Genomic DNA, 57,671 nt, shown 5'->3' on the forward strand with positions numbered 1-57,671 from the left:
ATCGGAAATACGCGTGTCATTCCAGCCCGCATCCTGCAGCAGCATATTGGCCAGTTCCGAAGCCTTATTCACCCTCACACAGCCGGAACTGAGCGCACGAACATCCTTCTGGAACAGATTATGGTTCGGCGTATCGTGCAGGTAGATGGCATCGGAGCTCGGCATATTGAACTTGTAGCGTCCGAGCGAGTTACGCGCTCCGGGCGCCTGCTGAAAACGGAACGGTAAGTTGTTCTCGGTGATGGTCGACCAGTCGACCCGATAAGGATCGATGGTCTCTTTACTGTTCCAGCCGCGCATGACGGTGTAGCCATGCTGCTCAAGATAGCCTGGATTGTTACGCACCTTCGGCAGGATATCTTTGCGCGCCAGGGTTGGCGGCACGTTCCATGGCGGATTGACCACCACGTTATTCAGCGCGCTGCTCATCATTGGCGTTTTGCGATCCGGACGCCCCACAATTACCCGCGAGGCCAGCACCTGGCTGCCGTCCTGATAATAGACCAGCGAGAACGCCGGAATATTGACCATAATGCCGGTGGACAGTTTGCCCGGCAGTAAGCGTAAACGCTGAATGTTCAGGGCCAGCACCCCTGCGCGCTGCGCGGAAGAGACGTTGAGCCAGTCGCGAGTCGACTGGCCGATGACGCCATCCGCCCCCAGCCCCTGCATCGCCTGGAAGCGCTTAACCCCCTCCACCAGCTGGCGATCGTACACGCCGCGCGCCGCAGGTTTGCTCTTTTTCTTCGCCGACGGGCTCACCACATCGCCGGGCAGAACGATATTGGCGGTATCGTCCAGCATTCCGGTACGCTGGAGGATCTCGCGCAGAGCGCCGATATCATTGCTCCATTCGCCGGGGCGCAGCGAGCCGCTGCCGGTCATCTGCGGCCATGGGCGAGAATCAGCCACCAGCGCCAGCAGCGACTGATGCATGGCTTCATACTGCGGATGATGCGGCGCCAGGCCGGCGATAAACGCCGGCAGGGAGCCATTGTCCAGCGCCAGCTGCCACTGGTTAATCACCGACAGCGGCGGGGTCGCCATCTTGTACGGCGTTGAACTGTACAACCAGCGGGTCCCCTGGGTGGGGATGCCGCTGATAAAGTGCAGATAGCCCATCATGGCGTCCGACAGCACCACATCGCGCGCCATGCCGCTGACGGCGGGATCGGTCAGCAGACTGACCCAGGTGGTAAACTGCGGCTGAAAACCGGCGATGGCGATCTCCGCCAGCTGCTGCTGGAACGCCTGCACTGCCTCGCGGTTTTCCCACATCGGTTTCATATCCCTGGCGGCGTACAGCGACACCAGCGGATTCATAAAGACGGGTTTGTACCCTGCCGGCAACAGCGCCTCGATCTGGGCGCGGCTGTTTGCCGCCGCCTCCATCGACAGCGGCTGCTCACCGGCCAGCTTCGCGACCGCCGGCGATTGCCCATCGCTTTGCGCCAGCGCGGCGGAAACCTCGGCGGGCGCCGCAGAACTGTCGCCGGGTACGACTTCAGGCTCTTCGGCCTGGACATTGAACAGCGGAGCAAATGCCAGTGCCAGGCTCAGGCTGAGCGCTGACAATGGACGACCATACCGTTTCTTTAGCAACATCCCTTGCCCCCTGTTGTCACACATTGCTGCCCACAAAAATGGGGCTCTTTTTTCAGTATATAAAGACGAAAAGGCTTTTGCCTTACCTAATGTAAAGAAGTTTAAAGATTATACCACCCTCGCATACCGGGCTGGATAGAAAAAAAGGGCAACATAACGTTGCCCTCTTCACCGCTTAGCCGCCAGAATGTAGCCGCAGCCTCAGGAGGCGTCGGCTGTTCCCGGCAGCGCTTCCGGCAGCGGCGCGGCAAACCCGCGCAGCCCCACCACGTGGACGTGTTCGTGATTATTGAACACCTTACGCACCAGTTTATAGGTGGTGCCTTTCTCCGGACTGATGTTCTCCGGCGCCGCGATAATCAGCTGCATCTCCAGACGTTCGCACAGCTCGAACAGCGTGGCGATGGAGCGGGCGTCGAGACGCGCCGCTTCATCGAGGAACAGCAGACGGCAAGGCGAGATATCCTTGCCGCGCAGGCGGCGGGATTCATCTTCCCAGCTCTGGACGACCATCACCAGAATCGACATCCCGGTACCGATCGCTTCCCCGGTGGACAGCGCGCCGGACTCCGCGCGCAGCCAGCCGTCGGAGCCGCGGTTAACTTCCACTTCCATCTCCAGATAGTTGCGGTAGTCGAGCAGCTCTTCGCCGATGGTTTGCGGCGTGCGCTGCCCCATGTCGATCTGCGGATTCAGGCGCTGATAGAGCTTGGCCAGCGCTTCCGAGAAGGTCAGGCGGTTGCTATTGAACAGATCCTGATGCTGTTCATGCTGCTCGGAGAGCACATCAAGCAGCGTCGAGTGGGTCTCGCGCACGTTGACGTTCAGACGCACGCTGTTGACCTGGCCGAAGGAGACGCTCTGCAATCCCTGGTTGAGCATTCGGATACGGTTCTGCTCGCGCTGAATGGTTTTGCGAATAATGTTGGCCACGCTGCGGGAGCTGATGGCCAGCTTCTGTTCGCGGTTTGTCAGCTCTTCGGTCAGGCGGCTGAGCTCAATCTCCATCTGCTCGATCGCTTCCACCGGATCATCGGTGCGGATAATATCCTGGCGGATACGCTCGCGCAGATGCTGGTAGACGGCAACGAAGAACTGAATTTTGCGCTCCGGGCGCTTCGGATCTTCCGAGATACGCAGCACGTCGCGCAGATGTTCGTTATCGGCGACCGCCAGACGCAGCGCACCGAGCGCCTTATCCGACATGGAGCGCAGCTCGTCGGCGGAGAGATAGGCCAGCTCGCGGCGGTGCAGACGACGCTCGACGCCGTTGTCTTTCACCAGGCGCATCACCGCGCACCAGCCCGCCTTGGCGGTCACTACCTGCTCGCGCATTTCGCAGTAATCGCGCTCCAGCTTGCGCAGTTTGCGGGTCAGGTTGTCCATTTCCGCTTCGCAGAAGGTCAACGCTTTCTCCAGCTGATTGCGACGGGAGCGGTTATTGCTCAGCTGCATGTGCAGCTCATCGCGACGCGCACGGGCACGCTCTTCCGCGCCGGCATCGGCGCGCACGCCAATGTCCTGCAGCTCTTTATACAGATCGTTGAGCAGCTCTTTCTTGGTGTCATACGAGCTCTTCAGCGAGGCCAGCACCTGATTGTACTGGCTAAGCTGCGCCGCATGGGCACGCATCGCGTCGCGCGCGCGGCTGCGTTCGGTTTCCGCCTGCTCCAGGCGCTGGCGCAGTTTCTCGTTGAGATCGCTGTTGCCGCTGAGCATTTCCGCCGAATCGGAGTAGCTGAAGTGGGCCCGGCGCTGGACGACTTCCGCCAGGGCAAAAGCCTGCTGGCGCGCATCGCGCTGGGTCTGCTGCGCATAGGCGTAATCTTCTTTCAGCTGCTCAAACTGCTCCGGATCGCTCTGCAGCACCGAAACAATCGGCTCCAGCTTCGCCAGCTGGTTGCCGTGCTGCTGAATAAAGCGCGCGGCCTCCTGCGCTTCGTCCAGACGTTCCTGGATCTCGTCCACGCGGTCGGCCAGCGTATCATCCGCCAGCAGATTCAGGCGCGGCAGCAGGCGGTTGAGCGCCGACACGCCCTCTTTCGCCTGCTCATACTGCACGCGGTTCTGTTGGTTATCGCTTTCATGGGCGCTCAGCGCGCGCTCCAGCTCGCCGCGGCGGCTGTTGAGTTTGCGGATCTCTTCTTCCGGATCGTCCTCAAAGGCCACTGCCAGATGGCTGCCAATGAAGCGGCTAAAGGCCTGATGCAGACGCTGAGTTTTCTGCACGTCAAACGACAGGGTCGCAAAACGCTCGGACAGCGATTCACGCTCGGCATGCAGGGTTTCAATGCGGTTTTCACGCGCGGCGCGGCCAAACAGCGGCAGCGACGGGAAGCGCGAATAACGCCACTGGCGGTCGGCGATCTTCACCACCACCGCTTTTTCCAGCTCATCCACGCTGAATACGCTATCGTCAAAGGACTGCGGATCGCCTTCGATCAGATAGAGATCTTCCGGACAATCTTCCAGTCCTTCAAGCTGCTCGGCAACCTGCGACAGATCCGGCACCACGATGGCATGGCGCGACGGACCGTACAGCGCGGAGAAGTACGGCGCATCGTCAAGGCTGACATCATCGTAGATCTCGGACAGCAGAACGCCGCCGAACCGTTCCGCCAGCGCGTTGAGGCGCGGATCTTCCGAACCGCCCGGCTGGCTGAGACGCTCAATTTCTTCGTCGATGGCGCGCTTGCGGGCGCCGACCTCGTCACGTTCAACGATAGCTTCGCGCTCGCGCTCCAGCAGCTGCTGCAGGTATTCGGTAACCTCCTGGCCGGACTCAAACTGCTCGCCGCTCTGCTCGCACAGCTGGTTAAGGCTGTTCTGCGCCGCCAGCCAGACCGGCGCCCGGCGCATCAGCGTCTGAGTGCGTGACTGCAGCTGCTCCAGTTCCTGGCGCAGGGTCATGCGCTGTTCCTGCGCGTTAGAAACGCTGTCGGCCAGCGAAGCGATGCGCGCTTCCAGCTCCTGATGCAGCGTTTCCAGATCGTCGATATCGTAGCGTTTGCCCTGGCGTTTGCAGAACTCAGCCAGCTGGCGCTCGGCGTCCTGCTGCTCGCGCAGGCGCTGCTCCAGCTCGTTGAGGCGGCTACGCAGCCCCTGCGCCTGCTCGGCCTGGTGACGCTGGTTCACGCCGTCGCGCAGCAATTCGCGCGCCACGTCCCAGGCTTCATTGCGCGCCAGCGGGCCGTTAATCGCCGCCACCAGCTGGTAGGCCTGTTCAAACTGGCTGTGCGCGGTTTGCGCCACGCTCATTTTCTGTTCCAGCGACAGCATTTTCTCCGTCGCTTCCTGCTCTTTCGCCTGGAAGGTTTCCAGCCACTCGTCGGCGCTCTCCGGCGTCAGATCCGGCAGATGACACAGCGCCTTCGCGCGCTCCAGCGCCTGCAGCGCCTGGTTATACTGAATGGCGCGGGTCTGCTGCACGTCGAGCGCCTGCTGATAGTCGGCGAGCTGGTTTTTCAGCTCATCCACTTCCAGCTCGGCGGCCTCGGCGCGGGCTTCGTTCTCTTCCTGGCGATCGATGGCTTCCGCCACCACTTCGTTCTGCTCTTCCAGACGGATCTGCAGCTCGTCGAGATCCGCTTCGTAGCGCTCGATTTTTTCCTGCTGACGCAGTGCGGTCTGCACCAGGTTCAGGTGGTCGCTGGCGGCCTGGTAATCCGCTTCCAGATCGCCTTCTGCGCCGTTATGCTCCTGCAGCTCGCGGGCCATGTCGACGTGCTTATACTGCTCTGCCGCCAGCTGTGAACGGGAGGTAAAGAGATCGCGACGATACTCCAGCGCCTTATCAAGATGAATGCGCCGCTCGTTGGCGTGACGCATATAGTCCGCCGCCACGTAGTTGGTGGCTTCGCTGATCAGGTGTTTGAACAGATCGCGATCGGACTGGGTGACGCGGATCGCCTCGAGGGTCATGCGGTTTTCCCGCAGCGCCGCTTCCATATCCTGGAATGCCTTACGCACGCCGCTGTTTTCCGGCAACAGGTAGTCGCGCAGCGAGCGGGTAATGGTGCTGGAGATCCCGCCGTACAGCGAGGCCTCGATCAGGCGATAGTATTTACTTCGATCGGAGGCGGAACGCAGACGACGCGCCACCACGCCCAGGTCGAACATCAGCGAGTGATACTCGGTGATCGAGTTGAACTGCTTAAACTGGACCCCTTCCATCGCCTCGAGCTTGTCTTTCAGCTCATTGAGACTAACCACGCGCGCCTGGCGATCGTTCAGCGTTTCGGTTAACAGCTGGGTCGGCAGGATAGCGGTGGGCAGCCCCTGAATGGCGAAAGGCTTGATGTCGACTTTGCGATCGCGCCCGGCAACCTGCTGCAGACGCACGCCGACCACCACGCGCTGATGGCGCGAGTTGATGACGTCGAGCACGGAGTAACAGACCCCGGCGCGCAGCTTCCCGTGCAGGCCTTTATCGCGTGAGCCGCTGGTGGCCCCCGCTTCGGTGGTGTTACGGAAGTGCAGCAGGGTTAAATCGGGGATCAGCGCCGTGACGAAGGCCGCCATGGTCGTCGACTTACCGGCGCCGTTCCCCCCGGAGAGGGTGGTGACCAGTTCATCAAGATCAAAGGTCCGGGCAAAGAAACCGTTCCAGTTAACCAGCGTCAGCGAGCGAAACTTACCGCGTTCAATCATTACTCTTCCTCCCCGCTATCCGGCTGGTTCTCTTCATTCTCATCATTGAGCTGCAGGTGATTTTCCAGGGCCATCGCTTCCCCGTCGCGGATCAGGCGGCGCTGCGCCTCGCGTGGGTCGTCGCCGGCGCGCACATCGGCGCCAAAGCGGAATACCGATTCGGTAATACGGAACTTGCTGCTGTCATGGCCCATAAACCACACCATCCCCAGACGGCGCAGGCGGTTAAGCGACGCGCGCATTTTTTCCTGCAGCTTCTGGCGGTCCAGATCCGAACCGGTGGAACGGTTGTTGACCAGCTTCAGCAGCCTGGATTCATCCGCCAGGGTCAGCAGCTCGTCATACAGCTCCTGCTGGGTGAAAATCCCTTCATTTGCCAGGCGCTCCGGGCTGAGATAGAGATAGCAAAGAATTTTGCCCACCATCATATCCAGTTCGGACAGCACCGAGCGTGAAATCAGGGTTGTGGAACGCGGGCGCAGGTAGAAGAAGCCCTCCGGCGCGCGGATCAGCTCGACGTTATAGCGAGCATAAAACTCTTCCAGATAATCCTGGAAATCCATCAAAAATGCGTGATTATCCAGCTCGTCGAGGCCGATATGTCGGCCCGCGCGCAGGGCGCTGTCCAGCGCCGGAAATAACGGATTGGCCAACGCCTGCGCCAGCTTAACCGGCATCACTTGTTCAATATTTGTCAATGACATGCGCCTGTACCTTGGCTCCGTAATCATTAATCGGCTGCCATTTGGCTGGCAGTCCGGTGAAATCTGCCTGGGCGACGCCCAGCTGTACCGCCTGATCCACGACGATCCGCGCCACGTCAAAGTGACGCCCGCGCGGATATTGCGCCAGGAACTCCCGCGCCACCAGGCCGAGATCCAGCGGTATTCCTTTCTCTTTATAGACCGCCAGCTGCGCTTCGATCAGCGCCGCCAGCTGCTCGCGAATTTCGTTAAACTCTTCAAATTCAAGGTCCGCAGGCAGCTCGCCGGTGACCTCTTCATCGCGCAGGGCCATCTCCTCGTCGCGCATATCCAGCAGACGGTCGGCGTTGGCGTAAGTCAGCGCCCACGGCTCATCAAAATAGGTCTGTACCGACTGGCGCAGACGCTGAGCGAAGACGCGGTTCTTATCCATATCGATAGCGGTACGGATAAACTTGTGCACGTGGCGGTCATAGCCGATCCACAGGTCAATCGCCTGCTGGCCCCAGCTGACGATGCGGTCGAGCTTGCTTTGCAGATCGAACACCAGCCGGTCGACAAAATGGAGATCGTCGCGCGCCATGGTCGAATCCTGAATGCGCAGCAGATTCGCCTGCAGCTTATCCCCCGCCGCATCCAGCGTATCCTGCAGTTCACGCAGGGTGCCGGAAGTTTCCGACAGCAACAGTTCACAGCTGGAAATCGCCGCGCGCCAGTCTTTGTTCAACAGCTGCGCGATATCGTCTTTCACCAGCTGCTGCTGCTCATCCATGATGCGCTGCGTCAGGTCGATGCTGTCGAAAATTTCCGCCACCGAATACTTCAGCGGGGCAAAAACGTTGCGATGCCAGTGAAACTCATCGCCGCCCTCTTCTGCCGCGTCCGCCGCGCGCTTCAGCTCGCCGGCGACGATCGACAACTGCATCGAGAGACGCAGCGTCGAAAATTCGCGCTGCCGGATATAATAATCGGTGATCCCGATCCCCAACGGCGTCAGACGATAGATTGCATTGCCTTCGGTAATTTCGCTGGTAAAGCGGTTCAGCAGACGCTGGCGCACCAAATCGTTGATGGCGTTATTGGCGCGCTGGCTGATGGTTTCGCTGGTCTGCTCAAACGCATCACTCACGTGGCGGAACGCATCCACCAGTTCTCCCTCGCTCATTTCTCCTTCCAGCCGTTCGCCATTCAGGGTGGCGATCGCCAGCAGGAAAGAGAGCCTGTCGACCGGCAGCGAGATAGAAAAATCATTTTTCCTGGCCCAGGCAACCAGTTCGGGGACTGTCTGGGAAAATTCACTCATACTTTATCCTTGCATCTGCGGCTATGAGCCTGGCTCTTAAGCGCGGTGACATGAATATAACGGCCCAGGCTGAGGTACGGCTCCTGACGACAGTAGCGCGTCTCCAGCTCCAGCAGCGCCGCATAGCTGTCATGCTGTTGGCGTTTTTCACGCAGATAATCATGAAACACCCGCACGCCGGTTTTGCTGACAATTTGCCAGCCAATCTCTTCCAGCCAGTGATAAACCTGCTGCGGCTCACGCGGATAATCCGGCGACAGCGTGCGTTTTTTCTTTTTTGGCATGCCCAGTTGTACGTAATCGAAATTACCGGCAACCATATTGTGCATCAGCAGGCCGTTAGCATTGTAGAACATCAACGACAAGCCGCCGCCAGGACGCAGCGTCGACCACAGGGTACGCAGCACCGCCTGGGGCTCCGCCACCCACTCCAGCACCGCATGAAACAGTACCAGATCGACCGGGCTTTCCAAGTGCTGCGCAATATCCTGAGCCGCGCATTGTACAAAATGCATGTTGTCGATCACACCTTTATCGACAGCAGCCTGGCGGGCGCGGGCCACCATTTCAGCAGAGAGATCGCACAGCGTCACGTGATGGCCCAGTTGCGCCACTTTAATGGCCGTTTGCCCTTCGCCGCCGCCGGCATCCAGTACCCTCAGCGGTCCCGGCCCCAGCTGCGCCAGCAGCGGCTCCAGATCCTGCCAGAGGATCGCCTGGCGCAGCTGGCCTTTTGTGGTGCCGTAAATATTGCGCGAAAACTTTTCAGCAATGTCATCGAAATTGCGATCCTGCACGGGCGACTCCACAAGCCAACACAAAACCGCTATTTTGTCATACCCGCGCCGAGAATGAAGCGATCTGTTATAAGATCCGAACATAACTTTGGTTATATGGTTAAAAAAGGAACCATCTGGCATGCTTTTCACGCTAAAAAAGATCGTCGGCGGTCTGCTGCTGCCGCTTCCTGCCCTGCTGTTGCTGATCGGTATCGGGATCGCCCTGTTATGGTTCAGCCGCTTTCAACGTACCGGGAAGCTATGCGTGAGCCTCGGCTGGCTGCTGCTGGCGCTGCTGAGCCTGCAGCCCGTGGCAGACAGCCTGCTTAAACCGATAGAAGATCGCTATCCCACCTGGCGCGGCGAGCAGCCGGTGAGCTACGTGGTGGTGCTGGGCGGCGGCTATACCTGGAACCCGGAGTGGGCGCCAAGCTCTAACCTTATCAGCAACAGCCTGCCGCGCCTGACGGAGGGCATTCGCCTGTGGCAGGAGAATCCGGGATCGAAAATGATCTTTACCGGCGCGGCGGCAAAAACCAACCCCGTCAGCACGGCGGAGGCCGGGGCGAGAGTGGCGGAGAGCCTCGGCGTACCGCGCAGCGATATCATCGTGCTCGATAAGCCGAAAGATACGGAAGAGGAAGCGCTGGCGGTGAAGGGCGCCATCGGCGACGCGCCCTTCCTGCTGGTCACCTCGGCGTCACACCTTCCGCGGGCGATGATCTTCTTTCGCCATGCCGGTCTGGACCCGCTGCCCGCACCGGCTAATCAGATGGCGATCACGTCACCGCTCAATCCGTGGGAGCGGGTCATTCCTTCTCCGGTGTGGCTGATGCACAGCGACCGGGTCGGCTATGAAACGCTCGGTCGCGTTTGGCAATGGCTGAAAGGCAGCTCAGGCGAGCCAGGGCAGGAGTGATTTTGCGGCGAGGTCGAAACGGGCGCGGTCAAAGCGCCCGGTATTGACCAGACTATCCACCTCATCCCACAGCAGATAAAGCCAGCGCCGCCAGACAAAGGCCTCGGAAACCGGCGCCTGCTGCAGGTAGCGCCATAGCAGCTGCTCGGCCTGGCCCCCCTCCGCGAGACGGAACAGTTCGTACTCCCGCGGCGCCCACAGCATCATCCCCGGGCCGACCATCGCCAGCAGCTGGTCGCTGCGCGGATCTTTCAGCATGCTGCGCAGGGTGAAATTGCCGTGCACCAGCACGGCATTATCATTGAAGTCGCTGAACAGCTCCGGCAGACACTCGCGAGAGCGGAACAAAACCCGCTTATCCTGCATGGTCAGGCCGGTGTCCTGATACAGGTTCAGGGTGCTCCACAACATCGCCACCCGCTGCCGGTACCAGTTCGGCCACAGATTGTCCTGGGTATTATCGACCATCCCCACGCAGCCGCCGCTGTCCTGACGATGCCAGGCCAGCAGCGCCTCGACGATCTGCTCCTGCAGCTGCTCCCAGCGCGCCGGGGTGCGGGTGGGCGCCTCCACCGGGACGCCGCGCAGGCGCTCAAGCAGCAGCACGTCCGGCCCGGGATGCTCTTCGTGCGTCATCACGCCGTAGACCACCGGCATGCGCACCGTACCGCTGCGCGCCAGAGTGGAGATCTTCCAGGCCAGCTGCCGCGCCACCCCGGGCGTGGTGAAACTTCGCGCCAGCAGCGGCATCGGATTTCCCTGCGCGTCATACAGGGACCACAGCGCCGTAGCGGCTTTTTCACTGACACACTCCACCCGGCTCAGCTTTTCGCCAAGCAGGTGACTGAGTTCGGTTCGCAACTGTTCCATTGTCGATTACCCCTATGATCACTACTGATTTCATAATGAGCGCCCGCACCTGGGTTGTCATCGGATAAGATCAAAAATGGGCAAAAAAAGCATAAAACTGGTGGGGATATCCCCTCCTGCAAGGAGGGGACAGAGGACTAGCGCAGTTCAGCGCGGACGCGCGCCAAATCTTCAGGGGTATCGACGCCGGTGCCGGGCACTTCGGCCGCCACGGCGACGTGGATCTTCTCGCCATACCACAGCACCCGCAGCTGCTCGAGCATTTCAATCTGCTCCAGCGGGCTTGGCGCCCAGCTGACGTAGCGGCGAATAAATCCGGCGCGATAGCCATAGATGCCGATGTGGCGCAGCAGAGAATCACCAATGGCGTCGCGGGAGTGGGCAAAGCGATCGCGATCCCAGGGAATGGTGGCGCGGGAGAAATAGAGCGCATAGCCCTGCGCATCCATCACTACTTTGACCGCATTTGGATTAAACGCCTCTTCCGCATCGTGGATCGGTACCGCCAGCGTCGCCATTCCGCTGGTGCTGGCAGCCAGATTCTCCGCCACCTGGCGGACGATAGCCGGGGGGATCATCGGCTCATCGCCCTGGATATTGACGATGATGGTGTCATCGCTGAACGCGCACTTCTCCACCACCTCCGCCAGCCGTTCGGTGCCGGACTGATGGTCGGCGCGGGTCATGCAGACCTCGCCGCCGGCGGCTTCAACCGCCCGGGCGACATCTTCGTGATCGGTGGCGACAATAATGCGTTCCGCGCCGGATTCGCGGGCGCGCTCCAGCACATGGACAATCATCGGCTTGCCGTTAATGTCCTGCAGTGGTTTTCCCGGCAGGCGCGTGGAGGCGAAACGCGCAGGAATAATGACCACGAAACTCATGAGTGACTCTCTTCTACCGCCAGCGGACGCGCTTCTGTCTCCAGCAGCACAGGGATGCCATCGCGGAGCGGAAACGCCAGACTATCAAGTTTGCAAATAAGTTCTTGCTTATCCTGACTGTAATACAGCTTACCGTTACAGACCGGGCAGGCGATGATTTCAAGTAAACGGTGATCCATGTTTCCTCCTGATGGACCGGATAGATTTCTCAGCAGCATAACACAGGAAGGTCGGCGCCGGGATCAATCGGCATCGATTTCCCACCCCTGCGTCTGGCCGACAAACAGCCCTTCCGGCAGGCGTCGGCACAGGATCCGCTCTGCCGATTGCCAGCGTGCGAAATCGTTGATCGCCCGGCGCAGCCCCTGCTCCAGACCACGGGTGATCTTCACCCCATCCTCCAGCCACAGGGCGAAGATCTCCAGTTCCCGGCTTTTGCGATGTATTTTACTGTCCATCCGCCCGACCAGTTTTCCCCGGTGCAGCAGAGGCAGTACGAAGTAGCCATACTGACGCTTCGGCGCAGGGGTATAGCACTCCAGGCGATAGCTGAAGTTGAACAGCTGCTCAGCGCGTTTCCGATCCCAAACCACCGGGTCGAAGGGCGAGAGCACGGCGCTATGGCTGGCGGTAAGTTTACCGCCGGGCGCGGACTCCAGCTGCGCCAGCGCATCGCGATGTAGCCACATCTCGCCAAGCGCTTCCACGTTGGCCTGGGTCACCAGACCCTCTTCCTGCCAGGCCGCCAGCAGACCCGGTAGCGCCGGCTGACGTAAACGATAGTAATCCGCCAGCCACTGGGGACGAAAGATGCCGAGGCTGCGGGCGCTGTTGCGCAGCATGATGGCCTCTGCGGCGTCGCGGGACAGCGCATCGCGCTCGTCATCCCAGTGCGGCATCACCCGCCGGGTTAAATCATACACGCGGTGAAAGTTGCGCCGCTCTACCACCATCACTTCCCCGGCGGTAAACAGCCCTTCCAGGTGGCGCTTATGCGGTTTCCACTCCCACCAGCCGCTGGCGCCTTTGCGAGGGTGGGCAAAATCCGCCGAGCGAACCGGCCCGTTTTGGCCGATATGCGCCACCATCTCTGCAATACTGCCGGCATGCTCCTCCATCCACGCGCGATGATATTTCCAGCCCATCTTATCGGGGTTCAACATCCGGTGGCGCACAAGGGCGAAATCGCTGCGCGGCAGAAAACAGGCTTCATGCGCCCAGTATTCCATCAGCTCGCCGTTGCGCAGCGACTCATCCAGCCAGTGCTGCGGATAGCTGCCGAGGCGGCTGAACAGCACCAGGTAGGGGCTGCGGGCCACCACGTTGATGGTATCGATTTGCAGCAGCGACATCTGCTGGATGGTGGAAAGGATGTCATTTGGGCGAGCGCGACGCCGGGGCTTTTTTAATACCCCCTGCGCCGCGAGATGGAGGTGGCGCGCCTCATTAAGCGATAGTTGCAATACCGACATGCAGGTTCTCCGTCAGGATTTCCAGCACAGCGGCGAGCAAAACCGGCGCGTCGGTTAACGTTGCGCCAACGTCGCTAAGTCCGCAAGCAACCGCTGTGCGCGTTCATCGGCCATTATGGCGTCGACCGGTAAATACCACCAGTTCGCAGCGGCGAAATCGCGACATTTCACGGCGTCTTTTTCGGTCATCAGCAGCGTCTGCCCGGCGGTTACCAGGGCGGCGACATCGGCCTGGCTCAGCGCCTGATGGTCCGCCAGAGCCACGGTTTTGACCGGTTGGACGCCACTGCTTTCGAGGGTGGCGAAAAAGCGCGGCGGATGGCCGATGCCGGCCATTGCCACCACGTTAGTGAAGGTAGAGACATCGCGACGTTCGCCGGTGAGCAGGTTGACCGCCATCCCGGGACGCAGCTGCATCGGGATCTCTCCCGGACGCGCCACGCCGCCGTTGACGATAACCGCATCAACGCTTTGCAAGCGCGACGCCCGCTCGCGCATCGGCCCGGCAGGCAGCCACCAGCCGTTGCCAAAGCGGCGCACGCCGTCGATGACGACAATTTCCCGGTCCCGCGCCAGCTTATAGTGCTGCAAACCATCGTCGGTCACGATAATCTGCAGATCGTACGCGCTGAGCAGCGATTTCACCGCGTCGCTGCGCAGTGGAGAGACAGCCACCGGCGCGCCGGTACGCTGATGGATAAGCACCGGTTCATCACCTGCCTGCGCCGTACTGGTCCGGTCAGTTAACACCAGCGGGTAGCGTTCGGCTTTACCGCCGTAGCCGCGGGAGACCACCCCAACGCGAATGCCCCGCTGTTGCAGCTGCTCCACCAGCCAGATCACCACCGGCGTTTTACCATTGCCGCCGGCGGTCAGGTTACCAACCACCACCACCGGCACCGGCGCGCGCCAGGCTTTTTTCCACCCCAGCTGATAACTGAGGCGAATCACCGCGCTCACCAGGCCATACAGCCAGGAGAGCGGCAGCAGCAGGCGCCACAGCGGCGATTCACCGGACCAGATGCGCGCGATCATTCGCCGAATTGCATCTTATGCAGCTGGGCGTATACGCCTTTATGCTCCAGCAGGTCGTGGTGCGTTCCGCGCTCCACGATCCGCCCGTCTTCAACCACCACGATCTCATCAGCCTGCTCAATGGTTGACAGACGGTGGGCGATAACCAGCGAGGTGCGGTTTTTCTGCAGCTCATCCAGCGCCGCCTGAATCGCACGCTCGGACTCGGTATCCAGCGCCGAGGTGGCTTCATCGAGGATCAGGATCGGGCTGTTACGCAGTAGCGCACGGGCGATAGCAATACGCTGGCGCTGGCCGCCGGACAGCATCACGCCATTTTCGCCGATGATGGTATCCAGGCCATTGTCCATCTTGTTGATGAAGTCCATGGCGTAGGCCATCCGCGCAGCCTCTTCAATTTGCTCGCGGCTGTACTCTTCGGTACGGGCATAGGCGATGTTATTAGCGACGGTATCATTGAACAGGTGCACGTTCTGTGAAACCAGCGCGACCTGGTCGCGCAGCGAGCTCAGCTTGTACTCGCGCAGGTCGTGGCCATCCAGCAGGATCTGCCCGTCGTCGACATCGTAGAAGCGTGTGATCAGGCTGGCGATGGTCGATTTACCCGACCCGGAGCGTCCCACCAGCGCCACGGTTTTCCCTTCCGGGATATCGAGATTGATATTGCGCAGCGCGGCCACTTCGCGACCCGGATAAGTAAAGGTGACGTTCTCGAACTTGAGATTGCCTTTCGCCCTCTCAATGACGCGCGTACCTTCGTCTTTTTCCTGCTCGGAATCGAGGATCGCAAACAGCGTCTGGCATGCCGCCATCCCGCGCTGGAACTGGGCATTGACATTGGTCAGCGACTTCAGCGGACGCATCAGCGCAATCATGGAGGAGAAGACCACGGTAATGGTCCCGGCGGTCAGGGTATCCATCACGCTCGGGAAGCTGGCGGCGTACAGGACAAAGGCCAGCGCCAGGGAGGCGATAAGCTGAATGATCGGGTCGGAGATTGACGAGGCGGAAACCATCTTCATCCCCTGCAGGCGCATTTTATTGCTGACCTTATCAAAACGTTTGGTTTCCACTTCCTGGCCGCCAAACATCAGCACCTCTTTGTGCCCTTTCAGCATCTGCTCGGCGCTGGTGGTGACCTGCCCCATCGTGTTCTGCATATTCTTACTGATATTGCGAAAACGCTTGGAGACCACGCGGATTGCTACCGACACGATAGGCGCCAGTACGATCAGGATCAGCGACAGCTGCCAGCTGTAATAGAACATCATCACGAACAGGCCGATAATCGATGCCCCTTCGCGGACCACGGTGATCAGCGCGCTGGAAGAAGAGGAAGCGACCTGCTCGGAATCATAGGTGATACGTGACAGCAGCGTCCCGGTAGACTGCTTGTCAAAGAATGCCACCGGCATACCCATCATATGGCCGAACAGGCGACGACGCATGGTCATCACCACTTTGCCGGAAACCCAGGAGATACAATAGCTCGAGATGTAGCTGGTGATCCCACGCAGCACCATCAGCCCGATAACCACCAGCGGCATCCATAGCAGCACTGAGCGATCCGTTTTACCAAAACCATCATCCAATAACGGTTTAAGAAGCGATAACATGAAGGTGTCACTGCCCGCGTTAAGCACTAACGCCACCGCCGCTACGATTAGCCCGGCTTTAAACGGTGCAATAATCGGCCAAAGTCGGCGGAAGGTCTGCCACGTGGAGAGATCTTTATCGTTCTGCATTCAATAAACCAGCTTGTGTTGAAATAGCCGCATATTCTACCCGTTATCGGCGGGCGCGCCAAACCACTGATGATACCAACGTGGTAAAACTTGATCCCGTAAGCTATGGATTTGCCACCCTTCTGCAGAAAAAACCACCGTTATCTGCCCCTGCTGCGGCGTGGCGAACCAGCGATACCCCCGCTGGCGATAACGCTGAACGACCTTGTGCGAGGGCATCCGCCACGCATTGTAGCGCGAAGCGGAAACCAGCGCGGCCGCGCCATCCACCCGCCGGATCAGCAGTTCGCTGGAGGAGGTGTTGCTGCCGTGATGGGGAACCTGAATAAGTGTAGACGCCAGATGCTGCCAGTAGCGGCTGATCATCGCCTGCTCCGCCTGACGTTCTATATCGCCGGTCAGCAGGATGCTGGAGCGACCGTCATCGATCCGCACCACGCAGGAGTGATTGTTTCCCTTTGCCGTGCTGCCCGGCAGCGGCCACAGCGCCTGGAAAGTGAGTCCCTGCCACTGCCAGCGCTCGCCGCGATGGCACGGCAGATGACCCGACCAGCCTGGCGGGCTGCGCACCCACGCCTGCGGCCATGCCTGCAGCACCGATTCGAGGCCGCCGCGATGGTCAAGATGCTCGTGGCTCAGCATAATCCCCTGCAGCTGCAGATGGTGCCAGCGCAGCCACGGGATAATCACCTGTCGACCGCTGTCGCCCTGCGGCCATGCCGGCCCGGTATCGTACAATAACGCCTTGCCGTAACGCTCGATCACCATCGCCAGCCCCTGCCCGACATCCAGCATCGTCACCTGCCATTGGTCCGCGGGCGGTTGCCGGCTGAATGGCCGCGTCAGCAAAAACAGCACGCTCAGACACAGCGCCGGCGAATGTCGCCAGCTCTGAAAACGCCAGCCCATCACCAGCAGCCACGGCAGGCTACTGATCCAGAGCCAGCGGGCATCCAACGTCAGCCAGCCGTCCGGTAAACGTCGTAACCCCCAGAACAACACCGCCAGCACGCGATCGGCTGCCAGCCAGATCAGCGACGCCACCATCTCCGGTCCAGTGAGATGCAGCAGCATTCCGGCGAGAATGAGCGGCACCGCCAGCAGGGTCACTAACGGTACCGCCAGCAAATTGGCGGCCATCGACGTCAGGCTTATGCCGTGGCAGAGCAGCAGTTGCAGCGGCATCAGCAGCAACGTCACGCCAGCCTGCAAATGCGCGAGGGCGAACAGGGCTTTCCACGGCCAGCGCCAGCGGCTGTCAGGCAGCGGTAACCACTGGTACCAGAAGATCAGCCCCGCCACGGCGAAGGCGGATAGCCACAGGCTTTGCGACAACACCGCCAACGGATCGGCAACCAGTATCGCCCCCAGACAGCAGAGCCACACCTGCCACGCCGTCCAGCGTTGACCCGACAAACGTAAAGCACAGCAGACCGCAAGCCCTACGCAAGTGCGCAGGGCCGGCGGCTGCATACCGGTCAGCCAGGCATAGCCGACGGCGCCCGCCAGTCCGGCCAGCAGTGGTAGCCGCCAGCCGATCCAGCGACCCGGTAAAAGTGACTGTAATCCGCGCAGCAGGAGCACGATCAGGGAAGCCGCGAGGGCAATATGCAAACCGGAGATAGCCATCAGATGGGAGGTGCCTGTGTTCTGCATCAGGACTTTTATCTCCGCCGGCAGCGCCAGCCGCTCCCCCATTCCCAGCCCCAGCATCACCGGATGCCAGGGATAAGTCTGCAATCGCCGGGTCAGCGACGCCAGGTAGCGGGCGCGCAGACTGCAGCGGGTATCCAGCGCGGAAGCGGCGACGATCCCCCCGCTCAGCGGCCGATGCTGAGCCAGCGCATAGCGCTGGCTGTCGAAGCCCCCGTCATTGAGCTGCCCATGCACCGGCCGCAGGCGCAGCGTCATCATCCAGCGCTGCCCCTCGCAGACGGGCGCAGGTGCAAGTTCCCCGTATAAAGTCACGCCAACCGGAGGGAACAGGAAACGACCCGCCAGGCGCACAATCTGCCCGCGGTGCAGGGTCTGACCATCCGTCTCGTGAAGGATCACTTCCGCCTGACGGACGGCGCCGGTGAGGTGCTGCGTTGGCCACAGCGCCTGATACGCGCTTAAAACTCCCCAGACCATCAGTAGAAGCGTCACCGCCACAACGGCGACGACCGTCCCGCGCAGACGGGTCAGCAACATCGCCAGTACGCCGGCGACCGCCAGAGTGCCCGGCCCCGGCAACGCGGGTAGCCAGAGTAGCGGCAGTATTGCGATGATGGCGCATCCGGCAAGCCATGGTAGACGCATAAACACCTCCCTGTGAGCGGGCAGTGTTACGCAAAGCGAGGCTGGCGTCCTGGGGCAGTATTCAGGCGCGCGTGCAGCGTTCCAGACATTCGTCACCCTTGCAGTCAGGCACTTTTGTTTTGCGAGGCGGGACGCAAATGGCAGGTACAAAAAAAGCACCCAAAGGTGCTTTTATCGTCAGGCAGGTTGCACGTCGTGCAACTCACCCTTCATAAATATTGGCGCGGTCACGTAATTCTTTCCCGGGCTTAAAGTGCGGAACGTACTTACCTTCCAGTTCGACTTTATCACCAGTTTTCGGGTTACGTCCGGTGCGAGGTGCTCGATAGTGCAGAGAGAAGCTGCCGAAACCGCGGATTTCAATGCGCTCACCTTGAGCAAGCGTTGAGGCCATATGTTCCAGCATTTCTTTAACAGCATCTTCCACCGCTTTCGCCGGAATGTGAGATTGCTGGCTGGCAAGTCTTTCAATCAATTCTGACTTGGTCATTATTCCTCCGGTTTCCTTCAAGGCAAAAATTAGCTAACAGCTTAAACAAGGGCGGCCGTAGCCGCCCTTTGTGCTTGATTACAGGACGAATCCTGCAATCTGTCAAGTAAACTCGTCACTATTCAGGTTGTTATTACCTGAATGACAAAGATTACTCGCCTTTCGCTGCTTTGAACGCTTCAGCCATGGCGTTGTTGGAGAAGTTCGCGTCTTCCTGCTTGTTCACGGTAGCGATAGCGTCTTTTTCTTCCGCTTCGTCTTTCGCACGTACAGACAGGCTCACTACGCGGTTCTTACGATCCACGCCAGTGAATTTCGCTTCAACTTCGTCGCCAACGCTCAGAACCAGAGTTGCGTCTTCAACGCGGTCACGGGATGCTTCAGAAGCACGCAGGTAACCTTCTACGCCGTCAGCCAGTTCTACGGTTGCGCCTTTAGCGTCAACTGCAGTCACTTTACCAACAACGATAGCGCCTTTCTTGTTCAGAGCAACGTAGTTGTTGAACGGATCTTCCGCCAGCTGTTTAACGCCCAGGGAGATACGCTCACGCTCTGCGTCAACCTGCAGAACAACTGCTGCGATTTCGTCGCCTTTTTTGTATTCACGAACTGCTTCTTCGCCTGCAACGTTCCAGGAGATGTCAGACAGGTGAACCAGGCCGTCGATGCCGCCGTCCAGGCCGATGAAGATACCGAAGTCAGTGATAGACTTGATTTTACCTTCAACACGGTCGCCCTTGTTGTGGGTTTCCGCGAACTGCTGCCATGGGTTAGATTTGCACTGCTTCAGACCCAGGGAGATACGACGACGCTCTTCGTCGATATCCAGAACCATTACTTCCACTACGTCGCCAACGTTAACAACTTTGGACGGGTGGATGTTTTTGTTGGTCCAATCCATTTCGGAAACGTGAACCAGGCCTTCAACGCCTTCTTCGATTTCAACGAAGCAGCCGTAGTCGGTCAGGTTGGTCACGCGACCGGTCAGTTTGGTACCTTCCGGATAACGTTTAGCGATAGCTACCCACGGATCTTCGCCCAGCTGTTTCAGGCCCAGGGATACACGGGTACGCTCGCGGTCGAACTTCAGCACTTTAACAGTGATTTCGTCGCCAACGTTTACGATTTCGCTCGGATGCTTAACGCGTTTCCAGGCCATATCGGTGATGTGCAGCAGGCCGTCAACGCCGCCCAGATCAACGAATGCACCGTAGTCAGTGAGGTTCTTAACGATACCTTTGACTTCCATGCCTTCCTGCAGGTTTTCCAGCAGCTGATCGCGCTCTGCGCTGTTTTCGGATTCGATAACGGCACGACGAGAAACAACAACGTTGTTACGCTTCTGGTCCAGCTTGATGACTTTGAACTCAAGCTCTTTGCCTTCCAGGTGCAGCGTGTCGCGCACCGGACGAACGTCTACCAGGGAACCTGGCAGGAACGCACGAATACCGTTCAGCTCAACAGTGAAGCCACCTTTAACTTTGCCGTTGATAACACCGGTAACAGTTTCAGCGTCTTCGTAAGCTTTTTCCAGCGTGATCCAAGCTTCGTGACGTTTAGCTTTCTCACGGGACAGCAGAGTTTCACCGAAGCCGTCTTCTACTGCATCCAGAGCAACGTCAACTTCGTCACCAACCTGGATTTCCAGCTCGCCCTGGGCGTTTTTGAACTGCTCAGCCGGGATGGCGGACTCAGATTTCAGACCGGCGTCAACCAGTACTACGTCTTTGTCGATAGCAACAACAACACCACGAACGATGGAACCCGGGCGGGTTTCGATTTCTTTTAAGGATTCTTCAAACAGTTGAGCAAAAGATTCAGTCATGTTTAATCTTCAGGTTAATATTAACGTCCACCTGGCTCCGTGCCGGATGGGGTTGTTTCACATACCCGCTGACCATCCATTGCCGCGGGGTACTGCTATAATTCGGAGGCTTCGGCGCGTGACCGGTTAAGGCTTACGCAACGGCCAATTTTTCGCGCGCATATTGTAGCGCTTTTTCAATCACTTGCTCAATGTTTAGTTCGGTTGAATCGAGAACTAATGCATCGGCAGCCGGGACAAGCGGCGCCACGGCGCGATTTCTATCGCGATCGTCACGCTCTTTTATCTCGGACAAAAGACGTTCAAAGTTAACATCAAAGCCCTTTTCCTGCAACTGCCGCATGCGGCGATGCGCCCGCTCATCGGCCGAGGCATCGAGGAAAATTTTCACCGGCGCGTCCGGGAAAACCACCGTGCCCATATCGCGCCCGTCGGCAATCAGCCCCGGCAGTTCACGAAAGGCGCGCTGGCGGCGCAGCAGCGCTTCGCGAACGCGAGGGAAAGCCGCCACTTTCGAGGCGGCGTTCGCGACCTCCTGGGTGCGAATTTCGCCGCTGACATCTTCCCCTTCCAGCACCACTTCCAGGTTGCCGTCAGTAGAAATAAAGCGCACGTCAAGATGGGCAGCCAGGGGTACCAGCGCCTCTTCGGACTCCACGTCAACATGATGATGCAGCGCCGCCAGCGCCAGAACGCGGTAGATCGCGCCTGAATCTAACAGATGCCAGCCCAGCGCTTCCGCCATTGCCTTGCACAACGTACCTTTACCCGCACCGCCAGGCCCATCAATGGTGATTACCGGAACTGTTGCCGTCATCTTTTTCTCCTTCAGCAAGGCGCATAAATATCTAAACGCCGCGCATTATACGCATCTCTTCGGCGGAAAGTGAGTCTTGCTTTTAAATTACAGATAACTGGAAATCTCATGCGGAAGAATTGAGCAATTATAGCGGGCTGATTGAGCATCAGCCCGGAAGATGAGGCAGTTTTACTTTTTATCTGCAGCGATACGGTCGCGGATATGCTGCGCGCGTTCAGCTGAAGGCGGGTGTGAATCGAACAGAGATTTACTGTGGCCGGCGTCAAGGCTGGCCAGCTTGTCGAAGCTGCCCACCAGCCCCTGAGTGCTGATGTTGCGTTTTTTCAGCAGATCGTAAGAGAAATCATCAGCATCCGACTCCTGCGAGCGGGAGAACGCAGAGTTGATCATTCCCTCAGCGATATCGCCCAACTGAGATTTAGACAAGCTTGCAGCCGCTTCGCTGGTCGCTGAAATTGCATCGCGTGCGGCAATAGTCGCATACGCGGTTTGCATCGCTTTGCGCGAGTGTCCGAGCGCTACGTGACCCAGCTCATGGCCCAGAACCGCTTCAACTTCATTATCGGTCATCATGTCCATCAGGCCGCTATAGACGCGGACGCAGCCGTTGGCCATTGCCCAGGCGTTGACGTCGGATGTCATGTAAACCTTATAGGTTACCGGCGTGCCGTTGATATTATTTCCTAACGCTTTGGCAATTTTATTCAGACGTTTGGTGTACTTACTTGATGCACTAGCCAGTTTATTTTCACTATCCATTTGCTTACAGGCATCGTCGGAAAGCGTTTTGACTTCAGAGTCAGAAAGCGTCGCCGCTTTGTAAGCCGTCATTCCTGAATTGACGAGGGCGTTGGTGTCCATCCCCTGCATATTTTTACAACCTGCCAACAACGTGGCGGAAACGGCCAAAGCCAGCATTACTTTTGTATTTCTCATATCAATCATCCATTGATTAGCATAATAAACGCTTATAAATCCTATATTTACAAGCAAGCAAGGCTAGCATTTAGTTTCCTGTCCGACAAGCAGAGATAAAAAAACGCCGACCTGAGGGTCGGCGTTGTTACCTTAAATTCGCGTCATTCAGGCCGGCGTACTGATCCGCGCCAGTTGCTCAAAATAGTCGGGGAAGGTTTTCGCCGTACACTTCGGATCAAGGATGGTCACCGGCGTATCAGACAGCGCCACCAGCGAGAAGCACATCGCCATCCGGTGGTCGTTATAGGTGCCGATTTCAGCATACTTCAGCGTCGCCGGCGGGGTGATGCGAATATAATCTTCACCCTCTTCCACCTCGGCGCCCACTTTACGCAACTCGGTCGCCATGGCGAACAGACGGTCCGTCTCCTTGACCCGCCAGTTGTAGATATTGCGCAGCGTGGTGGTCCCTTGCGCGAACAGGGCGGCGGTGGCGATGGTCATCGCGGCGTCCGGGATATGGTTCATATCCATATCGATAGCCTTGAGCTCGCCCCGGGTACAGGCGATGAAATCGTCGCCCCAGGTGACGGTGGCGCCCATTTTTTCCAGTACGTCGGCGAAACGAATATCGCCCTGTACGCTGCCGCGGCCAATACCGGTGACTTTCACCGTGCCGCCCTTAATGGCGCCAGCGGCAAGGAAATACGAGGCCGATGAAGCATCCCCTTCCACCAGGTAATCCCCCGGCGACTGATACTGTTGCTTGCCGCGCACCACAAAGCGCTGATAAGACTGGTTGTCCACCTCAACCCCGAAGGTTTTCATCAGGTGCAGCGTAATGTCGATATAGGGTTTTGACACCAGATCGCCCTTAATGGCGATCACGGTATCCTGCGGCGCCAGCGGCGCGGTCATCAGCAGCGCGGTCAGGAACTGGCTGGAGACGCTGCCGTCAACTTCAACGTTGCCCCCCTGGAATCCCCCGCGCAGGCGCAGCGGCGGATAATTTTCCTGCTCCAGATAGTCGATCTGAGCGCCGCCCTGACGCAGGGCATCCACCAGATGGCCGATCGGGCGCTCTTTCATTCGCGGCTCACCGGTCAGCACGATATCGTTGCTGCCAAGGCACAGGGCTGCCGCCAGCGGGCGCATCGCGGTACCGGCGTTGCCGAGGAACAGCTCCAGCGCCGCTGCGGCATGCAGCGGGCCGCCGTTGCCGGTCACTTCACAGCGGGTACGGTCAGCAGACAGGGTGTATTGAACCCCCAGCGCACTCAGGGCATTCAGCATATGGCGCACATCGTCGCTGTCCAGCAGGTTGGTCAGCACCGTCGTGCCGCGGGCCAGGGCGGCCAGCAGCAGCGCGCGGTTGGAGACGCTTTTCGAACCTGGCAGGTTCACGGTGCCCTCTACGCGTGCGATGGGTTGTAACGTCAGGGAATCCATCAAACTTCACTCTCAAACAAACAGAATAAAAACCCCGCAGACAGGCCGCGGGGAGGAAGAAAGGAACGGGCGATTAACCGTGGCGGCGTTCGAAGTCCAGCATAAAATCGGTTAACGCCTTCACGCCGTCTAACGGCATCGCGTTGTAGATGGAGGCACGCATGCCGCCCACCACCCGGTGGCCCTTGAGCGCGTGCAGCCCGGCGGCAAACGACTCTTCAAGGAACAGTTTATCCAGCGCGCTGTCCGCCAGCTGGAACGGCACGTTCATACGGGAGCGGTTGGCTTGCGCCACATCGTTACGATAGAAGCCGCTGTTATCGATCACGCCATACAGCAGTTCGGCTTTCTGCTGGTTGATCTTGTCCATCGCGGCAACGCCGCCCTGCTGTTTCAGCCACTTAAACACCAGACCGGCCAGATACCAGGCAAACGTCGGCGGCGTGTTAAACATCGAGTCATTCTCGCTTAACACGGTGTAGTCGAGGATTGACGGGCAGGCCACGCTGGCTTTACCCAGCAGATCTTCACGCACGATGACCAGCGTCAACCCTGCCGGGCCGATATTTTTCTGCGCGCCGGCATAGATCACGCCGAAGCGGTTGACGTCAATTTCGCGGGACAAAATGGTGGAGGAGAAATCGGCGGTCACGATGACGTCGTCGCCGAAGTTCGGCGTATCGTCAATCGCGATACCGTCAATGGTTTCGTTCGGGCAGTAGTGCAGATACGCCGCGCCCGGCGTCAGCTGCCACTCGCTCATTGGCTTGACCGCGCGCTTGCCGTCGACGGTGATTTTCGCGTCGATGACGTTAGGCGTGCAGTATTTCTTCGCCTCTTTGACCGCGCTGGCGGCCCAGTAGCCAGCGTCCACATAGTCAGCGACGTTTTTATCGCCGAGGATGTTCAGCGGGATCCCGGCGAACTGGCCGCGACCGCCGCCATGACAGAACAACACTTTATAGTTGGAAGGGATATTCAGCAGAGAACGGAAGTCCTGTTCTGCCTCTTCTGCCACCTGGATGAACTCCTTACCACGGTGACTGATTTCCATGACCGACGTACCCAGACCGTGCCAGTCGCACAGTTCCTGCTGAGCCAGTTTGAGTACTTCCGCCGGCAGCATTGCCGGGCCCGAACTGAAGTTATAGACCTGAGCCATTTCCCCTCACCACGTTGCTATGTTGTTTTGCCCGCGAACCGCCGCGGGCATAAGTTATTCCTGTGGCTATCGGTTTTATCATTCAGTGACACGGTCCGCAATGGCTAAAACTCGCCGACGGCAAAACGCGGCAGCCGTCACACAACAGAATCTATCGGCTTGACGTAATAAAACCGACATATTTGCTGTCAGGTGAGTCGTTTCGCCCGGCTGGCCTTCGACCATTCTGCATTTGCGCAGCGGGAACATATTCGCTTTTCTCCCGCCTGCATCGCCATCACGATGCTGCAGCGTACGCAGGCGTAGATCCCCTCCTGAGGAATAGTGGTATAGCGCGTGGTGCAGTGCGTCGGGAGAATCGACAACCCGGCCCTCACCTCGTCATCGGGATAATAAAACACGCTGATCTGGCCATTGGTTTCAAGGATCGCCAGCCGCACCTGGCCGAGCTGCTCGACGCTGTTGACCCGTAGCTCCATAAAAAATTCGAATTCGGTCATATTTTCCGCATGCAGTTTCTCCCATGCCAGTTGCCCCTCCTCCACCACCACGATAGGCTTGCCCTCCAGCAGATCCTCCAGCTTTTCACTATGCCCCATCAGCCACATGATGCCGCGATAAAGCAGCGCCAGCGTGACGAAGACCACCAGCACCGGCAACAGCGGGACATCGTCATAAAACGCCACGTCCCCCGCCGCCGAGCCGAGGGTCAGAATAATCAGCACCTCAAACAGCGACATCTGCCGCACGCCGCGCCGTCCGGTAATTTTGAGGAAAATAAAGACCAGAACGAAGGTGTAGAGGCTGCGCAACGCCACCTCGCCGAGAAATTCCACCGGTACTTTATCGAGCGCCATCCTCTGCCAGTCAAAGGCTTTCATTATCATCTCCCTGAGCATTAAAAGATGTCTCTAAGCATAGCCAGATGATGGAGATAGCACCTGTCAGATAAAAGCCGTATCATTGCGCGCTTTCCGTACGACAAAAGTGATCGCCATGACCCAAACGTTTATTCCCGGCAAAGATGCCGCCCTGGAAGATTCCATCGCTCGCTTCCAGCAAAAATTGCTCGACCTCGGATTTGATATCGAAGAGGCCTCGTGGCTGAACCCGGTGCCGCACGTGTGGTCCGTTCACATTCGCGATAAGGAATGCGCGCTGTGCTTTACCAATGGTAAAGGCGCCACCAAAAAGGCAGCCCTCGCCTCCGCGCTGGGCGAATATTTCGAGCGCCTGTCCACCAACTATTTTTTCGCTGACTTCTGGTTAGGCGACACTATCGCTAACGGCCCGTTCGTTCACTACCCGAACGAAAAGTGGTTCCCGCTGACCGAAAACGACGACGTCCCGGAAGGTCTGCTGGATGCCCGCCTGCTCGCGTTCTACGATCCGGACGATCAGCTGACGGCCAGCATGCTGGTGGATCTGCAATCCGGTAACGATGAGCGCGGCGTGTGCGGCCTGCCCTTTACCCGCCAGTCCGACGGCGAAACGGTCTATATTCCTATGAATATCGTCGGCAACCTGTATGTCTCCAACGGCATGTCCGCCGGCAACACCCGTAATGAAGCTCGCGTGCAGGGCCTGTCCGAAGTCTTTGAGCGCCATATCAAAAACCGCATCATCGCCGAAAGCATCAGCCTGCCGGAGATCCCGGCGGAGGTCATGGCGCGCTATCCGGGCGTTGTGGAGTCGATCGCCAAACTGGAAGCCGAAGGTTTCCCGATCTTTGCCTATGATGGCTCGCTGGGCGGCAAGTATCCGGTTATCTGCGTCGTGCTGTTTAACCCGGCAAACGGCACCTGCTTCGCCTCTTTCGGCGCCCATCCGGACTTCGGCGTGGCGCTGGAGCGTACGGTCACCGAACTGCTGCAGGGCCGCAGCCTGAAAGATCTCGACGTCTTCACGCCGCCGACCTTCGACGACGAAGAAGTCGCCGAGCATGCTAACCTCGAAACCCACTTTATCGACTCCAGCGGCCTGATTTCCTGGGATATGTTCAAGCAGGATGCCGACTATCCGTTCGTTGACTGGAGCTTCTCCGGCACCACAGAAGAAGAGTTCGCCACCCTGATGGCCATCTTCAAGGCCGAAGATAAAGAAGTGTATATCGCCGACTACGAGCACCTGGGCGTTTACGCCTGCCGTATCATCGTCCCGGGGATGTCGGATATTTACCCGGCGGAAGATCTGTGGCTGGCGAACAACAGCATGGGCGCTCATCTGCGCGACACCATTCTGTCCCTGCCGGGCAGCGAGTGGGAAAAAGAAGATTACCTGGCGCTGATCGAGCAGATGGACGATGAAGGCCTGGATGATTTCACCCGCGTTCGCGAACTGCTGGGCCTCGCCACCGGCAAAGACAACGGCTGGTATACCCTGCGCGTCGGCGAGCTGAAAGCCATGCTGGCCCTGGCCGGCGGCGATCTGGAGCAGGCGCTGATCTGGACCGAGTGGACCATGGAGTTCAACGCTTCGGTCTTCAGCGCGGAACGCGCTAACTACTATCGCTGCCTGCAGACCCTGCTGCTGCTGAGCCAGGAAGAGGAGCGTCAGCCGCTGCAATACCTGAACGCCTTTATCCGTATGTACGGCGCCGAAGCGGTCGAAGCCGCCAGCGCGGCGCTGAGCGGGGAAGCGCCGTTCTATGGCCTTCAGGCTGTCGACAGCGATCTGCAGGCTTTCCCGGCCCATCAGTCGCTGCTGAAGGCTTATGAAAAACTGCAGCGAGCGAAGGCGGCGTTCTGGGCAAAATAAGCCCTAAGCGCGCCATCGTGGTGACCAGCAACGGAGCCCAATGCGGCTCCGTTGATTTCACCTGACGAGGCGGCCACTATAGTTTGTAGTTGCAAAGTTAATTAATAGTAAATAATGCGCTTATAAGATTTACCATTCGTTAATTTTAAATAAAATACTCCATATTAATTAACTCAAAAAATGGCGTGAAAACGAAAAAATTCAACATAACTTATAAATTTTAAAATTTATTTTCTTCATAATATTCAATCAGTTAACCACTAAAAACACAAAAACCACACACTAAAAAGGCATATAGTTCCGGTGAGATATGATCTATATCAATTTCCCTTCTATAATGCTTTGTTAGTATCTCACCGCCAACTTATATAAAGAGAGAGTTAGTGTGAAAGCTGACAACCCTTTTGATCTTTTGCTCCCTGCCGCGATGGCGAAAGTCGCCGAAGAAGCAGGTGTCTATAAAGCAACGAAGCATCCGATGAAGACCTTTTATCTGGCGATCACCGCTGGCGTTTTCATCTCCATCGCTTTCGTATTCTATATCACCGCGACCACCGGCACTGCCGCGATGCCTTATGGGATTGCCAAGCTTATCGGTGGGGTCTGTTTTTCCCTGGGTCTGATTCTGTGCATTATCTGCGGCGCTGACCTCTTTACCTCTACGGTATTGATCGTGGTGGCGAAAGCCAGCGGTCGAATTACCTGGGGGCAACTGGCAAAAAACTGGCTCAACGTCTATTTTGGTAACCTGGTGGGCGCACTGCTGTTTGTGCTGCTGATGTGGTTATCAGGCGAATATATGACTGCCAACGGCGGTTGGGGGCTCAATGTCCTGCAGACCGCTGACCACAAAATGCACCATACTTTTGTGGAGGCCGTGAGCCTGGGTATCCTCGCTAACCTGATGGTTTGTCTCGCCGTATGGATGAGCTATTCCGGTCGTAGCCTGATGGATAAAGCGATGATCATGGTCCTGCCGGTAGCGATGTTCGTTGCCAGCGGCTTTGAGCACAGCATCGCCAACATGTTTATGATCCCGATGGGTATCGTAATCCGCAACTTTGCAAGCCCGGAATTCTGGACCGCAATCGGTTCGACTCCGGAAAGTTTCTCTCACTTGACCGTTATGAACTTCATCACTGATAACCTGATTCCGGTAACTATCGGGAACATTATCGGCGGGGGTCTGCTGGTCGGGTTGACATACTGGGTCATTTACCTGCGTGGCAACGACCATCACTAAGGGTTGTTTCAGGCAGTAAATAAAAAATCCACTTAAGAAGGTAGGTGTTACATGTCCGAGCTTAATGAAAAGTTAGCCACAGCCTGGGAAGGTTTTGCGAAAGGTGACTGGCAGAATGAAGTCAACGTCCGTGACTTTATTCAGAAAAACTACACCCCATATGAAGGCGACGAATCCTTCCTGGCTGGCGCGACTGAAGCGACCACCAAGCTGTGGGACAGCGTAATGGAAGGTGTAAAACAGGAAAACCGCACTCACGCGCCTGTTGATTTTGACACTGCCCTGGCTTCCACCATCACCTCTCACGACGCAGGCTATATCGAGAAAGGTCTGGAAAAAATCGTTGGTCTGCAGACCGAAGCGCCGCTGAAACGTGCGATCATCCCGTTCGGTGGTATTAAAATGGTTGAAGGTTCCTGCAAAGCGTACAATCGCGAGCTGGACCCGATGCTGAAAAAAATCTTCACTGAGTACCGTAAAACTCACAACCAGGGCGTTTTCGACGTCTATACTCCGGACATCCTGCGCTGCCGTAAATCCGGCGTGCTGACTGGTCTGCCGGATGCTTACGGCCGTGGTCGTATCATCGGTGACTACCGTCGCGTTGCGCTGTACGGTATCGACTTCCTGATGAAAGACAAATTCGCCCAGTTCAACTCTCTGCAAGCGAAACTGGAAAGCGGCGAAGATCTGGAAGCGACCATCCGTCTGCGTGAAGAAATCGCTGAACAGCACCGCGCGCTGGGCCAGATCAAAGAGATGGCGGCTAAATATGGCTACGACATCTCCGGTCCGGCGACCACCGCTCAGGAAGCTATCCAGTGGACCTACTTCGGTTACCTGGCTGCCGTTAAATCTCAGAACGGCGCGGCAATGTCCTTCGGTCGTACCTCCAGCTTCCTGGATATCTACATCGAACGTGACCTGCAGGCGGGTAAAATCACCGAGCAAGACGCGCAGGAAATGGTTGACCACCTGGTCATGAAACTGCGTATGGTTCGCTTCCTGCGTACCCCGGAATACGATGAACTGTTCTCCGGTGACCCGATTTGGGCAACAGAATCCATCGGCGGTATGGGCGTTGACGGCCGTACTCTGGTGACCAAAAACAGCTTCCGCTTCCTGAACACCCTGTACACCATGGGGCCGTCTCCGGAGCCGAACATCACTATCCTGTGGTCTGAAAAACTGCCGCTGAGCTTCAAGAAATTCGCTGCTAAAGTGTCCATCGATACCTCTTCTCTGCAGTATGAGAACGATGACCTGATGCGTCCGGACTTCAACAACGACGACTACGCTATCGCATGCTGCGTAAGCCCGATGGTTGTTGGTAAGCAAATGCAGTTCTTCGGTGCTCGCGCCAACCTCGCAAAAACCATGCTGTACGCTATCAACGGCGGCGTGGATGAAAAACTGAAAATGCAGGTGGGTCCGAAATCTGAACCGATCAAAGGCGACGTTCTGAACTTCGACGAAGTGATGGAACGCATGGATCACTTCATGGACTGGCTGGCTAAACAGTACGTCACTGCGCTGAACATCATCCACTACATGCACGACAAGTACAGCTACGAAGCCTCTCTGATGGCGCTGCACGACCGTGACGTTATCCGCACCATGGCGTGTGGTATCGCGGGTCTGTCCGTTGCTGCTGACTCCCTGTCTGCAATCAAATATGCGAAAGTTAAACCGATTCGTGACGAAGATGGTCTGGCTGTCGACTTCGAAATCGAAGGCGAATACCCGCAGTTTGGTAACAACGATGCTCGCGTCGATGACATGGCCGTTGACCTGGTTGAACGTTTCATGAAGAAAATTCAGAAACTGCACACCTACCGCAACGCGATCCCGACTCAGTCTGTTCTGACCATCACCTCTAACGTGGTATATGGTAAGAAAACCGGTAACACCCCAGACGGTCGTCGCGCTGGCGCGCCGTTCGGACCAGGTGCTAACCCGATGCACGGCCGTGACCAGAAAGGTGCTGTTGCCTCTCTGACCTCCGTAGCGAAACTGCCGTTTGCTTACGCGAAAGATGGTATCTCTTACACCTTCTCTATCGTACCGAACGCGCTGGGTAAAGATGACGAAGTTCGTAAGACCAACCTGGCGGGTCTGATGGATGGTTACTTCCACCACGAAGCGTCCATCGAAGGTGGTCAGCACCTGAACGTGAACGTAATGAACCGCGAAATGCTGCTCGACGCGATGGAAAACCCGGAAAAATATCCGCAGCTGACCATCCGCGTATCTGGCTACGCTGTACGTTTTAACTCCCTGACTAAAGAACAGCAGCAGGACGTTATTACCCGTACCTTCACTCAGACCATGTAATTCCCTGTCTGACTGAAAAAGCGTACAATAAAGGCCCCACATCAGTGGGGCCTTTTTAACAAGCAATCCCCGCCCTAGCCTGCTTTGCCAGTTATCTATACTTTGGGTATCTGTCAAAACAGACTCGACACAGCCGCTGAGCTGTGCACCAACACGGCCCCGGATGGGCCACATCTGGAGAAAACACCGCAATGTCAGTTATTGGTCGCATTCACTCCTTTGAATCCTGTGGCACCGTTGATGGCCCGGGCATCCGCTTTATTACCTTTTTCCAGGGCTGCCTGATGCGCTGCCTGTACTGCCATAACCGTGACACCTGGGATACCCACGGCGGCAAAGAAATCACCGTTGAAGAGTTAATGAAAGAGGTAGTGACCTATCGTCACTTTATGAATGCTTCCGGCGGCGGCGTCACCGCATCGGGCGGCGAAGCGATCCTGCAGGCGGAGTTTGTTCGCGACTGGTTCCGCGCCTGTAAGAAGGAAGGTATTCATACCTGTCTCGATACCAATGGCTTTGTTCGTCGCTACGATCCCGTTATCGACGAACTGCTGGAGGTAACAGACCTGGTGATGCTGGATCTCAAGCAGATGAACGATGAGATTCACCAGAACCTGGTCGGCGTCTCTAACCATCGTACGCTGGAATTCGCCCAGTATCTGGCGAAGAAGAATATCAATGTCTGGATCCGCTACGTGGTGGTTCCGGGCTGGTCAGACGATGATGATTCCGCGCACCGCCTGGGCGAATTTACCCGCGATATGGGCAATGTCGAAAAAATCGAGCTGCTGCCCTACCATGAGCTGGGCAAACACAAATGGGTAGCGATGGGCGAAGAGTACAAGCTGGACGGCGTCCATCCGCCGAAGAAAGAGACCATGGAGCGAGTCAAAGGCATCCTTGAGCAATATGGGCACAAAGTGATGTACTAATCCCGCCCGGGCCGGTGATGCGCTTATGCCGGCCTGCAACGGCGTGGGAAGCTGTTACCGTCCAGCCCGTTGCATTATTATGCAAAACGGCTCTACTGCAGTAAGCACAGGCTATTAAAACGGATGACGCGCAGCATGCGCTGCGCGCTACAGGGTCAGGCGTGCGCCACCGGCGTTGGATGATGCCCGGCTTTACGCAGCAGGGTCAGCAGATAGATAAACGACACGCTGGCGATCATAATAAACAGCAGGTTATCCGAGAAGTTCTGCATCAGCATCGCCGTCAGCGTCGGGCCCAGCAGGCTGCCGATGGTATAGCTCATCAACAGCGCCTGGTTCATTGCCACCAGCTGATGGTGCTCCACTTTTTCACAGGCCCAGGCCATCGCCACCGGATAGAGGGTAAAGCCCGAAGCGCCCAACACAAACAGCGCCGGCGCCATCGCCGCCTGGCTGAGCATCGCCATACATCCCAGAATCACCACAAAAACCTGCACCCGCAGCACCAGCAGGCGACCGTAGCGGTCTGCCAAGCGCCCTACCGGCCACTGGCCGAGGATCCCGGCGCTAACCATCACCGCCATCCAGAAGCCAATGCCGCCGTCGCTGACGCCCTGATGGTTCAGCCACAGCGGCATCAGACCATACAGCGAGCCGAGGACAATCCCTGAGATAATGCAGCCATTGACCCCATGGCGCGCCTGGCGCAGCTTCAGCATCGGCCAGATACGTACCGTTTCATGCGGCTCTTCGGCCTGCCCCATGATGCGGGTAAACAGCAGCGGCAGGATCGCCGCCAGCGCCAGACCCGTCACCCACGGCAATACGCTCATTAAATCGGTGGGGAGTTTACTGACCATCAGCTGGCCCAGTACGGTACCGACGTAATAGACCATCATGTACGCCGCCAGCAGACGACCGCGGCTGCGTGAAGTGCCGCTGCAGACCAGCGCGCTTTCCACCACCACCCAAATCATCGCGCAGCCTACGCCGGCGATAAAACGCCAGCTCAGCCACGTCCAGAAGCCCACGGTGATCCCCAGCCCTACGCAGCCGACGGCGAATATTAACGACGCGAGATAATAGCTGCGGTTAAACCCCAGGCGCTTGATCACCCAGCCGGCAAGCAACGTACCGGCCAGATTGCCGGTAAAATAGGATGACCCCACCATGCCGACCTGCCAGGTTGGCATATTTTCATGGGCGAGCCAGAGCGGGACGAGCGTATTCAGCACCGCTATCGCCAGGGTCAGTAAAAGCAGGCCACAGAGCAGCATTTGCACTGGCCGGGTGTAGATGGTCATGGGTAAAAACCGTGAGGAATGTTCAGATCGCGAGCGCATCATGCCACCGCTAAAAACATTGTCAATCCACCTGAAATCAGGCCTGACGCGGTTTTGCCGGGCACGATAGAAGTTTTTTATCCACAGAACGGATAAAGATGAGGCAACAGATAATACGCTGTTGTTTTTCTTAATTTATTAATAAATCTCGCTGTTAATTTCAGTCGAAAAATTTCATCTATCGACAGCACGTTTTCATCATGCCGGCACGCCTGCGCCGGCATGATGACGCTGATTAACTGGCGATAGCCATCCCGACGGTCATATGCAGACCATAGAATACGCCGCGGCCAATCATCTCTCCTGCCAGCACCAGAACAAACGCCAGGCCGAGCAGCGAGACCGCAGGCTTGCGGCCGCGGATCTGCGGCACGCACCAGCAGGCCAGGGCCAGCGCCAGCAGCACCACGCGCCAGGCCATAAGCAGCCCATAATCCGGCACCAGGGCGGAGGCCTGCTGAATTGAGCTGCGGATAGTGGCGAGTTCACTCCCCTGCATCAGGACCACCACGATACTCACCAGCAGTGCCAGTAAAGTGACCACCGGCAGCAGGCGCAGCGCCCAACCGTCGACGCCTGCGACGCGCAGCAGCAGGTAGCCCAGCAGCGGGCCGCCGATAAACAGCGTGAGGAAGAAGCTCAGCGGCGTCCAGACGGTATACCAGGTCGGCACTGTGTCGATGGTGTTATAGACCCGCACCATCATCCAGACGAAGATCACCCCAAGCGCCATGGTCGCTACCAGCCACAGGCTACGCAGTCCGGCAGGCAGCTTTTTACACACGGCCAGCAGCCAGCCAATCCCGCCGACGGCGAAGAAGATCGCCCCGCTGGCTATCTCATTACTCAGCGATGAGGCCCCTACGCGATTGAGCGAGTTAAAGGCCCGCAGCGGCGAACCGAGGTGCATTGTCGAGGCGATAAACCCGATCCCCATCAATACCCACAGGCCGAACATGCTACCCACCACGCGCTGCTCCTGCTCACGGGAAAGCTTGCCCGTCATGAGCGCCAGCGCCAGGACGATGAAGCCGCCCGCGACGCACTGGCCGAAGACCGTAAAGATCATCAGCGGCCATTCATGCCATCCGTTTCCCATCTTACACCTCCTTCGGGTTTGCCAGGTAACCGGTGGTATCGCCACACGGCCGGGCATTGGCGTTAGGTTTGATCACGATGCTCGGCCGGGTAAAGTGCGCCGAAGGCAACGGCGCCACCGCCGCCAGCTGGCCGTGCTTAGCGCGCAGTTCGGCAATCGGCCCGAAATCCAGCGCCCGCAGCGGGCAGGACTCGACGCAGATCGGCTTTTTCCCGTCGGCGACGCGCTCGTGGCAGCCGTCACACTTGGTCATATGGCCTTTGTCGGCGTTATATTGCGGCGCGCCGTAAGGACAAGCCATATGGCAGTAACGGCAGCCAATGCACACCTCTTCGTTGACCACCACAAAACCGTCTTCGCGCTTGTGCATCGCTCCGCTCGGACAGACCTTGGTGCAGGCCGGATCTTCGCAGTGGTTACAGGCGATGGAGAGGTAATAGGCGAACACGTTCTGATTCCAGACGCCGTTATCCTCCTGCCAGTCGCCGCCGGCATATTCATAAATGCGGCGGAAGCTGACATCCGGGGTCAGATTTTTGTAGTCCTTACAGGCCAGTTCGCAGGTCTTGCAACCGGTGCAACGGGCGGAATCAATAAAAAATCCATACTGAGTTGTCATCGGTTACTCCTTACAGCTTCTCAACCTGGACGAGGTTGGTATGCGACGGGTTCCCCTTCGCCAGCGGCGAGGGGCGCTGGGTGGTCAGCACGTTAATGCTGCCCGCCTGATCCACGCGCGAGGCGTCCGGGTTATACCAGGCCCCTTCCCCCAGCGCGACCACGCCCGGCATCATGCGCGGGGTCACCTTCGCTTCGATATGCACTTCCCCACGGTCGTTGAAGATGCGAATGCGATCGCCGTTGGCAATGCCGCGCTGGCGGGCATCGATCGGGTTAATCCACATCTCCTGCCGACAGGCAGCCTTCAGTACATCGACGTTGCCGTAGGTTGAATGGACACGCGATTTATAGTGGAAGCCGGTCAGCTGTAGCGGGTATTTCGCCGTCAGCGGATCGTTGTAGTTTTCGAAGCCCGGGGTGTAGATCGGTAGCGGATCGATGACATCGCCTTCCGGCAGCTCCCAGGTGGCGGCGATTTTCGCCAGCGCCTGCGAATAGATTTCAATCTTGCCCGAAGGCGTGGTCAGCGGATTAGCCTGCGGATCCTCGCGGAAGGCTTTATAAGCCACATGGTGCCCTTGCGGATCGCGCTGCTTATAGATGCCCTGCTGACGGAAGGTGTCGAAATCCGGCAGGTCGGGAATCGCTGTGCGCGACTGCTCATACAGATAGCGCATCCAGCCTTCCTGGGTACGGCCTTCGGTAAATTTTTCCTCGACGCCGAGGCGCTTCGCCAGCTCGCTGGTCATCTCATAGATAGTTTTGCATTCGAAACGCGGCTTGATGGCCTGGTCGGCAAAGATGACGTAGGACATGTTGCCGCAGGAAGCATCCAGCGCGAAATCCATCTGCTCAGAGGCGGTGCAGTCCGGCAGCAGAATATCGGCGTATTTCGCTGACGAGGTCATATGGCAGTCGATGACCACAATCATCTCGCACTTCTTGTCGTCCTGCAGGATCTCGTGGGTGCGGTTAATCTCTGAGTGCTGGTTGATCAGGCAGTTGCCCGCATAGTTCCAGATCATTTTGATCGGCACATCGAGCTTATCTTTGCCACGCACCCCATCGCGCAGGGCAGTCATTTCCGGGCCGCGCTCAATCGCATCGGTCCACATAAACATTGAGATGCTGGTCTGAACCGGATTCTCCAGCGTCGGCATGCGCTCAAACGGCAGGCTGTAGGAGCCCTCGCGCGCGCCGCTGTTGCCGCCGTTGATCCCGACGTTACCGGTCAGAATGGCGAGCATCGCGATAGCCCGGGTGGCGATTTCGCCGTTGGCGTGACGCTGCGGCCCCCAGCCCTGGCTGATATAGGCCGGTTTGGCGCTGGCAATTTCGCGCGCCAGTTTAACAATGCGTTCGCGCGGAATACCGGTTATGGTCGAGGCCCACTCCGGCGTTTTGGCGATACCGTCGGCGCCCTGGCCAAGTATCCAGGCTTTATAGTGGCCATTGGCCGGGGCATCGGCAGGCAGAGTTTTCTCGTCGTATCCCACACAGTATTTATCGAGGAACGGCTGATCGACCAGATTCTCGGTGATCATCACCCACGCCAGACCCGATACCAGCGCCGCATCGGTACCGGGGCGAATCGGGATCCATTCATCTTCGCGTCCGGCGCCGGTGTCGGTATAGCGCGGATCGATAATGATCATCCGGGCATTGGATTTCTGGCGCGCCTGCTCAAGATAGTAGGTCACCCCGCCGCCGCTCATCCGCGTTTCGCCTGGGTTGTTGCCGAACAGCACCACTAACTGGCTGTTTTCAATATCCGACGGGCTGTTGCCATCCGCCCAGCCGCCGTAGGTGTAATTCAACCCTGCGGCAATCTGCGCGGATGAATAGTCGCCGTAATGATTGAGATACCCACCGCAGCAGTTCATCAGACGGGCAATCAGGGTTTTCCCCGGCGGCCAGGAGCGGGTCAGCGTGCCTCCCAGCGTGCCGGTGCCGTAGTTCAGATAGATGGACTCGTTGCCGTAGTCTTTAATCAGGCGCTGCGTCGTGCTGGCGATGATATCGAACGCCTCTTCCCAGCTGATTTGCTCGAATTTACCCTCACCGCGTTTGCCTACGCGCTTCATCGGATATTTCAGCCGATCGGGGTTATAAACCCGGCGGCGCATAGACCGCCCGCGCAGGCAGGCGCGCACCTGATGCAGGCCGTCATAGTTATCGTCACCGGTATTATCGGTTTCGACGTATTGAATCGCGCCATCCACCACGTGCATGCGCAGCGGGCAGCGGCTACCGCAGTTGACGGTGCAGGCGCTCCAGACCACCTTCTCACTGGCCGGGGCTGGCGTGTCGGCGGCGTGGGCCATACGGGAAAAGGGTAACGTTAGTGCGTTGCTGGCCAGCGCCAGGCCGCCTATTGCCGTGGTTTTCATCAGACCACGGCGGCTTACCTCAGCAGCCAGTAAAGCATCGGGGGCTTTAATTTTCATGGATACTCGCTTTGGTTGCTCACAATAAACTGACAAGCGCTATATAGTAATATATATAAGGCTTTGAAATATTATTGGTTTTTTATGCTGGTTTAATCCAAAGGGAGTATCACTGCATTCGCGGATGGGATTATTGCCCGGTATCAATAAGGATGTAAAAAAAGCGCCCGCAGGCGCTTTTAAGGGAGAAGGTAAAAATTAACCGATATATTCGAGGCCGCGCATATACGGGCGCAGGATTTGCGGGATCTCGATACGGCCATCAGCCTGCTGATAGTTTTCCATCAGCGCCACCAGGGTACGACCGACCGCCAGGCCAGAACCATTCAGGGTATGAACGAGACGGGTCTTCTTGTCGGACTTGCTGCGGCAGCGAGCCTGCATACGACGCGCCTGGAAATCCCAGACGTTGGAGCAGGAAGAGATCTCACGGTAGGTGTTCTGCGCCGGGACCCACACTTCGAGGTCATAGGTTTTGCAGGCGCTGAAGCCCATATCGCCGGTGCACAGCGCGACCTTACGGTAAGGCAGGCCCAGCAGCTGCAGCACTTTCTCGGCGTGGCCGGTCATCTCTTCCAGCGCCGCCATCGAGTCTTCCGGACGGACAATCTGCACCATTTCAACTTTATCGAACTGGTGCATACGGATCAGACCGCGGGTGTCGCGACCATAAGAACCTGCTTCGGAACGGAAGCACGGCGTATGGGCGGTCATTTTTATCGGCAGATCGTCTTCATCGATAATTTCATCACGCACCAGGTTGGTCAGCGGCACTTCCGCCGTCGGGATCAGCGCGTAGTTGCTGCTGTCAGCCTCTTCTTCCAGCGGACGGGTATGGAACAGGTCGCCGGCGAATTTCGGCAGCTGACCGGTGCCATACAGGGTGTCCTGGTTAACCAGGTACGGGACATAGTTTTCGCTATAGCCATGCTGTTCAGTGTGCAGATCCAGCATGAACTGCGCCAGGGCGCGGTGCAGACGGGCCAGCTGGCCTTTCATCACCACGAAGCGCGAACCGGTGAGCTTAACGGCGGCGGCAAAATCCAGCCCCCCGTGCATTTCACCCAGCGTCACGTGATCGCGCACGTCGAAATCGAACTGGCGCGGCGTGCCCCAGCGGCTGACTTCAACGTTGTCGTTTTCGTCACGGCCAACCGGCACGTCATCGTGAGGAATATTCGGGATCGCCAGCGCGATATCGCGGATTTCCGCCAGCAGCGCTTCCAGCTCGGATTTTGCGGCATCCAGCTGTTCGCCGAGTTTGTTCACTTCCAGGCGTAATGGCTCGATGTCTTCCCCGCGCGCTTTCGCCTGGCCAATGGATTTCGATCGGGAGTTGCGCTCCGCCTGCAGGTTTTCCGTTTGCACCTGCAGAACTTTACGACGCTCTTCAAGCGCGCGAAGTTTATCTACATCCAGCTTAAAGCCCCGGCGTGCCAGTTTTTCTGCGACTGCGTCTGGCTCGGTACGCAGCAGATTGGGATCGAGCATGCTTATCCTGTGCTTATCGAATTAAAAAAAGAATAGTGGCCGCAGACTACGACCACGGAAATAGTGTAATAACCTTACCGCAACGCCTCAATTAGCGGTAGCGTTTTATCGGGCTATTTTGATCCTGTTCAGCGAGCCAGGCGAGCTTTTCGCCAATTTTGCCCTCAAGCCCCCGGTTTGTCGGGCGATAATAGCGCGTTTGCGCCATTTCCTGCGGGAAGTACTGCTCACCGGCGGCGTAGGCGTTAGGTTCGTCATGAGCGTAACGATACTCCTGCCCGTAGCCCATCTCTTTCATCAGCTTCGTCGGCGCATTGCGCAGATGCACCGGAACGTCATAGTCCGGACGGTCTCGCGCGTCGGCCAGCGCCGCTTTAAAGGCGGTGTAGACCGCATTGCTCTTCGGCGCGCAGGCCAGATAGACAATGGCCTGGGCAATCGCCCGCTCGCCTTCCGCCGGCCCGACGCGGGTAAAGCAGTCCCACGCCGAAATGGCCACCTGCATCGCCCGCGGGTCGGCGTTGCCGACGTCTTCCGAGGCAATCGCCAGACAACGGCGGGCAACGTACAGCGGATCGCCCCCGGCGGTGATGATCCGCGCGTACCAGTAGAGCGCCGCGTCCGGCGCGCTCCCGCGCACTGACTTATGCAGGGCGGAAATCAAATCGTAGAAACGGTCGCCTTTATTATCAAAGCGCGCGCTGCGCTCGCCGGCGATCTCGGTCAGCAGTTCCGCCTTCAGCACCCGCTTGCCCGCATCATCGCTCTCGGCCATATCGGCCATCATTTCCAGGGTATTCAGCGCCCGCCGCGCATCGCCGTTCACCAGTTCGGCGATGGCCCTGCGGGTCTCATCCGGCAAAACGATATCCTGGCCGCCGTAGCCGCGGGTTTTATCGTGCATCGCCTGGTCAAGCACCTGCTCGATATCGTCGGTGGTGAGCGATTTCAGTAAGTAGACGCGGGCGCGGGAGAGCAGCGCCGAGTTAAGCTCAAAGGAGGGATTTTCGGTGGTCGCGCCAATAAAGGTGATGGTGCCATCTTCAATATGCGGCAGAAAGGCATCCTGCTGGCTTTTATTGAAGCGATGCACTTCGTCAACAAACAGAATCGTTCGTCGGCCGGCGTTGCGATTCTGCCGCGCGCGCTCAATGGCCTCGCGGATCTCTTTCACCCCGGAGGTCACCGCCGAGATCCGTTCGACATCGGCGCTGGCATAGCGGGCGATCACTTCCGCCAGGGTAGTCTTGCCGGTGCCCGGCGGCCCCCAGAGGATCATCGAATGCAGGTGCCCGGCTTCGATCGCCCGCGGCAGGGGTTTGCCCGGCGCCAGCAGGTGCTGCTGGCCAATATACTGCGCTAAATTTTCTGGCCGCATGCGAGCGGCCAGAGGTTGAAACGCGTTGTCGGAAAAATCGAGCGACAGATTGCTCACTTTCGCCTCTACTTACGTTGATCGTCCACCGTCACCCCTTTCGGCGGCGTAAAGGTGAACTTAGATGCGTCGACGGCGCCGTTCTGCTGCGATTTCAGCTGATAGCTGCTGCGCTGATCATCCTGCTCGACGGCGCTGAACTGATGGATGGTGCCGTCCCGACCGACGTTGATCGTGAACTGCTTCAGGTTGCCGCTGCCGCTTTTCGGCGTCAGCACAAAATCATCGCCGTTTTGTTTGATATTGTACTGCTGCCAGTCGCTGGACTGGTTGCGGGCAATCAGCATAAACGGCGTGTTGCTGGTGGCGTCTTTCAGCCAGGTCGCCGTGGCCTGCTCGACGAACGGGTTATAGAACCACAGGGTTTTACCATCCGAAACGAGGACGCTCTCATCCGGCTGGGTCATATGCCAGTTAAACAGATTCGGGCGTTTTACCCACAGGTCGCCCTGTCCGTCCTGCACGGCGTTGCCGCTGCCGTCGGTGACTTTTTGCGTGAAGCTGGCATGGAAGCTGCTCACTTTATCAAGACGGCTTTTTAAGTCACTGGCCGCATCTGCCCAGACCTGGCTGACGACCATACCAGACAGTAATGCACAGGTGATTGCGAGTTTTTTCATTGTTCTTCCTTAATGTGCGTCACTCCCGACGCGGGAGCCTCTTCTGCCCCTAATGTAGGACCGCCGACGGCGGCGGGACAGAAGAATTGGCTGATTTTGCGCTTATTTACCCAACTTTGCACTCATTCAAAGGGCGGCGGCGCCAGTACTTCGCGGTTACCGTTATGGCCCTGCTCGCTGACAATGCCCTGCGCTTCCATCTGTTCGATAATACGCGCGGCACGGTTATAGCCGATGCGGAACTGGCGCTGCACCCCGGAAATCGACGCTTTACGCTTCTCGGTCACAAAGCTGACCGCCTGATCGAACAGCGGATCCAGCTCTTCACCACCGTCGAAGCCACCGCCGCCGCCTTCGCTTTCGCTGTCGGAGGTAATGCCGTCTACATACTGCGGACGACCGCGGGCTTTCCAGTCCTGAACCACGGCGTGGACTTCCTGGTCGCGAACAAACGCCCCATGGACGCGCACCGGCGTGGTGGAGTTCGGCCCGGAGTAGAGCATGTCCCCCATCCCGAGCAGCGATTCCGCACCGCCCTGATCCAGAATGGTACGCGAGTCAATTTTGCTCGACACGGTAAAAGCGATGCGCGTCGGAATGTTGGCCTTAATCAGACCGGTAATGACATCCACCGACGGACGCTGCGTCGCCAGCACCAGGTGGATCCCCGCCGCACGCGCTTTCTGCGCCAGGCGAGCGATCAGCTCTTCCACCTTCTTACCGACGGTCATCATCAGGTCGGCGAATTCGTCCACCAGCACCACAATATACGGCAGCTTTTCCAGTACCGGGTGCACGGCGTCCATACTGTCGCCTGGCTTCCAGTACGGATCCGGGATCGGACGCCCCATGCGCGCCGCTTCTGCAATCTTCTCGTTATAGCCCGCCAGGTTACGCACGCCCAGCGCCGACATCAGCTTGTAGCGACGCTCCATCTCGTTGACGCTCCAGCGCAGCGCATTGGCGGCGTCTTTCATGTCGGTAACCACTTCCGTCAGCAGGTGCGGAATTCCTTCGTAGACCGACAGCTCCAGCATTTTCGGGTCGATCATGATGAAACGCACATCTTCCGGCTGCGCCTTGTAGAGCATGCTGAGGATCATGGCGTTGACGCCGACCGACTTACCGGAACCGGTGGTACCGGCCACCAGCAGGTGCGGCATTTTCGCCAGATCGGCCACCACCGGATCGCCGGCGATGTCTTTACCCAGCACCACGGTCAGCGGCGACGGGTTATCACGGAACTTGCTGTTGTCGAGCACTTCACGCAGGTAGACGGTCTGGCGCTTTTTATTCGGCAGCTCAAGCCCGACATACGGTTTACCCGGGATCACCTCCACCACGCGCACGGCGACCGTGGACAGTGAACGCGCCAGATCCCGTGACAGGTTAGAGATTCGCGCCGCTTTGACGCCAGGCGCCAGATTCAGTTCGAAGCGGGTGATCACCGGCCCCGGCGAGTAGTTCACCACATCCGCTTTAATGCGGAAATCGGCGAGTCGCGCTTCCACCAGTCGTGCCATCTGCTCGAGAGCAAAGGTATCCACCGGCTCGACTTCACTGGGCGGCGGCGTAAGCAGATCCAGCGACGGCAGCGGCGTCGTCGGCTTTTGCAGCGGTCGACTATCGCCATTGCGCATCAGCAGCGGGTGGATCAGGCTCTCCTGCGGCGCAGGCGCGGCAGGCTGATGCCCCTGCGGGGTAACCGGTTGGTGCTGCGGCACGGACTGCGGCGCAGTCTGGTAAGGCTGCGGCGGCACTGGCTGATGATGTACCGGCTGGTGCTGCGCAGGTTGATAACCCTGCTGCGGAGCGGCGGCCGGTTGTTGATAATGCTGGGCTGGCTGCTGCGGCTGTACTTCCGGTGTCGGCGTAAACAGCGGCTCGCTCGGCCCCTCATTGACCAGAGTTTTCATCGGCGAGAATTCGTAATCCGCCGGCGAGAACGGATTGGCGCCCGGCGGCTGCTCGGAGGCGTAGCGCTGCTGCTGGGTGGCGGCAAACTGGCGCGCCAGCTCCGCTTCCGCCGCAGCGTCGGCATCATCGTCATCAGTCGCGTTATCGTCTTCCCAGCGATGGCCATAACGCTGCTGTTGAGTGGCGGCGAACTGGCGAGCCAGTTCATCCTGCTCCATAGCATCCGCTTCCTCATCCGAGAGTAGCCCATCATCATAATGGGGGTCGCGCTCTGCCTGCCGCGCGCGCTGTTCTGCTTCACGCTGCGACGGTAGCTTGATGCCGTAGGAGGCCAGTTCCCGACGCGTCGGGACGCGAACGCGATTAGGCCGCGGTAGTTTTGGACCAATGCCCTCTTTCACCTGTACCCGCGGTCCGCTGGAGGCCGGGCTGAACAATGGCGCCGTCGCTGCGGACGCGGCGGTCGCCGTCGTCGCGGCCGCTGAGCCGCCGCTGGCAGCCGTTGCCTGATGCACCCCGGCCGCCACCGCAGAAACCACGGTTGACTCCACGGGCGGTTTGGACGGGGCGGCTGGCGGCGTCAGCGGTTTGGTGGCGATCGGGCTTTCCGGCTCCGGAATAGGCTGATACCAGGAAGCCAGCAGCTCGCGTTCGCGCGCCCGCTTCTCTTCCACTTCCTCGAAGTAATAGAGCGGCGGACGTTTCACTTCTTCCTGCACGACCTCAGGCTCTGGCTGCGCGGCAGGTACCGGCGCGGGCTCAGGCTGATACGCCTGCGGCGCGGGCTGGCCGGCATGCGGATCGTAACTCGGCTGCTGATAAGGCGCAGTCTCGGGTTGATACCCCTGCGGCGCGGGCTGGCCGGCATACGGATCGTAAACCGGCTGCTGATACTGTGCAGGCTCGGGTTGATATCCCTGCGGCGCGGGCTGTTGCCCGGCATATGGATCGTAAACCGGCTGCTGGTGCGGCGCATGCTCGGGTTGATACCCCTGCGGCGCGGGCTGACCGGCATGCGGATCGTAAACCGGCTGCTGATACTGTGCAGGCTCGGATTGATACCCCTGCGGCGCAGGCTGTTGCCCGGCATATGGATCGTAAACCGGCTGCTGATACTGTGCAGGCTCTGGTTGATACCCCTGCGGCGCAGGCTGTTGTCCGGCATATGGATCGTAAACCGGCTGCTGGTGCGGCGCATGCTCGGGTTGATACCCCTGCGGCGCAGGCTGTTGTCCGGCATGCGGATCGTAAACCGGCTGTTGATACTGCGCCGGCTCTGGCTGATACGCCTGCGGCGCGGGTTGCCCCGCTGGCGGCTGATAAGCAGCCTGCTGGAACGGGGCGGGTTCAGGCTGGTAGGCCTGCTGCGGCGGATAGCTGGCTTCTGGCTGATAAGCCGGCGCAGCGCCCTGATGGCCCGCCGTCGACTCGCCCCACGCCTGCGGCGCGGCAGTGGCCGCCGCCGCTGCGCCCACCGGCTCAGCGATACTGTGGCCGTTCAGCAACGGATCGTAAGGGTCGAAATCGCCCGGGCGCGCGGCGCTGGCGCCGGAAAATAGCACATCATTCTCTGCGGGACGCGCGGCGCTGGCGCCGGAAAACAGTACATCGTCGGCGGCGACAGGCGCACCGCTGGCGCTGTACTGCACGGCCTCTTCCCCGTCGTCCATCCGTTTGCCGGAGAAAAGCGCCGCGTCGGTTTTACGCCCCATAGGGTTGGTAAACTTCTCGGCCAGACGTTTACGCCGCGCCAGCGCGCTGCGCAAGATACGGGCCCGACGCGATTCCTGGGGGGTTGCCGCCTCTTCGTCGTCGTACTCTTCATCGTCGTCTTCGTATTCGCCTTCATCGACCCAGGTATCGTCCCGACGGGTGCGGTTGCTGGCAAAGGTGAGTACGGACAGGATGCCGCCGCCCAGTTTTTCCGCAATGCTGACCCACGACCAGCCGGTAAACAGCGTCAGGCCGGCCGCCCAGATGCACAACAGAGCGATGGTGCCGCCGCTGCTGTGCAGCAGCGGTTGCAGGGTGGTGCTCAGCAGGCTGCCAATCACCCCGCCAGAGGCGAAGTACCAGATATCATCGGCGTTAATCGCTGCCAGACCGCAGGAGGTCAGGATCAGGGCTAACGCACCGATGAGACGAAGAGAAACGGCGAAATAGTCAATGTATTCGTCGTTTTCCTGATGCCGCCAGGCAAACCAGCATCCGCCGATGATGATCACCGGGATGGTATAGGCCATGACGCCAAAAATGAAAAACAGGGTATCGGCAAGCCACGCGCCGGGGGCGCCGCCTAAATTATGAATAGGCTCATGCCATGCCGTTTGCGACCAGCTTGGGTCCGAGGGGTTAAAGCTCAGTAATGCCGCCATCAGCCAGATGGCGAAGAGGGAGCAAAGGATGAGCATCGCCTCAAGGAGTCGGCGCCCGCTGCTGAGTTTGGTAAGTTTGACTTCTTTGTCTTCGGTGTATTCCTGGCTCAAGAAAGGCTCTCCAGGTATCAGGCTGTTTCCTGCCTGCTGCTAAAACGGACAACAGCGCCGGGTCTCCCCGGCACTGTTGCTGTATGGATTAACAGGAGTGTAATCAAACTACGTCGAGTTTGCACCTGTTCCGTGTTAGCGCGTCTTAATAACCAGGCGATTACTTTGCTTGACTTCTTCCATTACCACATAGGTACGGGTGTCGTTAACGCCCGGCAGGCGCAGCAAGGTCTCGCCCAGTAATTTACGATACGCTGACATATCCGGTACGCGGGTTTTCAACAGATAGTCGAAATCACCGGAAACCAGATGACACTCTTGAATTTCTTCAAGTTTTTGCACTGCGGCGTTAAATTGCTCAAACACATCCGGTGCGCCACGATTCAGAGTAATCTCAACAAATACCAGAAGTGATGCATCCAGATAATGCGGGTTGAGCAGCGCCGTATAGCCCTGAATAAAACCCTGTCTTTCAAGACGACGCACACGCTCAAGGCAAGGCGTCGGAGAAAGTCCCACCCGTTTAGAAAGCTCGACGTTAGAAATTCGCCCATCTTTTTGCAATTCATTCAGGATGTTACGATCAATGCGGTCGAGATCTTTGCCAGGGCGCTTCTTGCTATCTACCATTATTATTGTCTCTCTGTATTCCTTCCCTACTCCTGTTCCGGCTCTGTGCCTTCACTGCCAGAGCCCATCCTGTTATTACCCGTACGACATTAGGTAACCCAGGGGTACGTGAGAAGCCCGTTGCCTGACGGCAGTCACCGATATCACGCATGGCGTCTGTCCACACCATGCGTAGATTTCGTTAACCCGGATAAAAATGGCATTTGCGTGCATGAAAATTCGCCGCACGCCAAATACTGCTTTTCTTCTTCCTTGAATGTTTTCGCAAAAGCACAGGGGATTGTCAAAGCAAAACATCGATTTTTAGTACAAGATGCCAGATATTCATCATCCACCCTGGTTGATTCTCATTTTTTCGTCTTATAATTGTCCCGCCAACAGTAGAAATAGTTATATTCCTTGCCGGGAAAATCGCCAATTCATCGGCCGCTTCTATTGCACACATCGTTAACAAAATCGCTGCGCTCTTTTTTTACGACAACAAATTCCCTACAATCCCAGCCCAATGTATGCCAATTATTATGGGGATCTCATGGGCACAGCCAAACACAGTAAACTGCTTATTCTTGGTTCTGGACCTGCGGGATACACCGCGGCGGTCTATGCCGCGCGCGCCAACCTGCAGCCGGTGCTGATCACCGGGATGGAAAAAGGCGGTCAGCTGACCACCACGACGGAAGTGGAAAACTGGCCAGGCGATCCGAACGATTTGACCGGTCCGCTGCTGATGGAGCGCATGCACGAGCATGCCGCGAAATTTGAAACCGAGATTATTTTCGACCATATCAGCCGCGTCGACCTGCAAAACCGGCCGTTCCGTCTGACCGGCGACAGCGGCGAATACACCTGTGACGCGCTGATTATCGCCACCGGCGCTTCAGCCCGTTACCTGGGTCTGCCTTCCGAAGAAGCCTTCAAGGGCCGCGGCGTTTCCGCGTGCGCCACCTGTGACGGATTCTTCTATCGCAACCAGAAAGTGGCGGTAATCGGCGGCGGCAACACCGCGGTTGAAGAGGCCCTGTATCTGTCGAACATCGCCTCTGAGGTACATCTGATCCACCGTCGCGATTCCTTCCGTGCGGAAAAAATCCTCATCAAACGCCTGATGGACAAAGTGGCAAGCGGCAACATCGTGCTGCATACCGATCGCACCCTCGAAGAGGTGACCGGCGACCAGATGGGCGTTAGCGGCCTGCGTCTGCGCGATACCAAAAACAGCGACAACGTCGAGTCCCTGGAAGTAGCCGGTCTGTTTGTCGCCATCGGCCACAGCCCGAACACCGCCATCTTTGAAGGTCAGCTGGAGCTGGAGAACGGCTACATCAAAGTGCAGTCCGGTATCCACGGCAATGCGACCCAGACCAGCATCCCGGGCGTGTTTGCCGCCGGCGATGTCATGGACCATATTTATCGTCAGGCTATCACCTCCGCCGGCACCGGCTGCATGGCGGCGCTGGACGCTGAACGTTACCTCGACGGTTTGGCTGACGCGTGCAAATAATCTTTACAAGTCAGTAACAAAGGTAAAGAAGGCGACGAAAAGTCGCCTTTATTTTTGCCGCGATGTAACATTGCCGTGCCCAATATTCCCATAACGACACCTGCTAAGCGCGCAATGAATAAAACCCGTCAACAAGAGTTAACCCGCTGGTTAAAACAGCAAAGCATTATCTCCCGTCGCTGGTTGATGATTTCCCGCCTCCTCGGCGTGGCGAGCGGTCTGCTGATCGTGGCGCAGGCCTGGTTCCTGGCGCGGATCCTGCACCGGATGGTGATGGAGAATATTCCTGCAACCGCCCTGCTGCTGCCGCTGACCCTGCTGGTGCTGACCTTTGTGCTGCGCGCCTGGGTGGTCTGGCTGCGTGAACGGGTCGGCTTTCAGGCCGGGCAGCATATTCGCTATGAAATTCGCCGCCAGGTGCTCGACCGTCTCCAGCAGGCGGGCCCGGCGTGGATCCAGGGTAAACCGGCCGGCAGCTGGGCGACGCTTATCCTCGAGCAGATCGACGATATGCATGACTATTATGCCCGCTACCTGCCACAGATGACGCTGGCGGCCTGCGTGCCGCTGCTGATCGTTATCACTATTTTCCCGATCAACTGGGCCGCCGCGCTGATCCTCCTCGGCACCGCGCCGCTGATCCCCCTGTTTATGGCCCTGGTTGGGATGGGCGCCGCCGATGCCAACCGGCGTAACTTCCAGGCGCTGGCCCGCCTCAGCGGCCACTTCCTCGACCGTCTGCGCGGCATGGAAACCTTGCGTATTTTTCACCGTGGTCAGGCCGAAACGGATAATATTCGCGACGCCTCGCAGGACTTTCGCCAACGCACCATGGAAGTCCTGCGCCTGGCGTTCCTCTCCTCCGGAGTACTGGAGTTTTTCACCTCGCTCTCCATTGCGCTGGTAGCGGTTTATTTCGGCTTCTCATACCTGGGCGAGCTTAACTTCGGCCACTATGGCGCGGGCGTCACGCTGATGGCGGGCTTCCTGACGCTGATCCTCGCCCCGGAGTTTTTCCAGCCATTACGCGACCTGGGCACCTTCTACCATGCCAAAGCCCAGGCCGTCGGCGCTGCGGACAGTCTGAAAACGTTTATGGAAACCCCGCTGACCCAGGTGGAGCGTGGCGAAAAAACCTTAAATGATAACGATCTGATTGGCGTGGAAGCGCGCGATCTGCTGATTAAATCTCCCGACGGGAAAGTCCTCGCCGGGCCGCTGAATTTTTCACTGCCTGCAGGCGCGCGGGTGGTGCTGGTGGGGCAGAGCGGCTCAGGGAAAAGTTCCCTGCTGAACACCCTGCTCGGCTTTTTGCCCTATGAAGGTTCGCTGAAGGTCAACGGCGTCGAGCTGCGCGAGCTGGACGCCGATCGCTGGCGTCGCCTGTTAAGCTGGGTGGGGCAGAATCCCCAGCTTCCTGCCGCCACGCTGCGGGAAAATGTGCTGCTGGCGTGGCCGGAAGCCAGCGATGCCCAGCTTCGGCTGGCGCTGGACAAGGCCTGGGTGAGCGAGTTTATCGCTCTGCTGCCGGATGGGATCCATACCGCCGTGGGCGATCAGGCGGGCCGTCTGTCGGTCGGCCAGGCGCAGCGTATCGCGGTCGCCCGCGCGCTGTTGGTGCCGTGCCGCCTGCTGCTGCTGGATGAACCCGCCGCCAGCCTCGACGCCCATAGCGAACAACGGGTTATGCAGGCGTTGACCCACGCCTCCACCCAGCAAACCACGCTGCTGGTTACCCATCAGCTTGAGGGACTGGCGGACTGGGATGCCGTCTGGGTGATGCAGGACGGACAGATTATCGAACAAGGCGACTACGCCACGCTGGCCCGCGCCGGCGGGGTCTTCTCGGCGCTGTTGGCCCATCGTCAGGAGGAGATTTAAATGCGCGCGCTCTTACCCTATCTGGCACTGTATAAACGCCACAAATGGATGCTGCTGCTCGGCATCGTACTGGCTATTGTGACCCTGCTGGCCAGTATCGGCCTGCTGACGCTCTCCGGCTGGTTTCTCTCCGCCTCTGCGGTGGTGGGCGTCGCCGGGATCTACAGTTTTAACTATATGCTGCCCGCCGCGGGCGTACGCGGCGCAGCGATTATCCGTACCGCCGGACGCTATTTCGAGCGTCTGGTCAGCCACGATGCCACCTTCCGCGTGCTGCAGCACCTGCGCGTCTTCACCTTCAGCAAACTGCTCCCCCTCTCTCCGGCGGGGCTGGCGCGCTTTCGCCAGGGGGAACTGCTCAACCGCGTAGTCGCCGACGTCGACACCCTGGATCATCTCTACCTGCGGGTCATTTCGCCGCTGGTCGGCGCGCTGGTGGTGATTGTGGTGGTGACCTGCGGATTAAGCCTGCTCGACGTTACCCTCGCGCTGACGCTCGGCGGCATCATGCTGGTGACCCTGCTGGTTATGCCGCCGCTGTTCTATCGCGCCGGTAAACCGGCCGGAGAGAGTATGACCCAGCTGCGCGGTCAGTATCGGCAACAGCTTACCGCCTGGCTGCAGGGCCAGGCGGAGCTGATGGTGTTTAACGCCAGCGACCGCTATCGCGCGCAAATGGAAAAAACCGAGCTCAGCTGGCAGGACGCGCAGCGTCGCCAGGCCGAGCTGACCGCGCTTTCACAGGCGCTAATGCTGTTAATCGGCGGAATCGCCGTGGTGGCCATGCTCTGGCTGGCCTCAGACGGCGTCGGCGGCAACAGTCAGCCCGGGGCGCTGATCGCCCTGTTCGTCTTCTGCGCCCTGGCGGCTTTCGAAGCCCTGGCGCCCGTCACCGGCGCTTTCCAGCATTTAGGTCAGGTGATCGCCTCCGCGCTGCGGATCTCGCAGATCACTGACCAGCAGCCGGAAGTCTCCTTCGTTGAGGGCGAAGCCAGCAGGCCTGCGCAGGTGGCCTTAACCTTCAGGCAGGTCACCTTCCGCTACCCGCAGCAGCCCTCCCCCGCCCTGGAGAACATCTCCCTGCAGATTGCCGCCGGGGAACATATCGCTATTCTTGGCCGAACCGGCTGCGGAAAGTCGACGCTGTTGCAGTTGCTCACCCGCGCATGGGATCCGGCGCAGGGAGAGATATTGCTCAACGACCAGCCGCTGTCCGGGCTGAGCGAAGCCACCCTGCGGCAGTCAATGAGCGTGGTGCCGCAGCGCGTGCATCTGTTCAGCGCCACCCTGCGCGACAACCTCCGGCTGGCGGCGCCTGAGGCTGATGACACTCTGCTCTGCGCCACCCTTGAGAAGGTAGGCCTGGAAAAACTGCTGGAAGATGGCGGACTCAACGGCTGGCTGGGCGAAGGCGGACGCCAGCTTTCCGGCGGCGAACTGCGCCGGCTGGCCATCGCCCGCGCGCTGCTCCACGATGCGCCGCTGATGCTGCTGGATGAACCGACAGAAGGTCTGGATGCCGCCACCGAAAGCCAGATCCTGCATCTGCTGGCGGAAGTCATGCGCGAGAAGACCGTGCTGATGGTCACCCACCGCCTGCGAGGCCTGGCGCGTTTTAATCAGATAATAGTCATGGACAACGGCCAGATAATTGAGCAAGGTAGTCACGCGGAGCTGCTCGCTAAACAGGGCCGGTACTTCCAGTTTAAACAGCGTCTGTAGGCTATTATCTAATTTTTGCTGATGCGTATTGAGGTTAAAATGCGTCTGGTTCAGCTCTCCCGGCATTCTATCGCCTTCCCTTCTCCGGAAGGCGCCCTGCGTGAACCTAACGGCCTGCTGGCGCTCGGCGGCGATCTAAGCCCCGCGCGTCTGCTGATGGCCTATCAGCGTGGTATTTTTCCCTGGTTTTCCCCCGGCGACCCGATCCTCTGGTGGTCGCCCGATCCCCGGGCAGTGCTTTGGCCGGAACAGTTCCATCTCAGCCGCAGCATGAAGCGCTTTCATCAGCGCTCCCCCTACCGCGTCACGCTCAATCATGCCTTTGGCGAGGTGATTGAGGGCTGCGCCAGCGATCGTGACGAAGGCACCTGGATAACCAGCAGCATCGTTCGCGCCTATCACCAGCTGCATGAGCTGGGCCATGCCCACTCCATTGAAGTCTGGCAGGAGAATACCCTGGTGGGGGGAATGTACGGCGTGGCGCAGGGGGCATTGTTTTGCGGCGAGTCGATGTTCAGCCGGGCGGAAAATGCCTCTAAAACCGCGCTGCTGGTATTTTGCCAGGACTTTGCGCAGAGCGGCGGTAAATTAATTGACTGTCAGGTGCTGAACAACCACACCGCGTCATTAGGCGCAGTGGATATTCCCCGCCGCGATTATCTGGACTATCTCTCGGTATTACGCGGCTACCGTCTACCCGAGCGATTTTGGGTACCACGGGTGCTATTTCCGGGCGGATAATAAAATGTTTTCAGCACATTTTGCGTCAGGATGGTATAATTGCGCGGTAGAGTAGCTTCTGCCTGTTGCCCCGCCGCCGTTTGGGAATAATAAGAGTCAGATAACGCCCATCGTTCTGTCACTCCCCTTTACGTTTGCGCCTGTCACGCGGCATGGCCGTGTGTGTCCCGGGCAATGCGCCAAAACTACTTCGGCGATTCATACCCGTCATATTTCCATTGCCGGCGTGCTGACTGCGCGCCTTGCGGTAAGGTGAATGATTCAGGGTAGACACGTAAAACTTTACTTACATGATGAACTTCGGCATTATCTTGCCGGTTCAAAACTACGGTAGTGATACCCCAGAGGACTAGATGGCCAAAGAAGACAATATTGAAATGCAGGGCACCGTACTTGAAACGTTGCCTAACACTATGTTCCGCGTAGAACTGGAAAACGGTCACGTGGTAACCGCGCATATCTCCGGTAAAATGCGTAAAAACTACATCCGCATTCTGACGGGCGACAAAGTGACTGTTGAGCTGACCCCGTACGACCTGAGCAAAGGCCGCATTGTCTTCCGTAGTCGCTGATTGTTTTCGCCACTAAGGCGTCAGATGCTGAAGGCCGGGATAATTCCCGGTCTTTTCATTTCTACCGCCAGCCAGCAAAAAAAAACCGGCCAATGGCCGGTTTTTACATGCAAGATATCGCCTTAGTGGGCGGCTTCCGGTTTGTGCTTCGGCGCGCTCTGGAAGTCGTAAGTCAGCGTATTTTTCGCGCTGTCCAGAGAGACCGTCACCTGCCCCCCGTCGACCAGCGAGCCAAACAGCAGCTCGTTCGCCAGCGGTTTTTTCAGGTTGTCCTGAATGACGCGTCCCATCGGACGTGCCCCCATCGCCCGGTCGTAGCCTTTTTCCGCCAGCCAGTCGCGCGCTTCCTGGCTGACTTCCAGGGAGACGCCTTTCTGATCCAGCTGAACCTGCAGCTCGACGATAAACTTGTCGACAACCTGATGGATCACCGTGGTGGAGAGGTGATCGAACCAGATAATGTTGTCGAGACGGTTACGGAACTCCGGCGTAAAGATCTTCTTGATCTCATCCATTGCATCCGGACTGTTGTCCTGCTGGATAAGGCCAATCGATTTACGCTCGGTTTCCCGCACCCCGGCGTTGGTGGTCATCACCAGCACCACGTTGCGGAAGTCCGCTTTACGTCCGTTGTTATCGGTCAGCGTTCCGTTATCCATCACCTGCAGCAGCAGGTTGAACACGTCCGGATGCGCTTTTTCGATCTCATCGAGCAGCAGCACCGCGTGCGGATGTTTAATCACCGCATCGGTCAGCAGCCCGCCCTGGTCGAAGCCGACGTAGCCCGGAGGCGCCCCGATTAAACGGCTGACGGTATGACGTTCCATATATTCGGACATATCAAAACGCAGCAGCTCAATACCCAGCGCCTTCGCCAGCTGCACGGTCACTTCGGTTTTCCCCACCCCGGTCGGCCCGGCGAACAGGAATGAACCCACCGGCTTGTGCTCATGGCCCAGCCCGGCGCGCGCCATTTTGATGGCTTCCGTCAGCGCCTCGATGGCCTTATCCTGACCAAAGACCAGCATTTTCAGTCGATCGCCAAGGTTTTTCAGCGTATCGCGATCGCTGCGGGAGACGCTCTTCTCAGGGATCCGCGCAATGCGCGCCACCACTGACTCGATATCCGCCACATTAACCGTTTTCTTACGCTTGCTGACCGGCATTAAGCGCGCCCGCGCCCCTGCCTCGTCAATCACGTCAATCGCCTTATCCGGCAGATGACGATCGTTAATGTATTTCACCGCCAGCTCAACCGCGGCACGTACCGCCTTGGCGGTATAACGCACATCGTGGTGCGCTTCGTACTTCGGCTTCAGGCCGTTGATAATCTGGACGGTCTCTTCCACCGACGGTTCGGTAATATCAATTTTCTGGAAACGGCGGGCCAGCGCACGATCTTTCTCAAAGATGTTGCTGAACTCCTGGTAAGTGGTGGAGCCAATCACCCGGATCTTGCCGCTGGAAAGCAGCGGTTTGATCAGGTTAGCCGCATCGACCTGACCGCCAGACGCCGCCCCCGCACCGATGATGGTGTGGATCTCATCAATGAACAGGATGCTGTTGGTATCCTGCTCCAGCTGTTTGAGCAACGCTTTAAAGCGTTTTTCAAAATCGCCACGGTATTTCGTCCCGGCCAGCAGAGAACCAATATCGAGCGAGTAGATGGTGCAGTCAGCCATGACTTCCGGCACATCGCCCTGCACAATACGCCAGGCAAGGCCTTCGGCGATGGCGGTTTTACCGACGCCGGATTCCCCCACCAGCAGCGGGTTATTTTTACGCCGACGGCACAGAACCTGAATGGCGCGTTCCAGCTCTTTTTCACGGCCGATCAGGGGATCAATGCCGCCGACGCGAGCAAGCTGATTGAGGTTGGTGGTGAAGTTTTCCATACGTTCCTCCCCGCCGGCTTGCTCTTCATTGCCAGGCTGGCTTCCGCTGTTATCGGAAGACTGGCTCGGCTCGTCTTTGCGTGTACCATGAGAAATGAAGTTCACCACATCGAGTCGGCTCACTTCATGTTTACGCAGCAGGTAGGCGGCCTGCGACTCCTGCTCGCTGAAAATCGCCACCAGCACGTTGGCGCCGGTCACTTCGCTGCGGCCAGAAGATTGCACGTGGAAGACGGCGCGCTGCAGCACACGCTGGAAGCTCAGCGTCGGCTGGGTGTCGCGCTCTTCTTCCGTGGCTGGCAGGACGGGTGTGGTTTGTTCGATGAAGGCTTCAAGTTCCTGACGCAATGCCACCAGGTCCACTGAACACGCTTCCAGGGCCTCACGGGCCGAGGGGTTGCTTAGCAGAGCCAGCAGCAAGTGCTCGACGGTCATAAACTCATGACGGTGCTCGCGCGCTCTGGCGAAAGCCATATTTAAACTGAGTTCCAGTTCTTGATTGAGCATAGGCACCTCCCCCAATTTTCATGCCTGTATTCAGGCTTTTTCCAGCGTACACAGCAATGGATGCTCGTTCTCCCTCGCGTACTGATTCACCATAGCGACTTTGGTCTCCGCCACTTCCGCGGTAAACACGCCACAAATCGCCTTACCTTCATAGTGAACCGTGAGCATCAGTTGCGTTGCACGTTCAACATCATAAGAAAAGAATTTTTGTAACACGTCAATAACAAACTCCATTGGAGTGTAGTCATCATTGACCAATATCACTTTATACATAGATGGCGGTTTAATCGCATCACGAACTTCGTCGTCAACCAGGTGCTCGAAGTCCAGCCAATCTCTCTTACTCATCGTCAGTGTTCATCATCGGTTGCTGTTGCCAACAGGCGGAGGCCTGTCGATGACCAGAGGTTATGCTCATCACAAATCTACAACAGATCATAGATAACTATCATCTATCGCTTCTATCCGCGACGGCTGTCACATTCCCCGGCAATAGCGTTAACTGCTTCAAATTTTGACGCATTTTTCGCCGCTCCCCCTCCTCAATCGCTTGACGCGTTTTCGTATTTCTCTAAATTGTAGTGGCGAGAGTTGGCGAGCAATTGAACAACTCGTCACTCCACCACCGGTTCATTCCATCTTACTAATAAAGATTTACGAAGGATGTCGAAGTATGGAAATGGGTACTGTTAAGTGGTTCAACAATGCCAAAGGGTTCGGTTTTATCTGCCCTGAGGGCGGCGGCGAAGACATTTTCGCCCATTACTCCACCATCCAGATGGATGGTTACAGAACGCTAAAAGCCGGACAAGCCGTTCGGTTTGATGTTCACCAGGGGCCAAAAGGCAACCACGCCAGCGTGATCGTCCCTGTGGAAGCGGAAACGGCTGCATAACTCTTTTGCTTCATTGTGTACATCCTGCTAATAAAATGCCAGTCCTTCTGACTGGCATTTTTATTTCTCATCCCGACTACTCCCGCGCCAGGGCATCCACCGGATCGAGCCGCGCCGCATTGCGCGCCGGCAGCCACCCAAACAGCACCCCGGTTAACGTCGAACAGAGAAACGCTGTCACCAGCGCCAGCGGCGAAAAACCGATCTCCCAGCCGGGGAGAAACAGCTGCAGAATAAACGCAATCATCAGCGACAATGTCACCCCCAGCGCGCCGCCGACCAGGCAAACCAGCACCGCTTCGATGAGAAACTGCTGCAGCACATCGCTGGCCCGGGCGCCAACCGCCATGCGGATGCCTATCTCACGCGTTCGTTCAGTCACCGACACCAGCATAATATTCATCACGCCAATCCCGCCGACCACCAGGGCGATCACCGCCACCAATGTGAGGAACAGCTGTAAGGTATGTGTGGTCCTTTCGGCGGTTTTCAAGATGCTGTCCATATTCCATGTGAATACATCTTTTTTACCATGCCGCAGCTCCAGCAAACGCAGCAGCTGTTTTTCAGCGGTGTCGCTGTCATAGCCTTCATGAACGCGAACGGTGATCGAGTTCAGCCACGACTGGCCCATCACCCTTCCCGCCATGGTGGTGTAGGGCAACCAGACGCGGAGAATTTTACTGCTGCCGAACATCGACTGCTTTTCATCCGCAACGCCAATCACCGTGGCCGGCATATTGCCCACCAGAATCACCTCGCCCACCACTTTTGCTTTATTGGGAAACAGCTGGCGACGGGTATTGCTGTCGAGCACCACCACCTGCGCCCGGCTGTTGAGCTGCAGCTCATTAAAGGTATTGCCCTCGCTAAAGGTCATGCCGTAAACATTAAAGTATTGCGGCCCCACCCCTTCCGCGCTGGCGGCTACGTCAATATTGTTGGCGCGCAGACGCAGGCTTTTTGACACCGCCGGCGTAGCGGAACGCACCCACGGCTGTTTCTGGATCGCCAGCAAGTCGTCATACTTCAGCGCCTGCTGATAGCGCGGGTCGTCATCGCCAAAATCCTTGCCAGGGTAGACGTCAATGGTATTGGTGCCTATCGCGCGAATATCTGCCAGCACCATCTGTTTGGCGGCATCGCCCACCACGACGATCGACACCACCGAGGCAATCCCAATAATAATGCCGAGCATGGTCAGCAGGGTGCGCATTTTATTCGCCGCCATCGCCCGCCAGGCCATGACCAGCGCCTCGCGAAAGCCGCTGGTGAACTGACGCCACGCCGAGGGCTCCTCCTGCTGACGGGCGCGCAGCCCACCGCCCTGGCGGCTGGCGGAGGGGTTGCGGACGATTTCGCCATCGCGGATCTCGACGATCCGCTCCGCCTGAGCGGCGACCTGCGGATCGTGAGTGACAATGATGACCGTGTGCCCCTGCGCTTTCAGCTGGTGCAGGATCGCCATCACCTCTTCGCCGGAATGGCTGTCCAGCGCGCCGGTCGGCTCATCGGCGAGGATCACTTCCCCACCGTTCATCAGGGCGCGGGCGATACTGACCCGCTGCTGTTGGCCGCCGGACAGCTGCGACGGCTGATAGTCGGCGCGATCGCCAAGCCCCAGGCGCGCCAGCAGCTCATGAGCGCGCGCCAGGCGCGCCCGCCGTTCAC

Annotated in this window: 42 protein-coding genes (2 of these 42 only partly in view); 11 read left to right on the forward strand and 31 right to left on the reverse strand. The window is 58.2% G+C overall.

Features of this window, described 5'->3' with window-relative positions:
- The 5 genes from ldtD to cmoM all read right to left on the reverse strand — a co-directional run.
- Nucleotides 1–1,605: the 5' portion of a L,D-transpeptidase gene (gene ldtD, locus LGM20_RS16765; RefSeq protein ID WP_044521923.1), read on the reverse strand. It extends 186 nt beyond the left edge of the window; the window shows 1,605 of its 1,791 coding nt (coding positions 1–1,605); its start codon is at nt 1,603–1,605; the stop codon falls past the left edge of the window.
- A gap of 201 nt (nt 1,606–1,806) precedes the next feature.
- The gene (gene mukB, locus LGM20_RS16770) at nt 1,807–6,255 is read right to left on the reverse strand and encodes a chromosome partition protein MukB (RefSeq protein WP_023289028.1); all 4,449 of its coding nucleotides are present in this window, start codon (nt 6,253–6,255) and stop codon (nt 1,807–1,809) included.
- Nucleotides 6,255–6,959, reverse strand: coding sequence for a chromosome partition protein MukE (mukE, locus tag LGM20_RS16775; protein WP_004150840.1), 705 nt, complete (start codon nt 6,957–6,959; stop codon nt 6,255–6,257). The genes mukB and mukE overlap by 1 nt, the downstream gene beginning before the upstream one ends.
- Nucleotides 6,940–8,262 (reverse strand): chromosome partition protein MukF, encoded by a 1,323-nt coding sequence (mukF, locus tag LGM20_RS16780; RefSeq protein ID WP_002898189.1) that lies wholly within the window; start codon nt 8,260–8,262, stop codon nt 6,940–6,942. Before mukF ends, mukE begins: the two co-directional genes overlap by 20 nt.
- The gene (gene cmoM, locus LGM20_RS16785; protein ID WP_017899447.1) at nt 8,259–9,059 is read right to left on the reverse strand and encodes a tRNA uridine 5-oxyacetic acid(34) methyltransferase CmoM; all 801 of its coding nucleotides are present in this window, start codon (nt 9,057–9,059) and stop codon (nt 8,259–8,261) included. The genes mukF and cmoM overlap by 4 nt, the downstream gene beginning before the upstream one ends.
- A 121-nt stretch (nt 9,060–9,180) precedes the next feature.
- Here cmoM and elyC point away from each other — a divergent pair, with 121 nt between their 5' ends.
- Nucleotides 9,181–9,960: an envelope biogenesis factor ElyC gene (gene elyC / locus LGM20_RS16790; protein ID WP_032455272.1), complete on the forward strand. Its 780-nt coding sequence runs from the start codon at nt 9,181–9,183 to the stop codon at nt 9,958–9,960.
- Here the strand turns inward: elyC and LGM20_RS16795 are convergent.
- The 14 genes from LGM20_RS16795 to LGM20_RS16860 all read right to left on the reverse strand — a co-directional run bounded on the left by LGM20_RS16795 (nt 9,937) and on the right by LGM20_RS16860 (nt 25,812).
- Complete coding sequence (locus LGM20_RS16795) at nt 9,937–10,830, reverse strand: YcbJ family phosphotransferase (protein ID WP_044521922.1); 894 nt, start codon at nt 10,828–10,830, stop codon at nt 9,937–9,939. The genes elyC and LGM20_RS16795 overlap by 24 nt on opposite strands.
- A 137-nt stretch (nt 10,831–10,967) precedes the next feature.
- A complete protein-coding gene (gene kdsB, locus LGM20_RS16800; RefSeq protein WP_023289025.1) occupies nt 10,968–11,714 on the reverse strand; it encodes a 3-deoxy-manno-octulosonate cytidylyltransferase in 747 nt (248 codons plus the stop codon).
- A complete protein-coding gene (ycaR, locus tag LGM20_RS16805; protein WP_004201390.1) occupies nt 11,711–11,893 on the reverse strand; it encodes a protein YcaR in 183 nt (60 codons plus the stop codon). The genes kdsB and ycaR overlap by 4 nt, the downstream gene beginning before the upstream one ends.
- A 63-nt stretch (nt 11,894–11,956) precedes the next feature.
- Complete coding sequence (locus tag LGM20_RS16810) at nt 11,957–13,186, reverse strand: winged helix-turn-helix domain-containing protein (protein WP_044521921.1); 1,230 nt, start codon at nt 13,184–13,186, stop codon at nt 11,957–11,959.
- Nucleotides 13,187–13,240: 54 nt separating this feature from the next.
- On the reverse strand, nt 13,241–14,221 hold the full coding sequence (gene lpxK, locus LGM20_RS16815; RefSeq protein WP_023289023.1) for a tetraacyldisaccharide 4'-kinase: 981 nt from the start codon (nt 14,219–14,221) through the stop codon (nt 13,241–13,243).
- Complete coding sequence (msbA, locus tag LGM20_RS16820; protein WP_004201387.1) at nt 14,218–15,966, reverse strand: lipid A ABC transporter ATP-binding protein/permease MsbA; 1,749 nt, start codon at nt 15,964–15,966, stop codon at nt 14,218–14,220. Before msbA ends, lpxK begins: the two co-directional genes overlap by 4 nt.
- Before the next feature lie 36 nt (nt 15,967–16,002).
- Nucleotides 16,003–18,267 carry a ComEC family protein gene (locus LGM20_RS16825; RefSeq protein WP_044521918.1) on the reverse strand — a complete coding sequence of 755 codons (2,265 nt, stop codon included), beginning with the start codon at nt 18,265–18,267 and terminating at the stop codon, nt 16,003–16,005.
- 202 nt (nt 18,268–18,469) lie between these two features.
- Nucleotides 18,470–18,757 (reverse strand): integration host factor subunit beta, encoded by a 288-nt coding sequence (gene ihfB / locus LGM20_RS16830; RefSeq protein ID WP_002898165.1) that lies wholly within the window; start codon nt 18,755–18,757, stop codon nt 18,470–18,472.
- A 151-nt stretch (nt 18,758–18,908) separates the two neighbouring features.
- A complete protein-coding gene (gene rpsA / locus LGM20_RS16835) occupies nt 18,909–20,582 on the reverse strand; it encodes a 30S ribosomal protein S1 (protein WP_002898162.1) in 1,674 nt (557 codons plus the stop codon).
- Between the two features lie 133 nt (nt 20,583–20,715).
- Nucleotides 20,716–21,399: a (d)CMP kinase gene (gene cmk / locus LGM20_RS16840; protein WP_023289021.1), complete on the reverse strand. Its 684-nt coding sequence runs from the start codon at nt 21,397–21,399 to the stop codon at nt 20,716–20,718.
- Between the two features lie 171 nt (nt 21,400–21,570).
- Nucleotides 21,571–22,338 (reverse strand): metalloprotease LoiP, encoded by a 768-nt coding sequence (gene loiP, locus LGM20_RS16845; protein ID WP_044521916.1) that lies wholly within the window; start codon nt 22,336–22,338, stop codon nt 21,571–21,573.
- 147 nt (nt 22,339–22,485) lie between these two features.
- Nucleotides 22,486–23,769, reverse strand: a complete 1,284-nt coding sequence (gene aroA, locus LGM20_RS16850) for a 3-phosphoshikimate 1-carboxyvinyltransferase (RefSeq protein ID WP_044521915.1) — start codon at nt 23,767–23,769, stop codon at nt 22,486–22,488.
- Nucleotides 23,770–23,842: 73 nt separating this feature from the next.
- Nucleotides 23,843–24,931, reverse strand: a complete 1,089-nt coding sequence (gene serC / locus LGM20_RS16855) for a 3-phosphoserine/phosphohydroxythreonine transaminase (RefSeq protein ID WP_023289018.1) — start codon at nt 24,929–24,931, stop codon at nt 23,843–23,845.
- A 188-nt stretch (nt 24,932–25,119) separates the two neighbouring features.
- Nucleotides 25,120–25,812 carry a DUF421 domain-containing protein gene (locus LGM20_RS16860; protein ID WP_023289017.1) on the reverse strand — a complete coding sequence of 231 codons (693 nt, stop codon included), beginning with the start codon at nt 25,810–25,812 and terminating at the stop codon, nt 25,120–25,122.
- Between the two features lie 115 nt (nt 25,813–25,927).
- On the opposite strand from LGM20_RS16860, the gene ycaO reads away from it, so the two are divergent.
- The 4 genes from ycaO to pflA all read left to right on the forward strand — a co-directional run bounded on the left by ycaO (nt 25,928) and on the right by pflA (nt 32,197).
- Complete coding sequence (gene ycaO / locus LGM20_RS16865; RefSeq protein WP_044521954.1) at nt 25,928–27,688, forward strand: 30S ribosomal protein S12 methylthiotransferase accessory factor YcaO; 1,761 nt, start codon at nt 25,928–25,930, stop codon at nt 27,686–27,688.
- Nucleotides 27,689–28,073: 385 nt separating this feature from the next.
- The gene (gene focA / locus LGM20_RS16870) at nt 28,074–28,931 is read left to right on the forward strand and encodes a formate transporter FocA (protein ID WP_023289015.1); all 858 of its coding nucleotides are present in this window, start codon (nt 28,074–28,076) and stop codon (nt 28,929–28,931) included.
- A 51-nt stretch (nt 28,932–28,982) separates the two neighbouring features.
- A complete protein-coding gene (gene pflB, locus LGM20_RS16875; RefSeq protein ID WP_023289014.1) occupies nt 28,983–31,265 on the forward strand; it encodes a formate C-acetyltransferase in 2,283 nt (760 codons plus the stop codon).
- A 191-nt stretch (nt 31,266–31,456) separates the two neighbouring features.
- The gene (gene pflA / locus LGM20_RS16880) at nt 31,457–32,197 is read left to right on the forward strand and encodes a pyruvate formate lyase 1-activating protein (RefSeq protein WP_002898145.1); all 741 of its coding nucleotides are present in this window, start codon (nt 31,457–31,459) and stop codon (nt 32,195–32,197) included.
- A gap of 155 nt (nt 32,198–32,352) precedes the next feature.
- Here the strand turns inward: pflA and LGM20_RS16885 are convergent, their stop codons facing one another.
- From LGM20_RS16885 to lrp, 9 genes are all read right to left on the reverse strand, one after another.
- A complete protein-coding gene (locus LGM20_RS16885; protein ID WP_044521914.1) occupies nt 32,353–33,501 on the reverse strand; it encodes an MFS transporter in 1,149 nt (382 codons plus the stop codon).
- A gap of 274 nt (nt 33,502–33,775) precedes the next feature.
- Nucleotides 33,776–34,639, reverse strand: coding sequence for a dimethyl sulfoxide reductase anchor subunit family protein (locus LGM20_RS16890; RefSeq protein WP_023289013.1), 864 nt, complete (start codon nt 34,637–34,639; stop codon nt 33,776–33,778).
- Nucleotide 34,640: 1 nt separating this feature from the next.
- The gene (locus tag LGM20_RS16895; RefSeq protein ID WP_023289012.1) at nt 34,641–35,258 is read right to left on the reverse strand and encodes a DMSO/selenate family reductase complex B subunit; all 618 of its coding nucleotides are present in this window, start codon (nt 35,256–35,258) and stop codon (nt 34,641–34,643) included.
- Nucleotides 35,259–35,268: 10 nt separating this feature from the next.
- The gene (dmsA, locus tag LGM20_RS16900; RefSeq protein ID WP_044521912.1) at nt 35,269–37,707 is read right to left on the reverse strand and encodes a dimethylsulfoxide reductase subunit A; all 2,439 of its coding nucleotides are present in this window, start codon (nt 37,705–37,707) and stop codon (nt 35,269–35,271) included.
- A gap of 198 nt (nt 37,708–37,905) precedes the next feature.
- Nucleotides 37,906–39,198, reverse strand: coding sequence for a serine--tRNA ligase (gene serS / locus LGM20_RS16905; protein WP_044521911.1), 1,293 nt, complete (start codon nt 39,196–39,198; stop codon nt 37,906–37,908).
- Between the two features lie 91 nt (nt 39,199–39,289).
- Nucleotides 39,290–40,633 carry a replication-associated recombination protein RarA gene (rarA, locus tag LGM20_RS16910; protein WP_032455263.1) on the reverse strand — a complete coding sequence of 448 codons (1,344 nt, stop codon included), beginning with the start codon at nt 40,631–40,633 and terminating at the stop codon, nt 39,290–39,292.
- Nucleotides 40,634–40,641: 8 nt separating this feature from the next.
- Entirely contained in the window at nt 40,642–41,253 is a 612-nt protein-coding gene (lolA, locus tag LGM20_RS16915; protein ID WP_004201368.1) for an outer membrane lipoprotein periplasmic chaperone LolA, read from the reverse strand.
- A 122-nt stretch (nt 41,254–41,375) separates the two neighbouring features.
- Complete coding sequence (gene ftsK / locus LGM20_RS16920) at nt 41,376–45,656, reverse strand: DNA translocase FtsK (protein ID WP_044521909.1); 4,281 nt, start codon at nt 45,654–45,656, stop codon at nt 41,376–41,378.
- A gap of 135 nt (nt 45,657–45,791) precedes the next feature.
- Nucleotides 45,792–46,286: a leucine-responsive transcriptional regulator Lrp gene (lrp, locus tag LGM20_RS16925; RefSeq protein ID WP_000228469.1), complete on the reverse strand. Its 495-nt coding sequence runs from the start codon at nt 46,284–46,286 to the stop codon at nt 45,792–45,794.
- 532 nt (nt 46,287–46,818) lie between these two features.
- Here lrp and trxB point away from each other — a divergent pair.
- The 5 genes from trxB to infA all read left to right on the forward strand — a co-directional run bounded on the left by trxB (nt 46,819) and on the right by infA (nt 52,703).
- A complete protein-coding gene (trxB, locus tag LGM20_RS16930) occupies nt 46,819–47,787 on the forward strand; it encodes a thioredoxin-disulfide reductase (protein ID WP_002898019.1) in 969 nt (322 codons plus the stop codon).
- A 114-nt stretch (nt 47,788–47,901) separates the two neighbouring features.
- Complete coding sequence (cydD, locus tag LGM20_RS16935) at nt 47,902–49,668, forward strand: heme ABC transporter permease/ATP-binding protein CydD (RefSeq protein WP_044521908.1); 1,767 nt, start codon at nt 47,902–47,904, stop codon at nt 49,666–49,668.
- A complete protein-coding gene (gene cydC, locus LGM20_RS16940; RefSeq protein ID WP_023289007.1) occupies nt 49,669–51,390 on the forward strand; it encodes a heme ABC transporter ATP-binding protein/permease CydC in 1,722 nt (573 codons plus the stop codon).
- 39 nt (nt 51,391–51,429) lie between these two features.
- On the forward strand, nt 51,430–52,131 hold the full coding sequence (aat, locus tag LGM20_RS16945) for a leucyl/phenylalanyl-tRNA--protein transferase (protein WP_023289006.1): 702 nt from the start codon (nt 51,430–51,432) through the stop codon (nt 52,129–52,131).
- Nucleotides 52,132–52,484: 353 nt separating this feature from the next.
- Nucleotides 52,485–52,703: a translation initiation factor IF-1 gene (infA, locus tag LGM20_RS16950; protein WP_001040187.1), complete on the forward strand. Its 219-nt coding sequence runs from the start codon at nt 52,485–52,487 to the stop codon at nt 52,701–52,703.
- A 122-nt stretch (nt 52,704–52,825) separates the two neighbouring features.
- On the opposite strand, the gene clpA is transcribed toward infA, so the two are convergent.
- The gene (gene clpA, locus LGM20_RS16955) at nt 52,826–55,105 is read right to left on the reverse strand and encodes an ATP-dependent Clp protease ATP-binding subunit ClpA (protein ID WP_004201360.1); all 2,280 of its coding nucleotides are present in this window, start codon (nt 55,103–55,105) and stop codon (nt 52,826–52,828) included.
- Nucleotides 55,106–55,135: 30 nt separating this feature from the next.
- Nucleotides 55,136–55,453 carry an ATP-dependent Clp protease adapter ClpS gene (gene clpS / locus LGM20_RS16960; protein WP_002896520.1) on the reverse strand — a complete coding sequence of 106 codons (318 nt, stop codon included), beginning with the start codon at nt 55,451–55,453 and terminating at the stop codon, nt 55,136–55,138.
- A gap of 325 nt (nt 55,454–55,778) precedes the next feature.
- Between clpS and cspD the strand changes: the two genes are divergently transcribed.
- A complete protein-coding gene (gene cspD, locus LGM20_RS16965) occupies nt 55,779–56,000 on the forward strand; it encodes a cold shock-like protein CspD (protein WP_002896516.1) in 222 nt (73 codons plus the stop codon).
- 76 nt (nt 56,001–56,076) lie between these two features.
- On the opposite strand, the gene macB is transcribed toward cspD, so the two are convergent.
- Nucleotides 56,077–57,671 carry the 3' portion of a macrolide ABC transporter ATP-binding protein/permease MacB gene (macB, locus tag LGM20_RS16970; protein ID WP_044521907.1) on the reverse strand. Its footprint extends 346 nt past the window's final position, so the window shows 1,595 of its 1,941 coding nt (coding positions 347–1,941); its start codon lies off the right edge, out of view; its stop codon occupies nt 56,077–56,079.

Origin of the sequence: Klebsiella quasipneumoniae subsp. quasipneumoniae, assembly GCF_020525925.1 — a bacterium.
GTDB classification, from domain to species: domain Bacteria; phylum Pseudomonadota; class Gammaproteobacteria; order Enterobacterales; family Enterobacteriaceae; genus Klebsiella; species Klebsiella quasipneumoniae.

What these genes read in the sequence shown, in the direction of transcription:
- mukB (WP_023289028.1), bottom strand. Translation starts at nt 6,255, where the DNA reads ATGATTGAACGCGGTAAGTTTCGCTCGCTGACGCTGGTTAACTGGAAC.
- mukE (WP_004150840.1), bottom strand. Translation starts at nt 6,959, where the DNA reads ATGTCATTGACAAATATTGAACAAGTGATGCCGGTTAAGCTGGCGCAG.
- mukF (WP_002898189.1), bottom strand. Translation starts at nt 8,262, where the DNA reads ATGAGTGAATTTTCCCAGACAGTCCCCGAACTGGTTGCCTGGGCCAGG.
- elyC (WP_032455272.1), top strand. Translation starts at nt 9,181, where the DNA reads ATGCTTTTCACGCTAAAAAAGATCGTCGGCGGTCTGCTGCTGCCGCTT.
- LGM20_RS16795 (WP_044521922.1), bottom strand. Translation starts at nt 10,830, where the DNA reads ATGGAACAGTTGCGAACCGAACTCAGTCACCTGCTTGGCGAAAAGCTG.
- kdsB (WP_023289025.1), bottom strand. Translation starts at nt 11,714, where the DNA reads ATGAGTTTCGTGGTCATTATTCCTGCGCGTTTCGCCTCCACGCGCCTG.
- ycaR (WP_004201390.1), bottom strand. Translation starts at nt 11,893, where the DNA reads ATGGATCACCGTTTACTTGAAATCATCGCCTGCCCGGTCTGTAACGGT.
- LGM20_RS16810 (WP_044521921.1), bottom strand. Translation starts at nt 13,186, where the DNA reads ATGTCGGTATTGCAACTATCGCTTAATGAGGCGCGCCACCTCCATCTC.
- lpxK (WP_023289023.1), bottom strand. Translation starts at nt 14,221, where the DNA reads ATGATCGCGCGCATCTGGTCCGGTGAATCGCCGCTGTGGCGCCTGCTG.
- msbA (WP_004201387.1), bottom strand. Translation starts at nt 15,966, where the DNA reads ATGCAGAACGATAAAGATCTCTCCACGTGGCAGACCTTCCGCCGACTT.
- LGM20_RS16825 (WP_044521918.1), bottom strand. Translation starts at nt 18,267, where the DNA reads ATGCGTCTACCATGGCTTGCCGGATGCGCCATCATCGCAATACTGCCG.
- ihfB (WP_002898165.1), bottom strand. Translation starts at nt 18,757, where the DNA reads ATGACCAAGTCAGAATTGATTGAAAGACTTGCCAGCCAGCAATCTCAC.
- rpsA (WP_002898162.1), bottom strand. Translation starts at nt 20,582, where the DNA reads ATGACTGAATCTTTTGCTCAACTGTTTGAAGAATCCTTAAAAGAAATC.
- cmk (WP_023289021.1), bottom strand. Translation starts at nt 21,399, where the DNA reads ATGACGGCAACAGTTCCGGTAATCACCATTGATGGGCCTGGCGGTGCG.
- loiP (WP_044521916.1), bottom strand. Translation starts at nt 22,338, where the DNA reads ATGAGAAATACAAAAGTAATGCTGGCTTTGGCCGTTTCCGCCACGTTG.
- aroA (WP_044521915.1), bottom strand. Translation starts at nt 23,769, where the DNA reads ATGGATTCCCTGACGTTACAACCCATCGCACGCGTAGAGGGCACCGTG.
- serC (WP_023289018.1), bottom strand. Translation starts at nt 24,931, where the DNA reads ATGGCTCAGGTCTATAACTTCAGTTCGGGCCCGGCAATGCTGCCGGCG.
- LGM20_RS16860 (WP_023289017.1), bottom strand. Translation starts at nt 25,812, where the DNA reads ATGAAAGCCTTTGACTGGCAGAGGATGGCGCTCGATAAAGTACCGGTG.
- ycaO (WP_044521954.1), top strand. Translation starts at nt 25,928, where the DNA reads ATGACCCAAACGTTTATTCCCGGCAAAGATGCCGCCCTGGAAGATTCC.
- pflB (WP_023289014.1), top strand. Translation starts at nt 28,983, where the DNA reads ATGTCCGAGCTTAATGAAAAGTTAGCCACAGCCTGGGAAGGTTTTGCG.
- pflA (WP_002898145.1), top strand. Translation starts at nt 31,457, where the DNA reads ATGTCAGTTATTGGTCGCATTCACTCCTTTGAATCCTGTGGCACCGTT.
- LGM20_RS16885 (WP_044521914.1), bottom strand. Translation starts at nt 33,501, where the DNA reads ATGACCATCTACACCCGGCCAGTGCAAATGCTGCTCTGTGGCCTGCTT.
- LGM20_RS16890 (WP_023289013.1), bottom strand. Translation starts at nt 34,639, where the DNA reads ATGGGAAACGGATGGCATGAATGGCCGCTGATGATCTTTACGGTCTTC.
- LGM20_RS16895 (WP_023289012.1), bottom strand. Translation starts at nt 35,258, where the DNA reads ATGACAACTCAGTATGGATTTTTTATTGATTCCGCCCGTTGCACCGGT.
- dmsA (WP_044521912.1), bottom strand. Translation starts at nt 37,707, where the DNA reads ATGAAAATTAAAGCCCCCGATGCTTTACTGGCTGCTGAGGTAAGCCGC.
- serS (WP_044521911.1), bottom strand. Translation starts at nt 39,198, where the DNA reads ATGCTCGATCCCAATCTGCTGCGTACCGAGCCAGACGCAGTCGCAGAA.
- lolA (WP_004201368.1), bottom strand. Translation starts at nt 41,253, where the DNA reads ATGAAAAAACTCGCAATCACCTGTGCATTACTGTCTGGTATGGTCGTC.
- lrp (WP_000228469.1), bottom strand. Translation starts at nt 46,286, where the DNA reads ATGGTAGATAGCAAGAAGCGCCCTGGCAAAGATCTCGACCGCATTGAT.
- trxB (WP_002898019.1), top strand. Translation starts at nt 46,819, where the DNA reads ATGGGCACAGCCAAACACAGTAAACTGCTTATTCTTGGTTCTGGACCT.
- cydD (WP_044521908.1), top strand. Translation starts at nt 47,902, where the DNA reads ATGAATAAAACCCGTCAACAAGAGTTAACCCGCTGGTTAAAACAGCAA.
- cydC (WP_023289007.1), top strand. Translation starts at nt 49,669, where the DNA reads ATGCGCGCGCTCTTACCCTATCTGGCACTGTATAAACGCCACAAATGG.
- aat (WP_023289006.1), top strand. Translation starts at nt 51,430, where the DNA reads ATGCGTCTGGTTCAGCTCTCCCGGCATTCTATCGCCTTCCCTTCTCCG.
- infA (WP_001040187.1), top strand. Translation starts at nt 52,485, where the DNA reads ATGGCCAAAGAAGACAATATTGAAATGCAGGGCACCGTACTTGAAACG.
- clpA (WP_004201360.1), bottom strand. Translation starts at nt 55,105, where the DNA reads ATGCTCAATCAAGAACTGGAACTCAGTTTAAATATGGCTTTCGCCAGA.
- clpS (WP_002896520.1), bottom strand. Translation starts at nt 55,453, where the DNA reads ATGAGTAAGAGAGATTGGCTGGACTTCGAGCACCTGGTTGACGACGAA.
- cspD (WP_002896516.1), top strand. Translation starts at nt 55,779, where the DNA reads ATGGAAATGGGTACTGTTAAGTGGTTCAACAATGCCAAAGGGTTCGGT.